Here is a 42,490-nt window from a genome sequence, read left to right as displayed (position 1 = left end):
ACGCAGGCGGAGATCGGTGAGCGTCTGGGCTGCTCGCAGATGCACGTCTCGCGCCTGCTGGCCCGCACGGTCAAGCGCCTGCGCGCAGGCCTGCTCGGCACCGGCGCGAGCTGATCCGGCCGACGCTCTCACCCACTTCCACCACGGCTCCAGGGTTCGTGGACCGGACACACATCCGGTCCACGAACCCTGGAGCCGTTCGCATGCCGGGGCGCTGCCATGGGACCCGCGGCACTCACCCACGGCACTCACCCATGGCAACCGATCGGAATGCCGGGCACCGGCGGGGGTAAGCGGGATCCGTTCGGACGAGGACGCTTAGGGGAGGAGAAGGCCCATGTTCGGTCGGAGAGCGTCGAAGAGACAGGGCAGCGCATCCGTCGGAGGAGACGGAGGGGACGGAGGAGTGGGAGGAGCCGGCGGTGTCGCCGGAGTCGGGGGAGAGGGGGCGAGCGGGGAGGGTCGCGGCGACACGGGTACCGAGGCGGAGGCCGGCCGGGCGGGAAGTCCGGAGCGCCACGAGCCGGCGGACACGCCGGCACCGCAGGCGGTCCCGGCCCGCCGGGGCCCCGGACGGTTCGTACGCGTGCTCGTCGCTCTCACCGCCCTCGTGGGCATGGTGGCGTTCGCCGTGGTCCTGGCCCGACTGACGCTGGAGGCCTCACCCGCCTCCGTATCCCTCACCCACAGCAACCTGACCCCCGGCCGGTCGATCGAGGCGTACCTCGGCCGCCCCGCCTTCGTCGACACCGTCAAGCAGCTCGGCGGCAACATCCTGCTCGGCGTTCCGTTCGGAGTCCTGCTGCCGCTGCTGTCCCGCAAGGCGCGCGGCCTCCTCCGCGTCGCGCTCGCCACCGCGGCCACCATGCTGCTCGTGGAGCTGGTGCAGGGCGCGCTCATCACCGGCCGTGCCTTCGACATCGACGACGTCCTCCTCAACACGGCGGGAGCCCTGCTCGGCTATCTGGTCATCGGCCGAAGGCTGGGCCGCGCCGTACACCCCCGGACCCGCCCCCACTGGTGGCAGCGCCGGCGCCGCGCCGACGCCGCGGCCTGACCATCCGGGCGGCGGCTCCCGGCGGACGACCCGCCCGTACTGACTGCGGTACGGCCCCGGCACGGGCGGGCGGCCGGTCCGGACCCCGCTCCGGACCCCGGCGGCGATGCACCCCGCGCCGACAGGGCCGGGGCGACACGGCCGCGTCCGTGTCGCCCCGGCCCTGTCGGCAGCCGGCCACCGCCCTCCGAGGCCGCGTCGGCATCGCGTCACCGCCCCCCGAGGCGGCGTCCGCAGAGCGCCACCGTTCCCCGAGGCCGCGTCCGTGAGGCGGCCACCGCACCCCGGCCGATCACCCGGACGACGGCCCGGAGCCCCGCGACCCCGTCAGGGCGGGCCGGCGCCCCGCTCCCGTTCCTGCTCCAGGAGGGCCGGCAGATCCCGCAGGCGGTCGAGTCCCGCCACCGGCCGGGACGTGCGGGCGTTGCGGCCGAGCCGGTCACGGTGCCGGTGGAGGAAGGCCCAATACCCGGCCGTGAACAGGCACGCGTCCTCGCCCACCCGCCGGTCCGGGCGATAGGGGCACGGCCCGCACAGGTCGCTCATCCGGTCGATGTAGGCGCCGCCGGAGGTGTACGGCTTGCTCGTCATCCGGCCGCCGTCGGCGTACTGGGACATGCCGACGACGTTCGGCAGCATCACCCAGTCGTAGCCGTCGGCGAAGCTGCGATGGAACCAGTCGGTCACGGCGGCGGGGTCCCAGCCACGCTGGAGCGCGTAACTGCCGAGGACCATCAGGCGCGGGATGTGATGGGTCCAGCCCGTGTCCCTGACCTCGCGCAGGGCCGTCGCCACGCACCGGGCCGACACGGCGTCCGCGTCCAGCTCCTCCCACCAGTCGGGGACGGTCCCGGTGTGCCCGAGGACGTTGCTCGTCCGGTACTCCTCGCCGAAGTGCCAGTAGAGGTGCCAGACGTACTCGCGCCAGCCGGCGATCTGCCGGACGAAGCCCTCCACGGAAGCGAGCGGCGCACCGCCCGCCCGCCACACGGCCTCCGCCCCCTCCACGCATTCGGCCGGGTCGAGGAGCCCCAGGTTCAGCGACGTCGACAGCAGACTGTGGCTCATCACCCCGTCCCCGGCCAGCATCGCGTCCTCGTGCGCCCCGAACCCGGCGAGGCGGTGGTCCAGGAAGCGTCGCAGGGCGGCGAGCGCCTGGCGCCGGTCCGCCGGGAACGCCCGGGGGCCGTCGCGGCCCACGAAACGGACGTCCCCGTCCCGTTCCCAGCGGTCCAGGTCGTGCCGCACCTCCTTGTCGATGTCGTCCTCCCTGGGCCGGTACGGCGCCGGCGCGCCCAGGGTGCGGGCTCCGCGCGGAGGGGGCTCGCGGTTCTCGCGGTCGAGGTTCCACACGCCCCCGACCGGCCCGTCGCCCTCCATCAGGAGGTCGTGCTCGCGACGCACCCGGCGGTAGAAGTCCTCCATGCGGAGCGTGCGGCGCTCCCGCGCCCAGGCGGCGAACTCGTCCGGACCGACGAGGAACCCGCGCGGTGGCAGCACCGTCACGCCTCCGAGCGACCGGACGAGGCGCAGCGCCGCCCTGGAGGTGGGGTGGTGGACCGTCACCGACCCGCGGCCGACGGCCTGCCGCAGCCCTTCCCGGTAGGTGTCCGCCCGCACGTACGTCACCCGGTCGCCGAGCTCGGCGGCGCGGTGCCGCATGGCGGACAGGACGAGGTGTGCCTTCGCCCGGTGGAAGCGCCGACGGCGGAAGACGGCGCGGGACTCGACCATCACCACGGGGGCGTCACGCGCGGGCCCGCCGTCGCCCGGCGCCAGGAAGGCGGGCCCGAGCTGGTCCCCGAACAGCCAGTGCGCCTCAGTCATGTCCCATCCGTCCTCCTCGCCTTCCTCCGGGCGGTCCGGTACGCAGCCGGGGTCGTCGCGCCCGCCGTCGCGGCGGTCGCGTACGTCGTCCGGGGAGTCGCGTGATCCCGTACACCGTCCCGGAGAGTCCCTCACGCCTTCGGGGCGGCTCCCGCACGCCCACCGGGCCTTCCGCCCGACGTCCGAGCCGTTCCGTACGGCCCCGCCGCCCATGGACCGTGCCGGTACGACCCTGTCATCCCCGCTTCGCTCGGAGCGCCCGACCCGGATGCGTCGCACCCGTTCGGAGCACCGAAGCACCCCGCCGCATCCGCCGCCCGCGCGGCGGAGGAACTGGACACGAGCCCTCGTCCCGCCGAACGATCCGGAGGCCCCTCATGCCCCGTTCCTGGGAACTCGAAGGACGTACCGCCGTCGTCACCGGCGCCGCCCGCGGGCTGGGCGCCGGACTGGCCCGTCTGCTCGCCGGGCGCGGGATGCGCGTGGCCCTGCTGGGGCGGGAGCACGCCACGCTCGCCGCCGTGGCCGAGACGCTCGCCACGGAGGGTCACCCCGTCGAGGTCGACGTGACCGACGACGCGGCGATGGAGCGGGCCGCCGCGGAGGTGACGCGCGTGCTCGGCGCCCCGTCGGTCGTCATCGCCAACGCGGGCGTCGCCGAGGGCGGGCCGTTCGAGACCTCCGACCCCGGCACCTGGCGCCGTGTCGTGGAGGTCAACCTCGTGGGCAGCGCGGTCACCGCGCGCGCCTTCCTGCCGGGACTGCGCTCCAACGGCGGATACTTCCTCCAGGTCGCGTCCACCGCCGCCTTCGGCGCGGCCCCGATGATGAGCGCCTACTGCGCCTCCAAGGCGGGCGCCGAGGCGTTCGCCCGCTCCCTGCGGGCCGAAGTGGCGCACCAGGCCGTCGGCGTGGGCGTGGCGTACCTGCACTGGACAGACACCGACATGGTCCGCGACGTCGACCACCACCCGGTGCTGCGCGAACTCCGCGGACACATGCCCGGCCCCGCGCGCCGTGTGTACCCGGTGGACCAGGTCGCCTCCTGGCTCGTACGGGGGGTGGAGCGGCGCTCGGCCTCCGTGTACGCACCGCCCTGGCTCAGGCTCGCGCAGGCGGGCCGGCCGTTCTTCCCCCTCGCGGTGGACCTGCTCTCCCGGCGGGAACTGCCCCGCCTCATGAGGGAGCACGCGTTCGAACAGACCGGCCTGCTCGGCGCGGGCGGCCACATCGAGGAGAAGCTGATCGACCGGACCCCCTCCGGACGGCGCGAGAACGGTCACCCGGCCCGCTGACACCGACCGGCAACGGCCCCGGCGCGCTTCCCGCGTCGGCACCCCGCCCGTCGCCTGCCCGGGCGGGGCGCTGACGCCGTTCCCTCCCCGGTCGCACCCCGGTCGCTTCCCCCTGGGCAGGTGGGTACGGCTCTGCCAGGTTCGGACCGCCTCTCACACGGCGCGGCCGGCATCGGACCGAGGGCTCTCCGCCACGGCCCGGTCGGGATCGGACCGAGGGACCTCTGGCACGGCCCGGTCGGGATCGGACCAAGGGCCCGCCGGCACGATGCTGCCGGGATCGGACCGAGGAACCGCCGACGCGACCCCGCCGGACTCCGGCCGAAGGAACTCCGCCACGGCCCCGCCGCACCCGCGCCGGCCCCCGTGACCGTCCCACCGCTGCGTAAGCCGCCGCCGGACAAGCCGCCCCACTCCCGCGCCGCCTCTCGCCCGGCGGCTCCGGGGTCGTCCCGGTGTCTTCGGCCCTCAGCTCGTCGGCCCTCAGCCTGAAGGGTGTGAGCCGGTGCCCGCCCTCGCTGCCGGGGCCCTTCGCCCCCTCGGCACGAGACGACTGCCGCGTACCGTCACCGATGCCCAAGGCGCTCACACTCTCGACGCCGTCCCGCCCGGTCCGGTCCAGTCCATTGACAGGTGCAGTTCATTCTCGCCATTCTTTGAGAGCGCTCTCTTGAGAGCGCTCTCAAAGATCTGTTCACCGTACGGAGCCCCACCTCCGAGGAGCCCCTCATGTCCCCACGGCACAGGCGCGCCCGCGTCCGGCTCGTTCCCCTGGCCGTCGCCGCGTGCGTCGGCACCACCCTCACCGTCGTCGGAACCACCGGCACCGACCCGGCCTCCGCGGCCGTCCCCGCCACGATCCCGCTCACCTTCACGAACAACTCGGCCCGCGGCGAGCAGGTCTACGTCTACAACCTCGGGACCGAGCTCTCGACGGGCCGGCAGGGTTGGGCGGACGCGAACGGGGTCTTCCACCCGTGGCCCGCCGGCGGGTCGGTCCCCGTGCCGGCCCCCGACGCGGCCATCACCGGACCGGCGGCCGGGCGGTCGATGACCATCAGGCTGCCGAAGTTCTCGGGCCGCATCTACTTCAGCTACGGCCAGAAGCTGGTCTTCAAGCTCGCGACCGGCGGCCTCGTCCAGCCCGCCGTGCAGAACCCCAGCGACCCCAACAGGAACATCCTGTTCAACTGGTCCGAGTACACGCTCAACGACGCGGGCCTGTGGCTCAACAGCACCCAGGTCGACATGGTCTCGGCGCCGTACGCCGTCGGCGTGAAGCGTCCGGACGGCACGGTCCTGAACACCGGGCGCCTCAAGCCCGGCGGCTACCGGGGCTTCTACGACGCCCTGCGCGGGCGACCCGGTGGCTGGGCGAACCTGATCCAGACCCGCTCCGACGGCACCGTGCTGCGCGCGCTCGCGCCCGGCCACGGCATCGAGGCCGGCGCGCTGCCCGCCGGCGTGATGAGCGACTACATCAACCGCGTCTGGTCCAAGTACGCGAGCTCGACGCTGACCGTGACGCCGTTCGCGAACCAGCCCGCGGTCAAGTACTACGGCCGGGTCGCGGGGAACGTCATGAACTTCACCGACAGCGCCGGAAGGGTCGTCACCTCCTTCCAGAAGCCCGACTCCGACAGCGTCTTCGGCTGCTACAAGCATCTCGACGCGCCGAACGACCAGGTGCGCGGCCCCATCTCCCGTACGCTCTGCGCCGGTTACAACCGCTCCACCCTGCTCACCAACCCGAACCAGCCGGACGCGTCGTCGGCCGGTTTCTACAAGGACGCGGTGACGAACCACTACTCGCGCGAGATTCACGCCCGGATGGCGGACGGCAAGGCGTACGGCTTCGCCTTCGACGACGTCGGCGCGCACGAGTCCCTGGTCCACGACGGCGACCCGCGACAGGCGTACATCACGCTCGACCCGTTCGACTGACCGCGCCCGCCGGGTGGCGGGACGGCAGCCTCACGGGCGCGAGGGCCCGGTGAGGCGGCCGTCCCGGCGCTGCCGTCCCCGCCCCTCTGCCGTCCCAGCGCCGCGGGCTCGGTCCTGCCCTGCTCGGTGCCGTCCGGCTCGGTGCCGTCCGACTCGGTGCCGTCCGGCTCGGCGCTGTCCCGCTCCGTCAGTCCCCGGTCGGGGCCAGCACGACGAAGTCGGCTCCGGACGGGTCGAGGCAGACGGCGAGCCGGCCCACGTCCTCGGCGTCGTCCGGTCCCATCTGGACGCTGCCGCCGTGCGCCTGGACCGTCGCGACGGCGGCGTCGCAGTCGACGACGTCGAAGACCGGGTGCCAGTACGGACGGCCGTCCGTGAGGGAGAGCTGCTCGCGGGGGAGTTCCATCAGACCGCCCTGCATGCGCTCCTGCGGTAGTCCGGCGGGGGTGATCAGGGTGTACGTGCCCCCGCCGCCCGGCATCTCCATGTCGGAGTACTGCCAGCCGAAGACGCCGCCGTAGAACTCTCGGGCGGCCGTGGCGTCGCTCGTGTACAGCTCCGTCCAGGACAGCGAGCCGGGCGCGTCCACCAGCTCCACGCCCTTGTTCGTGCCCGGCTGCCAGACGGCGAACTGCCCGCCCAGCGGGTCGCTGTACTGGGCCATGCGCCCCCACTCGTCGAGGTCCATGGGGGCGACCCGCACGGTGCCGCCACGGCGTTCCACGGCCTCGGTCGTGGCGTCCGCGTCGGTGACGCCGTAGTAGATCATCCAGGCGGAGCGGGCGCCCTGCTCGGTGAGTTTGCCCAGGCCGGCGACGATCTTGCCGTCCTTGCGGAACATGCCGCCTTCCATGTCCTCCCCGCCGTCGGGCATGGGCTCGTAGTCCCAGCCGAGGACGGCTCCGTAGAAGGCCGCGGCGGCGGGCACGTCGGGCGCGCCGAGGTCGAGCCAGCAGGGAGAGCCAGGGGGGAAGTCGGTGGTGATCATGGGGTTCCCTTTCGCAGATCCCGTACGGCCCCAGGCTCCCACCGGCCACCCGTCCCCGCCCCTCGACCGGCCCCGGTCGTCACGCTCCGGAGCCGACCGAGGCGGACGGTGACAGCCCGTGGCCCCGCGGCCCCGCGGCCCCGCAGCCCTGCCGGCCCGGCCAGCCCGGCCGGCCCGGCGGCACGGTGTTGCGCCCCGGGTGGCGTGTCCACCCTGTGGGTGGGCCGTGCCGTCCGCCGGACTCCGCGGAGTGGCGCGGGCCGACGCGGGACGGCGCGGGACGGCGCGAGCACGCGATGGAAGCCCCGTGCCCTGCCGCGACCCGCGTCGTTGATCCCGGCATGACGATCTTCAACCGCCGTGTCCTGGCCTCCGCCGCCGTCGCCGCCACCGCCGTCCTCGCCTCCGCCGGTGCGGCGTCCGCCGACAGCGTCGGCAACAACCTCCCCGGAGTCGGACTCCTCTCCCAGACCTTCGGGAACGGGGACCAGCAGAACCAGGCCACCGACACCCTGCCCACCCACGACGCCCTCAACAACATCACCGTCCCCTGACGGAAGCCGCGCCGAGGCGCGACCTCCGCCCGCCGTCCGGGCTCCGGCGCCCGGGTCAGGAGGTGGCGTCCCCGGCCTGCCCGAGGACCTGGCGAAGCCGGTGAGCGAACTCGTCCGGCTTCCCCGGGTATCCGAACTCTCCGTCGCAGAAGCCGCCGTGATGGCTCGGGAACACGGTCGCCTCCTGCCCGAGAAGCTCGGCGACGGCGACGGAGGTGCGTCCGGTCAGCAGGTTCGCGGATTCCTCGCCCACGGCGATCACGACGCGGGTCGGCGCGGCGGCGATCGCGTCCGTGTCCGGCCGGTATCCGCTGACGGCCCATGACCGGTCGGACAGCAGCGGATCGCCGCGCGTGCCGTCGTCCTCCGCGGGGAGCCCGAACGCGGCGGGGTCGGGTTCCGGTTGCGCGAAGTACGAGTCGGTGAACTCGCCCTCCCACGAGGTCATGGCCACGAACGCCGCCATCCCGGCCCCCCACCCGCGCTTCTCGTAGGCGTCCCGGACTCCGGCCCGCGCCCGGACCGCCGCCGGCCCGTCCGGCGTGAGGGTGACGAGCGGCGGCTCGTGGGCGACGAGGGTGGTCACGTCCCCGGGGTACCTCTCCACGACAGCGAGCGCGGTGACGGCTCCGCCGCTGCTGGCGAACATCTCGACCGGGCCGGCCCCGACGGCCTCGATGACGGCGTGCACGTCGTCGGCCTGGGTCTGCGGCGCGTGGTCGTCCCTCCCGTCCTTACGGGTGCTGCGGCCGAGCCCGCGCGGATCGTAGGTGACGACGGTCCGCTCGGGGAAGCGCGCGGCGAGCGCGGCGAAGCCGGTCGCGTCCATCGGCTGCCCGATCATGAACAGCGGCGGAAGTCCGCCCGCGGTCGGCACCGGCCCGCGAACGTCGTAGACGAGGTCCGCGCCGGCTGTCGTGAGTGTGTGCGTTTCCATACCCGTGCAGACCGACCCCGACCCGAAAACTCATCGGCACGGCACGAAAAAGCGCCGACCGGTGCGCCGACCGATGAGCCGGAGGAGGCGTCGGTGACGCCGATGCACGCCCCTGATCGTCACGGAACCCCGATCCGGATACGTACGTGAACCAAGTGAAGTGCTGGGTGCGGCCGGACCATGATGTCGTCCACGTCGAAGACGGGGCCCGTCAGGCCGAGCGGTTCCGGGACCATCGCGGCCATGGCCTGCTCAAGGGCCAAGCCGATGACGTTCGGCGTTCCGCGTCGGCACTGCGGGCAACCCCGGCGGCGGTACCGCCTCCAGCACGGCCGCTCCCGGCGCCATTCGCTTCCTGCCCGGTGACGGGGGCGGGAACCTGCTCACCGTGCGGACTGGCCGCCGTCGGAGGGCGACACGACGCCGGACTCGTAGGCCGCAATCACCAGCTGGGCCCGGTCGCGCGCGGCCAGTTTGGACAGGAGGCGGCCGATGTGGGTCTTCACCGTGCCCATGCTCAGGTGCAGGTGTGCCGTGATCTCGTCGTTCGACAGACCCCGTGCGATCAGCTCCAGGACCTCGCGCTCACGCTCCGTCACCCCGGGTGGTGTGGCCTCGCGGCCTCGGGCCCGGGTCGGGGCCTGGGGCGGGCGGCGGGTGAACTCCTCGATGAGGCGGCGGGTCACGGACGGGGCCAGCAGGGAGTCACCCGTGGCGACGACCCGGAGGGCGGCGAGCACGTCCGCGGGCGGGGCGTCCTTGAGGAGGAAACCCGAGGCGCCGGCGTGCAGGGCCGCGTAGACGTACTCGTCGAGGTCGAAGGTGGTCAGGATCAGCACCCGTACACCGGCGGTCTCGGGGGAGCCGCAGATCAGCCGGGTCGCCTCGATCCCGTCCATGACCGGCATCCGGACGTCCATGAGGACGACATCGGGGCGGTGCAGACGGGCGAGTGCGACGGCCTCCGCCCCGTCGCCGGCCTCTCCGACGGCGGTGAGGCCGGGTTCGTTCTCGACGAGGATCCGGAAGGAGCCGCGGAGCAGCACCTGATCGTCGACCACGAGCACCCGGGTCTGGTCCGTCACACCATCGTCCTCTCCCGATTCCCTCACCTCTCACACCTTCGTCCTCGCGCCGTCCTGCGGCAGGCGGACGGAGACCGCGAAGCCCCCCTCGGGGCGGGGGCCCGCGCGGAACGTCCCGCCGTGCGCCATCGCCCGCTCCCGCATGCCGATCAGGCCGTGGCCTCCCGGCCGTTCGCGGCAGGCACCCCTGACACCGTCGTCGGTGACGTCGATGCGCACCTCACGCGCGTCGGCCTCGACCGTCACGCGGCAGCGTGCGGGGGACGCGTGCCTCACCACGTTGGTGAGGCACTCCTGGACGATCCGGTGGACCGCCAGGGCGAGGCCCGGGGGCAGGCCGTCGTCCGGCAGCCGGATGACCGGGTCGACGTCCACACCCGCCCGCCGGGCCTGGTCGGCCAGCACGCCGAGTGCGTCGACGCCGGGTGCCGGGTCCAGGGGCGCCGTGGACGATCCGGAACGGAGCACGCCCAGGGTGCGGCGCATCTCGGTCATGGCGGCCCGGCCGGTCTGTTCGATGACGCGCAGAGCCTCCTCCGCCTCCTCCGGGCGGCCTCGGGCCACGTGCCCGGCGACCCCCGCCTTCACCACGATCAGGCTCAGGCTGTGCGACACGATGTCGTGCAACTCCCGGGCGATGCGCAGCCGTTCCTCCACGACGGCGCGTTCGGCCCGGTGCGCGGCCCGCTCCGCCTCCCGGGCTCGCCGGGTACGTACGGTGAAGCCCGCCGCCCAGCCGGCGCCGAGGACCAGCCAGACCATGGCGGTCACGCCGAGAGCCCCGCCCCACGTCTCCGCCGGGGTGACGACGGCCTCCCCGGCGATGACCGCGGCCGCTCCGAGGACGAGCGAGACCGCGAGGACGGGTACCGAGCGCCTTGGCGGCATGGTGAGCGCGACCGCGTACATGACGAGGCCGACCGCGACCCACGGTTCGCGAGTGATGTCCGACAGGGTGGCGGCGGCCGCTCCGGCCAGCGCTGTCACCGCGGCTGCCAAGGGCCACGGACGGCGGACTGCGACCGGCAGACCGACCGCCGCCGCCACGAGCACGCCCGCCCACGCGGGTCCGGAGTAGGCGGGCTGCGCGCCGTCACCCGGCATCCGGGCGAAGCTGACGTACACAGCGGTGATCGACAGCGCGGCCACCAGATCCAGCGCGAGCGGACGAACGCCGTGCAGCCGCCTGGAGACACCCATGATCCGACCGTACATCGTCACCCGGCCCTCCCTGCCAGGACCATGAGAGCCGCCGCCGCACTCACCACGAGCACCCAGCGCAGCGCCGTCGCCCACCCAGGAGCCGGACCGTCGCGCAACACGGTGACACCCAGCGGGACGAGCGCGAGACAGAGCCCTGCGACGGCCACCACCGACAGCGGCGTGGTGCCCTTGAGCACGCCCAGCGGGAGAGCCGAGGCAGCCGCCAGGGCCAGCGCCCGCGGGGGACCCAGCACGCGCGCCCGCCAGGCCCCGGCGGCGAGGAGCACCCAGCCTCCCATGATCGCGAGGTTGAGGGCGCTGAAGACGTGGAAGGCGCCGTACGCTTCTCCGACGAACCGGGCGGCGGCCTCAGCCCCCTGACGGTCGGCGAACTGGAACGCGAGGTGATCCACGCCGGCGTGGAACGTCCTCGCGAAGAGCCCCAGGACGGCCAGGACGCCGCCCCACAAGGCCAGCCCGGGGTTGCGGCGGCCCACCCGCACCGCCAGCACGGCGAGGGCCGGCCACAGCAGCACGGTCCCCGCCGCGAAGGCTCCGTAGGAGACCGCGATCGGACCGGGATGTTCGACCCGGGCGGCGAGCTGGTCGGGAAAGAAGAACGGGAACGGAAGCCGCACCAGAACTCCGACGCTCAGCAGCACGGGCGCCGCCACCAGCGAGACACCCCCCACCCACCGCCCGGGGAAGAACGCGTCACCCTCCCACGCCACGGGCAGCAGTTGGGACTTGGCCGGAGTGGGCGCGGTGCCGCCTCCGGAGGGCGGTCTCCGCTTCGTCGTCGTCATGCCCCGAACGATCCCGCCCGGACGCCACCCTCCGCATCGGAGCACGGTCCGATCCTGCCGTCGCCCCGCATCGGACCGTGGCCTGACAGACTGCGGGACTGCGGGACTGCGGGACTGCGAGGGCTTCAGGCGCCGCGGGGGTGGGCGCAGTGCTCCACGCCCCCACGACGGGACCGGGACCGGTTCGGCAGCCGGGGCCCTCAGGCGCCTGCGCTGTTCTTCCCCGTCGATCACCACAAGGTGGGCGCGGCTGACCTCGCTCCCCGCCTCCGCGAGGCGATGGCCGACCTCGTCCGCCTGGACCGACTGCACCGGATCTGAACGGCTTCCCTCGGATACTCCTGAGGGAGCGGCTGTCGGTGCGGCATGGGAGAGTCCCGGGCATGAAGATGCCGGAGGGCCTTGCGCGAGTGCTGCCTGAGATCGTCGGATCCGACCAGTTCGACGCTCTCGTCATCAGGACCGACTTCAGCGACGACGAGGCGTGGAGTGCGGTGGTTGCTGAGCTGCGCCGGCCGTGGGGGTCGGAGGGCGAGTTTCCCGCGAGGGTTCAGGTGGTCGACGCGCCTGCTTGGTCGGGGGCGACAGCTGACGAGGTTCTTGCCGCGGTGGACGAGGACGAAGACCTGTGCGTCGTCTTTCTCGCCGACCGCCACACGATGGAGTCGCCGGTGCGAGCGTTGCTGGCTCTGTCGACCATCTGGGAGGACGAGGGCGACCTTGACCCCATGTACTACCAGGAGCTCATCGACGCGCCGGAGCCCCGGGACTTCCGAGCCGTACCCGCCGTGGTGCACGCGGTCCATGTGAACGTGGCACTCGGTAACCTGGGCTTCGCCGAGTTCGCCTCCGCAGCTTGCCGTGAGCCTGATCAGGTCCTGCGGCCCGACTGATGCGTTCGGCGGACCGACGTTCCCAAACGATCTGGCCTGGCCTGTACGCTCGCCCGCCGCGACGGGACCGCCCCGATCTGCCTCATCGCCCTCAACCTCATAGACGGTGGTCGGCGTCGCTCAACTCCTCCGGCACCGCCCGCACCGTCGCGTACGCCGGCCTCTTCTCCGTCTGGCCGAGTTCCCCGAGACGGAGGGCGTCGTCGATCTCGCCGAGCTTCAGGGAAGACAGGACGGTCGCCCGTCCGATTCGTATCCCGACAGCAGGACGACCAACCTCGACAGCGGGCCCGGATCGCGGGTCGTATCCCGACGTCGGGTCGGGCTGAGCGGCGTCGTCCACCGTCGAAGCGGCGATGGACTTGTTAGGTGGTTCCTCGCGCGGGTGAGGGATCAGTGGTGTCACCCGTTCGCTCAGGGACCTGGAGGGCTCTGCCATGAAGTACAACGTCTCGATCGAGATCGCCCTGCCGAGGGAGCGGGTGGTCCAGCTGCTCGCTGATCCGGCTCAGATGCCGAAGTGGCTGCGGGGCCTGGTGCTGCACGAGCCGCTGAGCGGTGAGCACGGGCAGGTCGGTACCACGTCGCGGGTCGTGATGCGGATGGGGCAGCGGGAGATGGAGTGCACCGAGACGATCACGCGCCGGGAGCCGTCGGACCTGCACGGGATCCCGAAGGAGAGCGCCGTTCACTTCGAGCGCGAGATCGTCGGCGAGGGCATGTGGAGCGCGGTGCGCGACCGGCTGACCGAGGCGGACCCGAGTACGACGCTCTGGGCGAGCGAGAACGAGTACCGGTTCAGCGGCTTCCTGATGCGTTTGGTCGCACTCCTGATGCCCGGTGCCTTCCGCAAGCAGTCGCTCCAGCACATGCAGGACTTCAAGGCGTTCGCCGAGGAGGGAAGGGACGTACGGGAAGCGAAGAGCTGAGCTGTCGTCGGGGGACGGGTGCCGGGGGCCGGGGGAGTGCCGTGGCCGTGAGCGTTCCTGACCAGCCCGCCCCCGGCGGGCCCGGACGGTGACGTCGTCCGCCCGTCTACTGGCGGTCGATGGCGCTTCGGCCATGGGGGGTTCCTCGCCTATCCGGGTCGGTGGGGCGAAACGTCCTCCGGCTGGGTGTCGTCTGTCCGGGGCTTCCTGTGGGACGGGTTCGGTGGGCGGGGGTAGGGCTGGTGGGGTATCCGAGCGCCGCCTTTGTTCGAGGAGTCCGCGTATGGCCCGCACACTTGCCCTGGTTCTGGCCGGTGCCGCCGTGTTCACCGTGGCCCCCGCCATGCCTGATCCGGGGGCCGGGGCCGAGTCCCGGGCCGGCAGAGCTGCGGCGGAGAAGGCGGTCACGTATCGGGCGACCGCTCCGTTCCAGCAGCACGAGAAGGCCGTACGGGCCGGCTACAAGCCCGATCAGTACTGCGTCACCGACCGAGTGGGTGACAGCGGCGCGCTCGGCTACCCGCACTTCAACCACGCCCACGACAACTCGACGGATCCCGAGAAGCCCACCGCCCTCTACTACGAGGACGACGTGCGGGGAGGCAAGCGGCTCGTCGGCATGCAGTGGACGGTCTACGACCGAGACCAGGACCTGAGGACGGACGACGACCGCCCGCGCATGTTCGGGGTCCCCTTCAAGGGCCCCAACCGCGGCAACTTTCCCGGTCAGCCCGTCCACTACGTCCTGCACCTGTGGCTGTGGAAGAAGAACCCCAAGGGCGAGTTCACCACCTACAACCCGAGGGTCACCTGCCTGCCGGGGACGACCCGCCCGCAACCCCGCCGGCCCTCCTGACCCCGAGCGACCGCACTTACGCGTCGTGGAGAATGCCGCCGGTTCCTGCTGTGGGGATGCAGCGTCTCCTCACCACTCCACGGGCGGGGACGCGACGCGAGCTCGTCCCGGCTGCGGTCGTCGCGCTGTACGCGTGTCGGGAGATACGCCCCATGCTGCGCCCTGCTGACGAGCCGTTCCTCGCCACCGTCGCCACCGATCCGTACGTCCGTGAGTCGAGCTCGGTGTGGTGCCGAGGGTCGTAAGAGATCCCCGGACGAGTTGTGCGAGCTGTTCGGGCGAGTGGCGCCGGAGGCTCCATCGCGGCCCCAGGGTGGTGGCTGGCGTGAACATGGCGACCAGGGTTCGATCGTGTTCGTGGCCACCTCAGTCTGCACTGGCAGCAGTTGCCGTCCGCGCCGTTCGGGCCGTCGGGCGTGACAGCCCACAGGCTCTGATCCCACCTCACGGCGACAGAGGTTGCGACTACTCCCACCTGCGGCAGTGGACACGCGAGCGAGGTCTCACTCATCGCGTCGCCCGCAGAGGTGTCGAGTCGTCGCAGCGGCTGGGCCGTCGTCGCTGGACCCTCGAACGCCCCCTGGCCTGGCTCGCCGGCTGCTGTCGGCTCCACCGACGCTACGAACGCAAGGCAGACCACTGCCTCGTCCTCACCACCATCGCCTGCGTCCTCGTCTGCTACCGCCGAAGCGCTTGCTGATGTGGGCCCGCAACAGCTGTACAGCCAGGTCGTGATCGTAGGATGCGGCCAGATCCAGCGGAGTGCGACCGTCTGGATCAGCGAGTCCAGGATCCGCGCCGAACGCCAGCAGCACGCCCGTGGTGTGAACGGTCAACGGCTGCCCGCTCTGCAGGGCGCCATCCCCCTCGGTGTCGATCGCGTGCGTCAGCAGCGTCATGTCGCTGAAGACCTCATCAGGTTCGGCGCCGTCGGCAAGCAGCCGGTCCAGGCCTTCCGCATTCTCGTGCTCGACCGCGTAGTGGGTTGGTGTTCAGTAGTCGTTCATCGTGGCACTGAACAGCGGTCGAGACGCTCCCAGCAGCCGCATTCTCCCCGGTCGGAGCCGCGACCTGCCCACCCCTGCCACCCGGCCGCGGACTCTCGCTGCCCTTCTCCTGGCCGATCGGGTCCGGGGGTACTGCCCGGGAGACGGTGACCTGTCCTCCTCACTCGCATCCGCCTGACGCGATCTGCTGAGGGCTTTCGTGGTCACCGGCGTGGTGGCAGGCCGCAGCGCCGGGAGTTGGGGGTGGTTCCGCGCGCCAGGGCTCCCGGAGCCGGGACGACATCGGGGTGTGCTGTGACGGCCATCGGGCGCCGGCGGCGGGCTCGGACTTCGGAGCGGAACGCGTCGACGCGCCGACGCGCCGGCTGAGCTGGGCCGAATGGGCCGAATGGGGGTGAAGCGGTACCGCACCGGACCGGTCCGGGGTGAGCGGACCGGTCCGGGTGGGCGCCGAGCCGAAGGGCGGCCGCCCGCTGTCGTGTCGAAGTGGCGCGAGCCGCTTCGAGCGGGGGCGTGGGTGGCACAGTGGTCGTATGTGCGGTCGCTATGCATCCACCCGCAGTCCCCAGGACCTGACCCAGCTCTTCCAGGTCACCGACTGGCGTCCCGAGGAGGCCTTGGCTCCGAGCTGGAACGTGGCTCCGACGGACGAGGTGTACGCGGTTCTCGAACGCGCCGACCGGGAGTCCGGCGAGGGCGTGGCCCGGCAGCTGCGGACCCTGCGGTGGGGCCTGGTTCCCTCCTGGGCGAAGGACGTGAAGATCGGTGCGCGGATGATCAACGCCAGGGTGGAGACGGTGCACGAGAAGCCCGCGTTCCGGAGCGCCTTCGCCCGGCGCCGCTGCCTTCTGCCCGCGGACGGTTTCTACGAATGGGACCCCGTCGAGGACAAGGCCTCGGGAAAGGTCCACAAGAAGCCGTACTTCATCCACCCCACCGACGGTCAGGTGATGGCCCTGGCCGGCCTCTACGAGTACTGGCGCGACCCCGACATCGCCGACGAAGACGATCCGGACGCGTGGAGGACGACCTGCACGATCATCACCACGGAAGCCACGGACGCCGCCGGTCGCGTGCATCCCCGCATGCCCCTCGCCCTCACCCCGGACCATTACGACACCTGGCTCGACCCCGCCCACCAGGACACCGACGACCTCCGCGCGCTCCTCACGCAGCCGGCCGAAGGGCGCCTCCAGACTCGTGCCGTCACCACCGCCGTGAACAACGTCCGCAACAACGGCCCCCACCTCCTCGACGAAGCCACCTGAACAAGCCCGCGTTCACCGAGCCACCCTCGCCTGCCCTCGCGCGGCCGCCTCCGACCCCTCGCCTGCTCGGCACCGGTCCCGTGTCCCCTCCAGCGGCCACCTCCGGTCTCCTTCCCGCGCCCGAGACGCCAGCCGACCGGGCTCTCCTCGCCACCCCGCCGCCCAGCGGCATGCTGCCTGACGTCAGAGCGTAATTGTGTTGGACACGGTGATCATGGTGGTCGTAGCCTCGATCGGCCCCAGCCTTCATACGTTCGAAGAGGTGTATTTGATGACGGTTCAGGTTCTCGCGGTCAGCTCCCGTCGGCCGCTCAGCCCCACCGTTGTGACCTCCACGAACCGAAGGAACCCCTGTCATGGATCTGCCGCGTAGCTTCACCATCCGCGAGAGCAGCCACCGCATCTGCAACCCGTTCACCAGCGACAAGCTGGCTCTCCTGGGCCAGGCCATCAGCCCCGCGCCGGGCACGCGTGTGCTCGACCTCGCCTCCGGCAAGGGCGAGATGCTGTGCACCTGGGCCCGGGACCACGGTGTCTCCGGCACCGGCGTCGACATCAGCACCGTCTTCCTCGACGCCGCCCGTGAGCGGGCTGCGGAGCTGGGCGTTGTTGACCGGGTCGACTTCGTGCACGCGGATGCCTCGGGCCATGTCGCCACCGAGCCCGTCGGGATCGCCGCCTGCATCGGCGCGACCTGGATCGGCTCCGGAGTGGCCGGCACCGTCGAACTCCTGCGGCGCAGCCTCGCTCCCGGAGGCATGATGCTGATCGGCGAGCCGTACTGGCGCCGCGAACCGGAGGACCAGACGGTCGTCGAGGGCTGCCACATGGCCCGCAAGGACGACCTGCTCCCTCTGCCGGAACTGCTCCAGCAGTTCGGGGACCTGGGCTGCGACGTCGTCGAGATGGTTCTCGCCGATCAGGACAGCTGGGACAGGTACGTCGCGGCGCAGTGGCTCAACATCCGGCGCTGGCTCGACGCCAACCCCGACGACGAGCTCGCCGACGAGATGCGCGCGGAACTGACCGCGGCACCCGTCCAGCACGCCAGGTACCAGCGTGAATACCTCGGGTGGGGCGTTTTCGCCCTGATGGGCCGCTGACAAACCACATCGTGTGAGCCCCGGCGCCACCTGCCGGGGCTCACCCTCGTGGAACCACACTGGTCCTGCGCTCGCCGATCGTGGTCGGCAGGGTGTCCCGGTACGCATTGATCCTGTTCCGGACGACCTGGGGGAGCGGGTGGCCCCGCTGCTGCCACCCGCTCCCGAACGACGGCACCGGCATCCTGGCCGGGGGTGTCGTGTTCCGGACCGGGCAGCTCTCGCAGGCATCCTGTACGCCCTGCGGACCGGCCTTGCCTGGCGTGACCTCCCCGCCAGGACCATGGTCTGCTCCGGAGTCACGACCTGGCGCCGGCTGCGGGACTGGACCGAGGCCGGTATCTGGCCACGCCTGCATGCTGCCCTGCTCACCGAGCTGCGCCGCGCGGGACTGTCGGACTTGGACGACTGCTCCGTGCACCCGGTTCTCACATCAGGTCCTTCGTCGACCTCTCCCGCAACCGCTCCCGTCGCTACTGCGACAGCCGCACCTGCGTACGCCGACCGGGCTACGACTTCGACGAGTACCGCCACGACCAGTCGGTCGCGCAGCCCGAAAGGGACCCGCGGCCGACGCTCTCGGCGCAGTGCGCGAAACCCCTTGCCGAATGGTCAAGAATCGTTGACCATTGCTCGTATGCCTACGGACGATCTTCCCGAGACGTTTCACGTCACCACGGACGAGCAGCTGCGCGCCGTCTCCAACCTCACGCGCCACCGGATCATGGCCGTGCTCCGCTTCGAGCCGGCGACCATCACGCAGATCGCCGAGCGGGTCGGCCTCGCCAAGGGGAGCTCCAGCTATCACGTGCGGTTGCTGGAGCGGGCCGGGCTGGTGAAGGTGGTGCGGACGCGGAAGGTGCGGGGGGTGACCGAGCGGTACTACGCGATGGCCGCGCGGTCGATCGAGCTGCCGGATCCGGGAGAGGGAGGGCCGGACGTGCTGATGCGCAACGCGGTCGCGGACCTGGAGGCGTCGCCGGCGGACGGCGACCGCCACGTACGGATGGCGCATCTGCGGCTCACCGAGGCGCAGTTCGCCGAGCTGGGCGCCCGCCTGGAGGCCCTGGCGGACCAGTATCGGGAGCTGTCCGACCCTTCGCTGCCGGACGCGTCGCTCGTCTTCGCGCTGTTCCACCCGGCCTCGCGCACGCCGGCCGAAGAGGGCGCCAAGTGAAGCAAGGAGTGCAGAAGTTGCCGGCCGGGTTCGGGCGGCTGTGGACCGCGCAGACGATCTCCTCGCTCGGTGACGGGGTGACCCACGCCGCCCTGCCGCTGCTCGCGCTGACCCTGACGCGGGACCCGATGGCGCTCGCCGTCGTCACGGCCGCCGGGACGCTGCCATGGCTGCTCTTCGGAGTGCTCGGCGGGGCACTCGTGGACCGCTGGGACCGCCGACGCACCATGTGGGTCGCGGACACGGCCCGTGCGGTCCTGCTCGGGATACCCGCGGCGGCGGTCGTGCTCGACACCCTGAGCATTCCACTGCTCGCGGCCGTCGCCTTCCTGCTCGGCCTCGGCGGCCTCTTCTTCGACACGGCCGCCACGGCCTATCTGCCGGACCTGCTCCGTCGCGACCCCGTACTCCTCGAGCGCGCCAACTCCCGCCTGCGTGGCGCCCAGACCGCCATGTCCGGTTTCGTGGGACCGCCTGCCGGAAGCGCGCTGCTCGCCCTCGGGCGGGCGGTTCCGCTGCTCGCCGACGCGGTGTCGTTCCTGCTCTCCGCCCTGCTCGTCCGTACGCTGCCCGCCACGCCCCAACCCGCGCCGGAGGCCCGCGAGTCGCTGCTCCGGCAGGCACGGGACGGAGCCTCGTACGTGTTCCGGGACCGACTGCTGCTCGGGCTCGCGCTCCGCCCGGCGGTCGGCAACATCGCCTTCTCCGCAGTGGCGACCGTTCTCGCCCTGTTCGCGCACGACCGTCTCGGCATCGACACCTACGGGTTCGGCCTGCTCCTCACGGCGGAGGCCGCCGGCGGTCTGATCGGTGCGGGCATCGCCTCCCGCCTCGGCCGACGACTCGGCACCGGCACTGCGCTGACCTGCACGGCCGCCGTCGAAGGGCTCGCCGTCCTGGGCCTGGCCGCCGCCCCGAACCCGTACGCGGCCGGACTGGCGCTCGCCGTCTGCGGGGCGGGCATGGGTGCCACGATGGTGCTCGGGCCCTCCCTCCGGCAGGCGATCGTCCCCGCCCACCTCATGGGCCGGGTCGCCTCCACCTCCCGCATGCTGGCCATGTGCGCGGCCCCCGTCGGAGCCTTCCTCGGCGGCTGGCTGGCCACCGCGCACGACATCCGCACCCCGCTCTACGCCGCCGGCCTCCTCCTCCTGGCGATGACGGCCGTCACCGCTTCCATGACCGACAACCGCCGGGTCGAGGCGGCGCTGCGTACCGCGGCCGCGACCGGCAGCCCTGAGCCCCCGGCATCCCAGGAGTCCGGCTCGGAGAAGGCACCCGAACTCCTGTGACCCGCGCCGCGAGGCGCCGTGCCGAGGCCGGGCCCCCGAACGGCGGCGACAACGGCTGAGGCGACGGCAGCGGCTGTGACCGTGTGCGGCAGATCATGGCCGGTGCATCGTGCGCGAAAGGCCGTGCCTGCCGAGAGGGAATTCAACGGGCTTATCAAGAAAGAAGGTTGAGACGTAGGGCCTTTCGAACCGCCGCGTGGGGCCCTGCCTGCCGTCGCCCCGGGGCTCGTCAGCTGCTCGGCACGTCCGAACTGGTCTTTCCTGAAACCCTGTTGAGGGACTTGATGGTCCCGGCTGCGGCGCTCGGGCCGGTGTGCCATTCTGAGATATGTGGCCGCATCTGAAACGGCCGTCGCAGGATCGAACTTCCCTTCGTCGCCGCTCGGCGACGCTTCAATCAGCAACCGATCGAGAAACCAGGCGCTTCTCATGGATGCTCACAGCCAGGCGTCGACGCCCGGGGGGATCGGAGTGCTTCTGGATCCCCAAGAAGCCTTCGCAGCTTTCATGGTCGAATTCGATACGCTCGCCGACCTCGACCCGGATCTCGGATGGGTGCGGCAGGCCCTGACATCGCGCCTCGAGGAGATCCCCGAGGAAGACGCCCTGCGCGTCACCTCGCTGCTCTGGCCCGGGGCCAAGGCGATACTGCTTCCCCATCCCTTCCCCTGGCCACCGGTATGGCCCCCGGCCGGATTCCCGCCCCTTCCCGGGTATCCGCCGTGGCCGCTCTGGCCCTCCTGGCCCCCTCCGTGCCCCGGCCCCCTGCCGTGGCTGGGGCCGCTCGCCGGCGGCGGGGAACGAGCAGCGCTCACGGCTCTCCGACACGGACTCGTGGAAGGCGGGGCCCTGCGCCGCCAGTTCGCCGCGGATCTCGAAGGACCTCTGTCCGTACGGGCTCTGCGTGACGCGGCGCGCGCGGTTCAGGACTGGCAGTACGCCTCCACCTCGGCGCAGACCCGTGACTTCGACCAGTCGTGGGACGAACTGCAGCGGATGACGGCGGGGCCTGAGCGGAAGCCTGGGGCAGCCGCTGTCGGAGTCCTCCTGGTCGTGGCGGCCGTCGGCGTCGGATTCGGGGTGGGTTACGGGATCGCCCACTACGCATCCCACCATCAGTGAGAGTTCTGCCGAGGCGCGGAATCCGTGCCCGGAGAGGGGACAGAGGGGTGATGACCTATGGAGTCCAGCGGTTCCGGAGCGACGGGCACGCGGGATGTCGTCCTCGTTCTCGACGTCCAGAAGGCCCTTGAGACATTCCTGGCGGAGATCGACCGATTCTCCGAGATGGATCCCGATATCGCCTGGGTGAAGCAGGCGGTGGACGAGCGCTTCGCCGGACTGCCCGAGGACGACGTCCTGCGTGTCCTGGCCCCGCTGTGGCCGGGGTTCAAGTCCATGCTGATGCCGGACCTGTGTCCGCCGGGATGGCCCCACCGGCCTCCGTACGGTCCCTGGACCGCGAGGGCGGTCGCCTATCCGTGGGCGGTCGCGGAAGGAGAGTCCTCCCTGCCGCCGTCCATCGCCTCGCTCCGGCACGGTCTCGTCGAGGGTGCGCGGCTTCGCCGACTCGTGGAGTCCGCGCTCGACGGGGCCCTCTCCGCAGAGGCGCTCCGGCTGACGGCCCGGCAGATCAAGGACTGGGAGCTTTCCTCCGCCTCGACCCGGACCAGGGACTTCGACGAAGCGCGCGACGAACTGGCGCGGCTCGTCGGCGGGCCCGAGCGGAAGTGGGGGCCCATTGCCCTGGGGTTCGTCGTGGGGCTGGCGGCCGGCATGGTCATCGGCTCCGGTCATGTGCTGAGCCACCACATCTGAGCCGGCTCGCCCCCGCCGGCACCGGAACCAGACCTTGGCACCGGAACTCGCCCGGCTCATCCATCCGGTCCGGCTCATCCACCTGATCCGACTCCGGCTCCTGGTCCGACTCCGGCACGCGTACGGCACCCGTACCCGAAGAGGCCCGCGCTCCCGGAGCGCGGGCCTCACCCTGCGGACGGTCCGGGTCACGTCCGGGGCACGCAGGGGGTGCAGCAGGTGGGGGCGGGTTCGACGCACACGGTGACGGAGTCGGTGTTGTCGGCCGGGTCGGGGTCCTTCTCGACGGCGGTGACCGTGGCCGTGTTGGTGACGCGGACGGGCCTGGTGGCCTTCGCTCGCAGGGTGAGGGCCGCACGGGCCCCCACGGCGAGGGGGCCGACGACCCACTGGCCCGTACCGGGGGAGTACGTACCGAGGTCGGCGTCGGCGGACAGGAAGACGAGTCCGTTCGGGAGCCGGTCGGTGACCGTGACGCCGGTCGCCGGGCTGGGGCCGGCGTTGTGGACCGCCAGGCGGTACGTCACGGTCTGCCCGACGGTCACGGTGGTCGCGTCGGCCGACTTCACCACCTCCAGATCCGCGGCGGGCCGGACCTCGGTCACGGCCTCGTCGGACGTGGACGACAGCGGCTCCGGGGTGGGACCGAGATGGTTCTCGTACGTGGCGGCGGCGGTGTTGGTGACACGGGTGCCCGCCGTGTCCAGCCCGAGCGTGACCCGGTACTCGACGGTGGTACCTCCGGGCAGGGCCGCGGTGTTGGCCAGGCTGCCGCCCTGGGAGGCGGAGGCCCCGGTGCCGAGCCGGAAGACGACCGCGCCGGCCACCGGGTCGTAGGCGGCCTCGTCGTCACCCGGCTGATCGGTCTTCACTCCCGCGTTCGGACCGTCGACGATCCGCAGCGACCCGGGCACGTACGTGGTCCCCGGCGGCAGGACGTCGGTGAGCGTGAGCCGCTCGGCCGCGCCGCCCCCCTCGTTCCGGGCATTGATCCGGTACGTGACGACATCGCCGATGTCCAACGGACCTGCCGGTACGGCGGTCTTGGTCAGCACCACGAACGGGGCGGTGCCGAAGAACACGCCGTCGAGGAAGTTGCCGATCCCGCGGTTGCCACCCGCGGCCGAGACGGACCGGAAGGCGAAGCGGGTGGTGGTCTGCCCTGCGGGGACGGTGTAGGTGCCGGTGTAGTACCCCCAGGCCGTGTTGCCGTCGGTGAAGGTGCGCTGCTCGACCACGCTGCCCGGGGCGCCGATGTCCAGGGCCATGGTGTCCTGCCCCTGCCGGCCCCGGTGGTAGAGCCGCCAGTACAGCCGGGAGCCCGGGGTGGTCGGCAGGTCCTGGTAGAGAGTGGACACCTGGTTGGCGTTCAGCTCGGCGAACTGCTCGCCCTCCGCGGACGGCACGCCGTTGAAGCCGGAGCGCCACACCTCGACCATGTGGTCGGTGGCGGTGGTGAGCCAGCCCGGAACGTGCCGTGGGGCCTGGGTCTGGGAGGCGTCCGGGAGGAAGGCCATGTCGCTGACGGAGGGTTGCTCGAAGCTCCCGTTGACGAGGGCGACCCGGAGCGGGACGGAAGGAGGTGTACCCATGATGACGTCTCCAATCGGTCGACGGTGCGCGGCAGCTCCGCTCCCCCCGAAGGCCGGGGGGCCGACAGGATGGGAGGACGGAGCCGGAACGCCCCGTAGCTCACCGCCTCCTCGGAGTCCCGGTACAGCCGGGGTGGTGAGGTCTTGGCCAGGGCCGGTCGGAGGGTTTACCCCCGCCGACACGGTCCGCCACGGCATGGCGGTCGCCGCGGCGCCGGCGACACCGCCCCGCGCACCACCTCGGGCGCACAGCTCGCGCGCGTACCTCCCGTGCTGACCTGATGGCACCGCTGCCTGGCGCTTACGCGCCACCCGGGAGGATGAATCGAAGGTTGCCGGGTTGACGTTGACGCGCCGCGCGGCCGAGCCGGTCGTCTCGGCGAGGCATGCGCCGCTCGGTGCGTCCGGGGCTCCGGTGTCGCCGGACGAGGCGTGCCGGAGTCCCTCCTTCCGGATCAAGCCGATGGTCGAGGTCGAGCGAGGCGCGGCAGGATGCGCCGCATGACGCTGCCCGCGCCCGAGCTGCACACCTCCCGCCTCCGACTGCGGCCGTTCACCGACGCCGACGCGGCGTCACTCTTCGCGTTGCACAGCAGTGCTCATGTGCTGCGCTACTGGGACTCCCCGCCGTGGACCGATCCGGCCCGCGCCGAGCGCTTCCTCGCGCGTTGCCGGACGATCGAGGAGGAGGGGACGGGAGCGAGGGTGGCCGTCGACCGCGCCTCCGACGGCGCGTTCATCGGCTGGTGCGGCCTGACCGGCTGGTATCCGGAATTCCGCAGCGCGTCCTGGGCTATGTCTTCGACGCCGGCGCCTGGGGTCAGGGGTACGCCACGGAGACCGCGCGCGCCGTCCTGCGGTGGGCCTTCGACACCTTGGACCTGAACCGCGTCCAGGCCGAGACCGACACCCGCAACGCGGCGTCCGCCCGGGTTCTGGAGAAGCTCGGCTTCGTGCGCGAAGGCACCCTCCGCGAGGACTGTGTCGTGAACGGCGACGTCTCCGACTCCTGGGTCTTCGGCCTCCTCCGCCGCGAATGGTCCCCGACGACTGACCGCGGAACGCCCCGAGACGCCTCGCTCTCCACCTCAGCCCCTTCGTCCCCGTCGGCCCCCCGTCCCACGCGGCCGTGACCGGGAAGGGCGCGGCGAGGACCCGCCCGGAGGGGGAGCCCTCCGTGGCCGGCCGCCACGCACGGTGAGTCCCGCCATCAGGGGGTGACGTCACGGTCCTCGGTGACGGGCGGAACTTCATGGTGTGAGGAACGCGTTGGCAGGGTGGTGCGCGATGACGCGTGACCGACGACGGATGACATGGCAGAAGCCGAGGTGGCACGAGTGGCGATGTGGGATCGGATCAAGGACCAGGCGACCAGGGGTCTGCAGCAGGCCCAGGGGGCGCGGGGTGGGTCCGGTGGTCATGGGCCGTCCGGCGCACGGCCCGGCGGCGGCTCCAGGGCCGAGCTCGTGAGCGCGCTGAGGGCGCAGCTCACGTCGCTGAAGAAGGAACTCAAGAGCGGCGCCTTCCGGGACGCCGCCATGGCCGTGTGCGCGTTGGTGGCCGCTGCGGACGGCCGGATCGACCCGGCCGAGCGCCAGCACGTCGAATCGCTCATCCTCACCAACGACGTCCTTCAGAACTTCCCCGCGGACCAGCTCCGCGAGCGTTTCAACAAGCACGTCGACCAGCTGTCGGCCGGCTTCGTGATCGGCAAGTCGACGGTGCTGCAGGAGGTCGCCAAGGTGGCGAAGAAGCCTGCCGAGGCCCGGGCCGTCATCCAGATCGGCATCGTGGTCGCGGGTGCGGACGGTTACATCGAGCCCTCCGAGGAACAGATCATCCGCGAGGCGTGTGCCGCGCTCGGCCTGTCGGCGGCGGAGTTCGGCATCTGACCCGCTCATCCCGGTGAGGAGGCGCGCGGCCGGTACGCGGGTCACGATGGAGGAGGGTGGTGGCATCGATGGAGTTTCCCGAGATCTACGAGCTCGTCTTCCAGGAGTCGGCAGTGGTCGACGACGTGGTGGTGGTCCGCCGCACGGAGCGCGCCGGCCCGGGCGGCTGCCCGGTCTACGAGGACGACACGGGCATCGTCCGCGCCGAGATCAGTGAGCGCGGAGACGTACGCATGCTCGCGAGCGGCGGCCACCAGGCCCACACCTTCCGCGTGACGGCCCGGGCGCGGGAGTAGCGCCAGCGGGGTGCCGCACCGGACCCCGTCGCTCCACGGGGTCCGGCGGCCGACGAGGTCTCGGCCGATCCGGCGGGGGGCCACTGCGAGAGGGGGAGAGGGCGGGCCCGCTGTGTCGGGCGCCGCCCGACAGGTGCGTGCACTTCTCGATGTCGCCCGTCGCCACGGAAGCCTCCCGCCGGGGCCGGGGGGGCGGCTCAGACGGTCCCGCAGGGGCTTTCGTCGCGGGGATCCGCGGCCGGGTCGTCCACCCGTGCGGCCCACGGGGGCGGGGTCGTCGACGCCGTCCAGGCCGCCAGGTCCGTACCGTCGACGCAGACGATCCCGCAGGAGGCCGCGTACTCCAGGGCGGGGTCCGTGAAGGTGCTGGTGGTGACGAGGACGGCCACGTCGGCTTCGTGCACGGCGTAGCAGGTGCCTCCGAACCGCTGGAGGTCAGGGGAGCCCACCCGGTGGTCCTCGCCGTACTGCTTGCACTGCAGGACCACGCGCAGGCCGTCGGGGGTCGTCGCTATCACGTCCGCGCCGAGGTCGCCGGCGCCGCCGACCACCTCGACGGGGGAGCAGCCGTCACGGGCGCACAGCGCGGCGACCGTGTGCTCGAAGCCGTCCGGATCGACGGCCTCATGGTCCAGGGCTCCGGAGTCGACGGCGGGCGGGGCGCTGAGCGGGGTCGGGAGGATTTCCGTCCTGTGGTCGCCGGGATCGGGCAGGGGGAGCGTGTATTCGACTTCGGCCACCCCGTTCTCCCTCAGGTCGTGCCACTCGCTCCTGTCCCGACCCCGCACGCGCGGCGCCGTGGTCCTGCGCCGTCGGCTCATCGCCGCCGCGACGCCCAGCAGCGCGAGGACCGTCAGGACGACGGGGACGTACGAGCCGGTCGACCGAGCCGTCCTGACCATCAGGGCCGCGCCTCCGGTGACCACCCCCACGAGCCCCACCACGAGTATCAGGTCCCGGGCGGACCGGGCAGGGACGTCCCCGTGCCCCATCCCCCCGCTTGCGTCTCTGTCGTCGACCGCCGTCATTCGGCCCCCTCCTCGTACGGCCGGTCTTCCTCCGACCGGCCCTCCCCTGACATCGACCCGCCTCACCCCGACGGCACGGTCGAAACGCGTTCGGACCAGGGCGATGGCCGGGCACCGGCGGGAACGCGGGAGAGTGCGGGGTCGGGGAGAGCTGTGCGGGTGGGGGGAGGGCTGTGTGGGTGGCGTGATGCGGCCACCTCAAGTTCCGCTCAGATGTGATGACAATCCTTCGAATGTGTCTCTAGTGTCCTCGCAACCGAGGAGGACGAAGCACGTGCAGATGAGAAGGTCGATCTTGACCAGAGTCCAGGAGAACACCCCCCGGATCCCCGTCCAAGAGGGTCCGAGGGTCCTGCCCGGAGTGAGCGGGCACGGTGGCGCTCCGTACGCGGACCGGGCGCGTGACCTCCTCTCCAGCACCCTCCTCCACGGTTAGAGCGCCGACGTGACACTTCGCAGCATCCGTTCGGCCGGCGCCTTCGCCGGCACCGCGGTCCTCGTCCTGACCATGTCCGCGTGCGACCTCGGGACGGAGCCCGAGGGCAAGGGCGAGAAGATCGCCATCGGCATCAAGTTCGACCAGCCGGGCCTGGGCCTGAGGACGGCGGACGGCTACTCGGGCTTCGACGTCGACGTCGCCACGTACGTCGCGCGGAAGCTGGGCTACTCCGAGGACGAGATCGTCTGGAAGGAAGCCCCTTCGGCGCAGCGCGAGAAGCTCATCGTGAGCGGTGACGTCCGGTTCGTCGTGGCGACCTACTCGATCAACGAGCGGCGCCTGAAGGAGGTCGACTTCGCGGGTCCGTACTTCCTGACCCACCAGGACCTGCTGGTCCGCGGCGACGAGGTCGCGATCAACGAGGTCGAGGACCTCAACTCCAGGAAGCTCTGCTCGGTCACCGGCTCGACCTCCGCCCGGAACGTCAAGGAGAAGCTGGCCCCGAAGGCCGACCTGCAGCAGCTCGGCGGCTACTCCGAGTGCCTTGCCGCGCTGGAGAGCAAGAAGGTCGACGCGCTCACCACGGACGCCGCCATCCTGGCCGGCTACGCCTCGCAGCAGCAGCATTGGGGCAAGTTCAAGCTCGTCGGCCTCTCGCTGAGCGACGAGAACTACGGCATCGGCGTCAAGAAGGGCGACACCGCGCTCAAGGCCGAGATCAACAAGGCCCTGGGGGAGCTGGTGTCCGACGGCACCTGGCGGAAGCTCGTGCGGAAGCACTTCAACCTGTCGAGCTACGAGAGCGAACCCCCGCCGAGGATCCAGGACTGACCTCCCCGTGAGAGCGGCCGGGAGCCTCTGGCTCCCGGCCGCTCTCGTCGGTGCGGCGTCACTCGTCATGGACCACGGCGTCCGGTCCCTGGCGGGCGGTCCGGCGAGCTCGCTCCGGTGCCGGGTGGAGAACCGACTGAAGGGTGGAAAGCCGGCCGAAGGGTGGAGAGCCGGCTGAAGGGCGGAGGGTCGGCTGAAGGGTCAGGCGGGGACGGCAGGGCACTCCTTCACCGTGACGCGCACCGAGAAGACCTCCTTGTCGTTCTGGCGGCCGGTGACCTCGGTGCTGACGACGTCGCTGCCGTTACGGCGCGGAGCTGTGGCCTCGACCCAGCAGGGGGCGTCCAGCTCGACGTAGCGAAGGAACCGGGCGTCGAGCTCCAGGGGGACGGTTCTGGGACTGCCGGACAGGGCGTGGGCGGCCTGGGCCGCGGCCTCCAGGAAGACTAAACCCGGTATGTGGTCGTGAGCGTGGTCGAAGAAGAAGCGGTTGCCGGTGTCGACGCGCAGCTGCCAGCGGTGCGGCTCCGCGAGCGGGGTCAGGACCGCGTTGTCCAGCGAGGTCTGGCCGCCGCGGACGGACTCGTCGAGGGCGGGTCCGGGAGGGAGGGCCCGCGCGCTGGCGGCCTGCGCGTCCGCGTACGCTCCGCGCAGCCTGTCGTAGATGGCGGGCGGGTGGGCGGTGTAGCGGACCCGGGCAATGCCGAGTGGCTCCCCGTCACGGGTGGCCGTGACCTGCGCGGCGAGATGGGTGGAGCCGAACCGCCGTCGTGCCACCTCGGTGTGAGTGATCGTCAGGTGAATGTCCGATGCCGGGACGTGGGTGCTCAGGGCCGCCGGGACGACGGAGCTGTCGTAGGACTCCCACCCCAGGCGGAAGTCCAGCGGGATCCCGTGGGCGACGTGGGACAGCAGGGCGAGGGCCTGGCGGATCGTCTCGGAGAAGAGGAGGGGGTGGTAGTGATCCGTGTGGGATGTGTAGAGAGGGTGGTGCGCGGGCCAACGGGCGATGACGGTGTGGGAGACGCCGTCGGCGTGGCTGCGCCATCCGGACAGGAGTGCGTGGCCGGGTACGGTCTTGCGGGTGAAGGCCGCGGGAACGTGCCGGACGCCGTCGAGAGTTGCGATCGAGCCAGTTGTCACGTTCAAGGTGTTCCCCCAGAGAACGGCGCGGTGAGGTGGTGGCAACTGCTGCGGGCAAGGTGCGTGAGACCACTTCGTAACATAGTGATGGTTATGTTTATCTGTCGAGAGAGGGGGAGGTCGGGTCTATGGCTCAACAGGAACGAAGCGTCCGGACGCGGGCGGCCATTCTGCGGGCGGGTGCCGAGGTTTTCGCAGAACTGGGCTTCGCGGGGGCGAGCGTCAGCAAGATCACCCGTAGGGCGAACCTCACGCTGGGGGCGCTCTACTTCCACTTCGAGTCGAAGGAGCAGTTGGCGCGGGAGATCGTCCGCGCGCAGCCGGCGCTGGTGACGTCCGAGGCGGCGACGGGCCTGGAGGGCGCCGTCGACATCACCCTGGCGTGGGCGACACAGCTCACGAGGGACCCCCTCCTGCTGGCGGGCGCCCGACTGGTCATGGACCAGGAGTACTTCGTCCGCAGCGAGGAGGGCAATTCCTACCGCCAGTGGACCGAGGTGCTGCTGCCGTACCTCCAAGAAGCCTCCACGCGGGGCGAGTTGCGGCCGGACGTGAACGTGCTGTCCCTCGCCCAGCTCGTCGTGAACGCCTGCACGGGGGCGCAGATGAACTCCCAGCTCGACAGCGGCCGGAGGGATCTGCCCGAACGGCTGCGCCAGATGTGGACCCTTCTGCTCCCGCTGGTCGCGACCGAGGAGGCCACGAGCCGCGTCATGGAGGAGCTGGCTCCGCTCGGGCACGCGTCTCCCGTCGCCGAGGGCACGCGGGCCTGATCGCCCCGGAGGACTGCCGCGACCGTCGCGAATGGCGTTCAATCGGTCCATGCCATACGCATCGCGAGCGTTACAGGGGAGAACGGTCATGATCACGGGGGCGTCGAGCGGCATCGGCGCCGCCGCCGCGCGGCTGTTCGCCGAGGAGGGCGCGGCCGTCGTGCTGATGGCCCGGCGCAAGGACAGGCTGGAGGAACTGGCCGAGGAGATCCGGGCGGGGCGGGGGAGGGCGCTGGCCGTGCCGGGGGACGTCCGGAGGCCCGAGGACGTACGGGAGGCGGTCACCCGGGCAGTCGAGGAGTTCGGGGGCCTGGACGCCGCGTTCAACAACGCGGGGACGGGGACGTTCGGCAGCGCCCTCCACGAACTCGACGAGGACGCCTACGACACGGCGATGGACGTCAATGTGAGGGGCGTCTGGAACTGCATGCGCCAGCAGATCCCCGTCATGCTGCGGCAGGGGCGCGGCGGATCGATCGTCAACACATCCAGTGTCGCCGGCCATTCGGCGACGGGCGCGACGGCGCCCTACATCGCCGCCAAGCACGCCGTCCTCGGCCTCACGCGCGCCGCCGCGTCCGAGTACGGGGACTCGGGGATCCGGGTGAACGCCCTGATGGTCGGGGCCACCCGTACGGCTCTTCTGGAGCCCTACACGGACGGCACGCCCGAGGCGGACGGGCGGTTGGCCCGGCGCGCGGTGCAGAAGCGGCTGGCGGACCCGGACGAAGTGGCGCAGGCCGCGCTCTGGCTGTGCGGCGACCGGGCGTCCTTCGTCACCGGCGGGGCGATCGCGGTGGACGGAGGATGGAGCGCGGTGTGAACCCCGGGGCGGCGGGTTCCCCTCGGGGCCGCGTGTACGCGCGGCGGCGCCGACGGGGCGGATCCGGCGCCTCGCGCCCGTGGTGCACGGCAGCCGTCGGACGCCCGCCCCCTCCGCGGGGCGGACCCGTGACAGACCTGCCGCCCGGCCCGCGCCCGCCGGTTGATCGCGCCTCCGTCTCCCCGCCCCCACCCGCGTCACGCGCCCCCGCGCCCCGCGTGTCCCTCGTCAGACGCGCAACCGGGCCGACGGCCGGGCGACCCGGGGGAGCGGGGCGGCCGGGATGGTGCGGGAGAGGCCGTCCGGGTCGATCTGCGACAGTTCCTGGTAGCAGCAGGCGGCCGAGACCAGCGTCACGTGACGGTGCCAGCCGGGGTACGACCGCCCCTCGAAGTCCTGGAGCCCGAAGCTGCCCTCCAGGCGGCGCACCACCCGCGGTGTCGTCGCCTGGAGCGCTGCCAGCTCCAGGAGTTCCTCGACCGACAGGTGGACCAGCGTGGTGAGCCAGGCCGAGGCCGGCCGCTCGCCCTCCCGGGGCACCTCGGCGAACAACCGGTAGAAGCGCTGCGGTTGAGGGCCGCGGGGCAGACGGACCAGCCCGGTGACCACGCGGGTCAGGCGGGTGGGGCGAAGCTGGCCGGACTTCAGGACCGAACGCAGGAGTTCGCCCTCGGTCTCCAGGAAGCGACGTGCGCTCACCGGCGAGCCGGGGGCGTCAGGACCGGCCCCGAAGGAGTGAGCGGGCAGCGTCGGCAGGACGGGCAGGGAGTCGGGAACGGCGGCGACGAAGTCGTGCGCCCGCTCCCGCAGACCGTGGAGCAGCCGATCCGACTCCTTGTACTCGCGCAGGTCGGCCACGAGCGGCAGCGCCGGGATTCCGCCCGCGGCCAGGCCGTCGGCCAGGTCGAGGACGTGGGCCCACGCAGGCACGGGCTGGACCGCCTCCGGAATCCGGGTGCGGCGGCGTAAGCGGTCCTCGCTCCACTCGCTCGGCAGGTGGAGCCGCCAGTCGACGGGGACGTGGCTGCTGCCCGTCGCCAGGAACTGGCCCACTCCGACCTGGCAGTTGATGGTGCGACCGAGGGACGGCACGAACCTGCGGTGCACTCCGCACGACTGGTCACCCCGCTTGGGGACGAGGGCGATGCCGACCGTCCACGCCTTGGGGCGCGCCCGGCGCTCCACCCAGCGCTTGAGCTCGCTCCGGGCCGGCTGCCATTCCCACGGGCTGGCGTTGACGAAGCGGTGCAGGGACTGGGAGGCGGTGGGGGAGTCGGTGATGGCGGCGGCCATGCTGCGCATCGACTTCCTGCCCGAGACCGCCAGAAGCCCCATCAGGTACGCGGCGGCCCAACGGCGCTGGTCCGCACGTGGCAGGTGTGCGAAGAGCTGATCGGCGAAACCGGCGACACGCTGCTCGGCTTCGAGGGCGGACAGCCGGTCCGCGCCGAACGCGACTTGGTTCATGGGGGGGCTCCCGGGTGCGGCTCTGGGGGGTGATGCCAGAAGAATAATAGGGGTTGCTATTTTTTTAATCGGGACGAACCAGCCACTCCTGCACTTCCGGAGTCGGCGCTGTGGAGTAAGGGCTTGCTCTGCGTGAACCAGCCAACCGTGATCGACGGGCTTGTCGCCGCTGACCTGCGAGGTCACACTTGCCGCCACGACCGCCGGACATGCAGAGGTCGGCCCCTCGGCCGCGCCTGGCGAGAACGGGTCCCGGGCGCGTCGTCCCCCGGGTGGAAGGCCGTACGGTGCTCCGCGCGTGGACCGGGCAGGGGCCGGCGAGGCCGCCCGTCCCGCGCGCGTCGCGTGGGTCGTATACGAGGTGCGGCCTGCCATCCTGCCCCGCCGACGCCCCAGCGCGGGCGTCCAGTTGACCATCGACCAGCGCACCGGAGACTTGCATGACGAGACAGTTACGTGCGGTACGCACCCGACAGGCGCTGGTGAGCGCCGCGGCGGCCGAGTTCGATCGGAGCGGGTACGCCGGCGCGGCACTGAACAGAGTCTGCCGGGCCGCCGGGATCACCATGGGCGCCCTGACGTTCCACTTCGCGACCAAGCAGGAACTGGCCTCCGCGGTGCAGTTGCAGGGACAGGCCATCACCCGGGCCGCGCTGGCCGATCTGCCCGCGGGGCCCGCGCCGGCCCTGCACCGGGCCATCGACGTGACGCTCGAACTGGCCCGGCTGCTGGAGGAGGAGCCGGCCGTGCGCTCCGCCGCGCGGCTCAGCCGCGAGCGGCCGGACGAGGACCTCGCGTGGACGACGTCCTGGATCGCGGCCCTCCAGGAGCTCTTCGGCCAGGCGTACCGGGACGGGCAACTGCACGCGGCCGTCCGCCCCGAGGACCTGGCCACGCTGTCGCGCTTCCTGATCCTCGGCGCCGAGGACCGCGCGCGTGCGGAGTGCGCGCGGAGCGGTGCGGAGGCCCGTGAGCCGGGCGCGGTCGAGGAGGTCAGGCAGATGTGGGGGATCATCCAGCGCGGGATCTACGGACCGTCCCGCGGCGAGACCTCATGAGGTGGCCGCCCGCGGGGCGTTCGCCGGAACGCCGTCGGCCGCGGAATCCCGCGCCCGCCTCGCCGGCCCTGGAGCACGCATTCCGCACCGCCGATCCCGTATCACCGACCTCACGAATCGATTTTCGTCACACCGGCCCCACAGTGGCGTTTCCGCCCAAGAGGGAAGTGCGCTGCATTCGCATCTTTGCGCGAACGGCGGCACGATTTTCGCGAGTCGGCATTGCCGCCACCGCCACGGGCGCGGATCGTGGAATCGGCAACCGACACACATACGAGGGGCGACCCGTGGTGGAGACGGAACGGACCGGCGCGCATTCCGCGCGGGTGGCGACAGTCGTCGTGTGGCCCCAGGCCCCTCCCGGCCCCGCCCGGTGGATCTTCTGTGGCGTGTCGGAGCGGCCGGGTGCCGTCGCGGGCCGCCGCCGGACGGCGCCCGGGACGTAGGCCGCCCGATCCCGCCCCGCCGTCCGGGGCGGGATTCCCGGAATTCCCGCAGCAGTTCCGCCTTTCATCTGCCGCGTCCGCTTTCAGCGGCGGTTCCACCGTTCGACCAGCTCGGACTTCCGGCTGCCCATTTCCGGGGCGGTCAACACCGCAATGCCTTGAAAAGGCTTCCGTGGAGGACTTCATGGCGACAGCTCAGCGTAGGGACGCAGTGGTGGTCGGGGGAGGCATAGCCGGATCCGCGCTGGCGGCGGCGCTGGCGGGGGACGGCTACGACGTCCTGCTCCTGGAACGGCAGACCGTCTACCGGGACAAGGTGCGCGGCGAGGTCATCAACTGCTGGGGCGTGGTGGAACTGCTCCGCCTGGGCCTGGAGCAGCAGTTGCTCGACGCCGGCGGCACCTACATCGACCGCTTCATCGGTTTCGACGAGATCGTCGACCCCGAGACCGCCCGCGCCAACGCCCTCCACCTGGACGACATGCTGCCCGGCATCCGGGGCGTGCTCGACGTCGGCCACCCCGAGGCGTGCGAGGCGCTCGCCTCCGCCGCCGCCGAGGCCGGGGCCACGGTCGTGCGAGGCGTGGGGGACGTCATCGTGACGGGCGGATCCCACCCGAGCGTGCGCTACGAGCACGACGACGTCGAGTACGAGGTGCCCTGCCGCATCGTCGTGGGCGCGGACGGACGCACCTCGACGGTCCGGCGCCAGCTCGGCGTCTCCCTGACCCAGACCCCGCCGAACTCGCTGGGCGGCGGCATGCTCGTGGAGGACCTCCACGACTGGCCCGGCAACGTGACCTCGATCGGCACCGAGAAGGACCTGCTCTACTTCGTCTTCCCCCGCGAGGGTGCCAAGGCCCGGCTGTACCTCCTGCACGACGTGGCGCAGAAGGGCCGCTTCGCCGGCCCGACCCGCCAGGCCGACTTCCTCAAGGCGTTCCAGCTCGACTGCATCCCGAACAGCGAGATGTTCGCCGCGTGCACCCCGTCGGAGTCCTGCGCCTTCTACCCGATGAACGACGCCTGGACGGACGGCCCCGTCGTCCCCGGCGCGGTGCTCATCGGTGACGCGGCCGGATGGACCGACCCCGTGGTCGGGCAGGGCCTCTCCATCGCCCTCCGGGACGCGCGCCTGGTGTGGGAGGCGCTGCGGTCCCACACCACGTGGTCGCCGCAGATCCTCAAGGCGTACGTGGACGAGCGCGAGGAGCGGATGCGCCGCCTGCGCATCTCGGGCTCGGTCCGCACCGCGATGAACATGACCTTCACCCCCGAGGGCGCCGCCCGCCGCAGGGCCTACGCGAAGGCGTGGCCCACCGACCCGGTGCTGGCCGGCTCCCGGCTCGCCACCTTCAAGGGAGCGTTCGGTGTCGACGCCGAATCGTTTCTCCCCAGCACCATCCAGCGCCTGCTCGCCCTCGGCTAGCCGGCGCCGGACCCGAGCACCCCATCGCATCGAAGGGACTCCGCCATGCACGTGAAGACCGACGCCGCAGACGTCCGGATCCGGAAGAACGGCTGCGACATCCGCGAGCTCTACCCCTGGCAGGGGGTGGTCGCGCCGCCGTGGAACAGCACCCTGTGCTCCATCCGGCCGACCGAGTCCAGCACGCCCCACGGCCACGCCACCGACGAGACCTTCATCTTCGTCAGCGGCCAGGGCCACCTGCGGGTCGGCACCGAGCACCGCCCGATCACCCCGGGCGACGTCGTCTACATCCCGCACGGCACCGACCACCAGGTCACCAACACCAGCGAGACCGACCCGCTGACGTTCGTCAGCATCTACTGGCTCCAGCCCGTCGCGCCCGCCGAGGACGCGTGATGACCGGAACCCCGAGCGCCGACGCCCCCGCGCCCCGGCGCGTCAACGTCACCTTCTCGCCCCCCACCCCCAACGGCGACCTGCACCTGGGCCACCTCTCGGGACCCGTCCTCAACAGCGACGTGTGCGCCCGGTCCCAGAAGGTCCTCGGGCACGACGTGGCCTTCGCCACCAGCACCGACGACAACCAGACCTACGTCGTCACCACCGCCGAACGCCTCGGCACCACGCCCGAGGCGCTCATCCAGCACGCCCTCGACAGCGTCACGAAGTCCCTCGAACTGGCCGGCGTCGACGTCGACCTGTTCGAACGACCGGACGCCGACTACACCGCCTACGTCCGCTCCTTCTTCACCAGGCTCTGGGAGCACGGCGCCTTCGACCTGCGCGAGGTGGAGCTGCCGTACGACGCGGAGACCGGCGAGTACAAGGCCGAGGCCTTCGTCACCGGACGCTGCCCCACCTGCCTGGCCCACGCCCGGGCCGGCGTGTGCGAGGCGTGCGGCCTCTACAACCTCCCCGGCGCCCTGCTGCCCGTGGCGGACACCGCCTCGGCCCTCCCGCGCCGCCCCGTCTCGATCTGGGTCCTCGACCTCGAACGCCACCGGTCCCTGATCGCCAACTGGTACCGCACGAGCGACGTCCAGCTGCGCCCGGACCTCGCCAAGGTCGTCACCGACACGCTCGCCGGGCGGCTCCCCTACATCCCCGTCACCTACCCCAGCACCTGGGGCATCACGGTGGACTGGGACGGCCCCGACGTGCACCCGCAGGCCATCAACGCCTGGCCGGAGATCTACGTCGGACATCTGTACTGGCTCCAGCAGGCCCGACTGGACACCCGGGCCGAGTGCGACGAACTCGTCCAGTTCATCGGCATCGACAACGGCTTCTACAACGCCTTCGTCTACGTCACCCTGGGACTGCTCGCCGCACGCCACGGCATGCCGGTGCACCTGCCGAAGACGCGCACGCTCACCAACCAGTACTACATGCTGGAAGGGCGCAAGTTCTCCACCAGCAAGGGAGACGTGCGCTGGGCGCACGACTACCTGGAGTCCGTCGGCCGCGACCGGGCGCGATTCGTCCTCGCCCTGACCAGCCCCGAACTCCAGCAGGCGGAATTCAGCGAACCCATCGCCGCCGACACGATCGCGGCACGCTACGACGCCCCGCTCGCCACGATCGCCGGAGCGCTCGAAGCCCTGACCGGCCGCCACATCGACACGACCCCCTCACCCTGGTGGGACGCCGCCCTCCAGGCCTCCCGCCGGCGCTTCGAGGACGCCTACCGGCTGGAGAACTTCAGCGTCCGCAAGGCGGCCGAGGCGGTGGCCCTCCACCTGGAGGTACTGGCCCTGCGCGCCGCCGACATCCGGCCCGACGACCCGGGCGAGGTCTCCGGCGCCCTCCGCTTCCTGTGGGCCCTGCGCACCCTGGGCTGGCCGGTCACCCCCGACCTCGCCGAGCACATCTCGTCCGCGTTCGCGGGCCCCTCGACCGTCGGCAAGGCACCCCTGCTCGCCGATCTCGCCACCACTCCGGACAACCCGTTCCGCGGGCTGACCGTCCCGGCCGCCCCCACGGCGACCACCCCGTGAACCGCGGGGCCCACCGCCCCGCACCCCGCACCCGCACACCGAGAAACCTCATCCTCCAAGGAGACCCGTCATGCTGCGCACCTTCATGAACTCCAAGATCCACCGCGCCACCGTCACCGACAGCAACCTCAACTACGTCGGCTCCATCACCATCTCGCCCGAGCTGCTCGACGCCGCCGGCATCGGCGTCCACGAGCTGGTCCACGTCGTCAACGTCAACAACGGCGCCCGCTTCGAGACCTACACCATCCTCGGCGAGCCGGCCAAGAACCAGGTGATCGTCAACGGCGCCGCCGCCCGTCTCGTGGAGACCGGCGACAAGGTCATCATCATCAGCTACGCCCAGCTCACCCCGGACGAGGTCGCCGACCACAAGTCCCGCGTCGTCCACGTCGACGACACCAACGCGATCACCGAGACGGCGCTCCTCAGCGCGTGAGCCCCGGGACCGCCGTCCCGCAACGACGTTCCTGCATGCACGACAAGTCGAGGATGCGTGAACAGTGACAACCCATGAGATCCACCCGGTGCTGGGAGTGGGGTTCGGACCCGCGAACCTCTCCCTGGCGGTCGCGCTCGAAGAGCGCGGCCGCCCCGGCCTCGCCCGCTTCATCGAACGGTCGCCCGGCTTCCAGTGGCAGCAGGAGCAGCTCCTGCCCGGAGCCGACATCCAGAACAACCCCTTCCGGGACCTCGCCATGCAGCGCAACCCGGACAGCCCGCACACCTTCGTCAAATACCTCGCCGCCCGCGGCGGCCTGACGGAGTACCTGCACCTGAACACGAAGTTCCCGCTGCGCAGGGAGTACTCGGCCTACCTCGCCTGGGTCGCCGAGGCCTTCCGCGAGCAGGTGGACTACGGCCGGTCGGCCGCGCACCTCTCGCTCGTCGAGGGCGAGGACGGCAGCGAGCTGTTCTGCGTCGAGACCGACGACGGCGGCCGGTACCTCGCCCGGAGCGTCTCCGTGGGAACCGGGCGCTCGCCACGGATCCCGTACGTCTTCCAGAAGGGCCTGGGGGAGAGCGTCTTCCACTCCACCCGGTACCTCTCCTCCATCGAGCGCTTCAAGGACAAGGCGATCCGGGTCGCCGTCGTCGGGGCCAGCCAGAGCGCGATCGAGATCATCCTCGATCTGCTCGGCCGGCCCAACGTACGACAGGTGACCTCCGTCCACCGGGGCATCGGATTCCGGCTCAAGGACACCAGCCCCTACAGCCGGCAGGTGTTCCTGCCCGAGTTCGTCGACTACTTCCACCCGCTGCCCAGCGTCAGGAAGCGACAGCTCCGCGACGAACTGCGCTCGATCAACTACGCGGCCTGCGACCAGGACGTCATCGACCGACTGGTCGGCGCGCAGCGCGAGTTCGACCTGGCGGGCTCCGACCGGCTCGTGATGCGGCCCTTCCGCGAGGCCGTCATCAGCAGGCCGCACGGCGAGGGCCTGCGCATGGTCCTGCGCGACATCAACCACCTCACCGAGGAGACCCTCGACGCCGACGTGGTCGTCCTGGCCACCGGCTTCCGGGACTTCGGGAGCGAACCCGGCGACGAGCCGTACCACCCGCTCCTGGAAGGCATCGCCCACCGGCTTCCCCTCGACGAGGAGGGCACCCCCGTCGTCGCCCGGGACTACTCGATCGAGCTGAAGACGGAGGCAGGCACCCCGCGCCCGCTCAAGGTCTACCTCAACGGCCTCTGCGAGGCGAGCCACGGCATGGGCGACGCGGGAGCCCTGGCCATGCTCTCGGTACGGGCGACCGACATCGTCGACTCGCTCCTGCGGCACGAGACCCGGGAGAGCGAACCGCTGCTGGCCGCCGGGACCACGCCGTGACCTCCTCCACGGTCACCGCCGACGTCGCCGTCGTCGGCGGCGGGATCATCGGGCTGGCCACAGCCGAACGGCTGACCGCCCACGGTCTCACCGTCGTCGTCATCGACCCGGCAGGCATCGCCGGAGGCGCCACCAGCGCCTCCGGCGGGCTGGTCCGCGCCTTCGACCTCTCCACCACCCGCCGGAGGCACGCCACCGCCGGCCTCGACCTCTACCTGCGCCGCGGCCACCGGGGCACATGGCCTGCGCTGCGCCGCCAGGGCAGCCTGAGCCTCGTCGCGCGCGCCGACCTCCCCGAGGCCGTCACCGCGGTCGAGGACCTCACCGCGGCCGGCCACAAGGCGGACATCCTCACCGCCCACGACCTCGCCACCCGCTTCCCCGGCCTGGACGTGCCCGAGGACCTGGCCGCGGTGCACGAACCCGACGCGGGCTGGCTCCCCGTCACACAGGTGGCCCACGCCATGGCGCGCGACGCGGGCCCCCGGCTCCGGCTGATCCCGGAGCGGGCCACCCGCCTGCTCACCGGCGGCTCCCGCGTGACCGGCGTCCACACCACGGCGGGACCCGTGCGCGCCCGGGCCGTCCTGCTGGCCGCGGGCGCCGCCGGCACCGGCCTGGCCGCGACCGCGGGCGTCCACCTGCCCCTGCGTACCCGCGCCGTCAGCTACTGCCTGTTCCGCGTGGACGACCCCGCCGGCCTCGCCACGCTCCCCACCGTCGTGGACCGCACCACCGGCGCCTGGCTGCGCCCCTGGGGAGCGGACGCGCTCGTCCTGGCCGGAGTCTCGTCCCGGGAGACCGACGTCCCCGAGGCCGTACGCCGGGGCGTGCCGCCGGAGGAGGAGGCGCGCGTCCGGGCGGTCGTACGCCACCGCTACCCGCGACTGGCCGCGGCGCCGCTCGCGGGCGGGGTCACCGCGTACGACGCCATGGCACCGGAGGGCGACGGCGAGGTCACCGCGACGACCGGGCTCGACGGCCTGGTCACCGCGACCGGCTGGAACGGCGGCGGCTTCAAACTGGCGCCCGCGATCGGCGAGATCGCCGCCGCGCTGCTGCGGGAGGAGGCCACCCGATGACGTCCGTCGCGCGCCTCAACCCCACCGACGAGATGCTCCACCGCGCCGCCGACACCCTGGGATCCAGCCGGATCGTCCAGGTGCTGTGGACCTTCCCGGACCCGGTGCCCCGGAGCGCCCTCCAGGCCGCCTGGGAAGCCCTCGACCGGGGTCGCCTCAGCCGCCGGGCCCGGCACGCCCACGTACCCGGAGCCCGCCGCAGCTGGATTCCGGCCACCAACGAGGAAGCCCTCCACACCACGTCGACGCCGCTGACCGACGCCACCCTGACCGACTGGATCGACACCCAGGTCAAGGCGCCGCTGCACCCCGGCGGCACCGCCCTGTGGCGGCTGGCCGCGGCCCCCTACGGCGAAGGCACCCTCGTCTCGCTGACCGTGCCGCACTTCCGCTGCGACGGACTGGGCATCTTCAACGCCATCGGCTCCGGCGGGCACGACACCCGCCCCGCACCCGCCCCCCGGCTCCTCGACGACCTGGCCGACCTGGCGCGGCAGACGCTCCACGGCGGCCTGGCCGCAGCGCACTGGGTGCCGACGACCCTGGCCGACCCGGCCCGGCGCGAACGGATCAGGACGGCCCTCCACCCCCCGCCGGCACCCAGAGCCGCACCCCCGGCCGCACCCCGCTTCTTCACCTCGGCGATCTTCGAGACGGACGCGGCCCGCTGGCAGCGGCAGGCGGACCGCTTCGGCGGGACGACGAACAGCCTCTTCATCGAGATCGCCGCCAACCTCGTCCGGACCGCGGCCGCCGACGACCCCGCCGAACCCTTCGACGTCGGCATCCCCGTGAGCCTGCGGCGGACCGCCCACGACGCCCGGGCCAACGCCCTCGTCGTGATGCCGCTCACCGTGCCGGGCGGCCCCGCCCGACACACGAGCCTCCGGCAGACCAGGGAAGCGACCAGGGAACTCCTGGAGGACACGGGGGAGCACAGCGCCACCCTCGTCCCCGAACCCCTGTGGCACCTGCTCCCCGCCCGCCACGCCGATCGCCTCAAGAACCCCGGCGCGCAGCAGACCACCGTCGTCGCCTCCAACTTCGGCCGCGCTCCCGACGCGATCGCCCGCTTCACCGGCCGCACGGCCACCGGCATCGCCGTCCGCACCATGAACGTGCCCGGCGTCCTGCCGGACCGGGCCCGCCTGCGGGCCTCCCTGTGCCTCCTGCGGACCGGGGACCGGCTGACCGTGACCGTGACCGGCATTCCCGACCGGTTCGGTGACGCCTCGTCGCTCCGGCGCCTCGTCCACGAGGAGCTGGCGGCCTGGGACCTGACCGTCCACCGCTGGTGGGGCGCCCCCTCGCCGCACCGAGTGAAGGAGCCCTGACGCGATGCCCACAGTTCCCGCGGCTGCGCTGCCGGACCGCTGGTTCCGCACCACGCCCGACTCCGCCCTGCTGCCCCGCCCGCGCCTGCTGGCCCGCTCCCTCATCGACGTCGCCGACCTGGACGACCGCATCCGCGCCTACGAACGGCTCACCGGCACCCCCGCCGACCTGCGGATGCCGATCCCCGACTTCGGCGGCCTCGAACTCGCGGCGGTCGGCAACATGCTCCTCATCGCCAGCGCCCGTCCCTTCACCCCCATCCAGCGCCGCACGGCCTACTCCGTGATCGTGCCCTCGCTCGACGGCGCGCTGCGCAGGCTGGACCAGGCCGGCGGCACCGTGCTCGAACCCACCGAGAACATCCTCCCGGGCAGCCGGGCCCGCGTCCGGTTCCCCGACGGCGCGATCGCCGAACTCGTCGAACACCGCCCCAACCCCGGCGAACGTCCCCGCCCACCGGAGCACCGCGACACGACCCTGGACACCGGCGTGCGACTCCTCCTGCGCAAGGAGGTCAGCCGGAGCGTGTTCGCCTCCCTCGTAAGGCTCTACGAGACGGTCCTGGGCACCGACTGCGACTCCCTCGTCCACCTGGACGCCCCCGGCGCCATCGAACTGGCCACGGTCGGCAACCTCCTCCTCGTCGGCACGGACCGGCCGGAGACCACCCGCACCGCGGACGTCCGGCTGGCCCTGATCACCTCGGCACCCGGGGACATACCCGGAGCCCGGCCGGCCGGCGAGCGGCTGGCCCGCCTGGAGGACGGCTCCGTCGCCGAGGTCTGGGACAGCGCGATCGGCCTCCCCACCCGGCCGCTGCCCCTCGGGCCCACCACCGGCGGGACCGATGCCCCGTGACCAGGACACACGAGGTCCGGCGCCTGGACCGGGTGATCATCCGGTTCGCGGGTGATTCCGGTGACGGTATGCAGCTCACGGGTGACCGTTTCACGTCGGAGACGGCGTCGTTCGGGAACGATCT

At 72.0% G+C, this 42,490-nt stretch carries 41 protein-coding genes and 3 pseudogenes; 32 read left to right on the top strand and 12 right to left on the bottom strand.

Annotated features, from left to right (window positions below):
• A partial coding sequence (locus ACF1BN_RS37130) for a sigma factor-like helix-turn-helix DNA-binding protein (RefSeq protein ID WP_392336019.1) occupies positions 1-114 on the top strand: 114 nt, incomplete at its 5' end.
• Between the two features lie 472 nt (positions 115-586).
• Entirely contained in the window at positions 587-1,057 is a 471-nt protein-coding gene (locus tag ACF1BN_RS37125; RefSeq protein WP_392336014.1) for a VanZ family protein, read from the top strand.
• A 327-nt stretch (positions 1,058-1,384) separates the two neighbouring features.
• Here ACF1BN_RS37125 and ACF1BN_RS37120 read toward each other — a convergent pair whose 3' ends face one another.
• On the bottom strand, positions 1,385-2,884 hold the full coding sequence (locus ACF1BN_RS37120; RefSeq protein WP_392336013.1) for a cryptochrome/photolyase family protein: 1,500 nt from the start codon (positions 2,882-2,884) through the stop codon (positions 1,385-1,387).
• A 377-nt stretch (positions 2,885-3,261) separates the two neighbouring features.
• Between ACF1BN_RS37120 and ACF1BN_RS37115 the strand changes: the two genes are divergently transcribed.
• Both ACF1BN_RS37115 and ACF1BN_RS37110 read left to right on the top strand, forming a co-directional pair.
• Positions 3,262-4,179 (top strand): SDR family oxidoreductase, encoded by a 918-nt coding sequence (locus ACF1BN_RS37115; protein WP_392336012.1) that lies wholly within the window; start codon positions 3,262-3,264, stop codon positions 4,177-4,179.
• A 729-nt stretch (positions 4,180-4,908) separates the two neighbouring features.
• The gene (locus ACF1BN_RS37110; protein WP_392336011.1) at positions 4,909-6,123 is read left to right on the top strand and encodes a glycoside hydrolase family 64 protein; all 1,215 of its coding nucleotides are present in this window, start codon (positions 4,909-4,911) and stop codon (positions 6,121-6,123) included.
• 187 nt (positions 6,124-6,310) lie between these two features.
• On the opposite strand, the gene ACF1BN_RS37105 is transcribed toward ACF1BN_RS37110, so the two are convergent.
• The gene (locus ACF1BN_RS37105; protein ID WP_392336010.1) at positions 6,311-7,111 is read right to left on the bottom strand and encodes a VOC family protein; all 801 of its coding nucleotides are present in this window, start codon (positions 7,109-7,111) and stop codon (positions 6,311-6,313) included.
• A gap of 341 nt (positions 7,112-7,452) precedes the next feature.
• Between ACF1BN_RS37105 and ACF1BN_RS37100 the strand changes: the two genes are divergently transcribed.
• Entirely contained in the window at positions 7,453-7,665 is a 213-nt protein-coding gene (locus tag ACF1BN_RS37100) for a hypothetical protein (protein WP_392336009.1), read from the top strand.
• A gap of 55 nt (positions 7,666-7,720) precedes the next feature.
• Here the strand turns inward: ACF1BN_RS37100 and ACF1BN_RS37095 are convergent, their stop codons facing one another.
• From ACF1BN_RS37095 to ACF1BN_RS37080, 4 genes are all read right to left on the bottom strand, one after another.
• Positions 7,721-8,602: an alpha/beta fold hydrolase gene (locus ACF1BN_RS37095; RefSeq protein WP_392336008.1), complete on the bottom strand. Its 882-nt coding sequence runs from the start codon at positions 8,600-8,602 to the stop codon at positions 7,721-7,723.
• Positions 8,603-8,985: 383 nt separating this feature from the next.
• The gene (locus ACF1BN_RS37090; RefSeq protein ID WP_392336007.1) at positions 8,986-9,687 is read right to left on the bottom strand and encodes a response regulator; all 702 of its coding nucleotides are present in this window, start codon (positions 9,685-9,687) and stop codon (positions 8,986-8,988) included.
• A 30-nt stretch (positions 9,688-9,717) separates the two neighbouring features.
• On the bottom strand, positions 9,718-10,887 hold the full coding sequence (locus ACF1BN_RS37085) for a sensor histidine kinase (RefSeq protein ID WP_392336006.1): 1,170 nt from the start codon (positions 10,885-10,887) through the stop codon (positions 9,718-9,720).
• A 17-nt stretch (positions 10,888-10,904) separates the two neighbouring features.
• Positions 10,905-11,696, bottom strand: coding sequence for a hypothetical protein (locus ACF1BN_RS37080; protein WP_392336005.1), 792 nt, complete (start codon positions 11,694-11,696; stop codon positions 10,905-10,907).
• A gap of 383 nt (positions 11,697-12,079) precedes the next feature.
• Here ACF1BN_RS37080 and ACF1BN_RS37075 point away from each other — a divergent pair, with 383 nt between their 5' ends.
• Entirely contained in the window at positions 12,080-12,589 is a 510-nt protein-coding gene (locus tag ACF1BN_RS37075; RefSeq protein WP_392336004.1) for a DUF6924 domain-containing protein, read from the top strand.
• 97 nt (positions 12,590-12,686) lie between these two features.
• Here the strand turns inward: ACF1BN_RS37075 and ACF1BN_RS37070 are convergent, their stop codons facing one another.
• Complete coding sequence (locus ACF1BN_RS37070; protein WP_392336003.1) at positions 12,687-13,028, bottom strand: hypothetical protein; 342 nt, start codon at positions 13,026-13,028, stop codon at positions 12,687-12,689.
• Here ACF1BN_RS37070 and ACF1BN_RS37065 point away from each other — a divergent pair.
• The 3 genes and pseudogenes from ACF1BN_RS37065 to ACF1BN_RS37055 all read left to right on the top strand — a co-directional run bounded on the left by ACF1BN_RS37065 (position 13,027) and on the right by ACF1BN_RS37055 (position 15,074).
• A complete protein-coding gene (locus tag ACF1BN_RS37065) occupies positions 13,027-13,518 on the top strand; it encodes an SRPBCC family protein (protein ID WP_392336002.1) in 492 nt (163 codons plus the stop codon). The genes ACF1BN_RS37070 and ACF1BN_RS37065 overlap by 2 nt on opposite strands.
• 283 nt (positions 13,519-13,801) lie before the next feature.
• A complete protein-coding gene (locus ACF1BN_RS37060) occupies positions 13,802-14,374 on the top strand; it encodes a hypothetical protein (protein WP_392336001.1) in 573 nt (190 codons plus the stop codon).
• Positions 14,375-14,584: 210 nt separating this feature from the next.
• Positions 14,585-15,074: pseudogene (locus tag ACF1BN_RS37055) on the top strand (hypothetical protein).
• Here ACF1BN_RS37055 and ACF1BN_RS37050 read toward each other — a convergent pair.
• On the bottom strand, positions 15,025-15,273 hold the full coding sequence (locus tag ACF1BN_RS37050) for a hypothetical protein (protein ID WP_392336000.1): 249 nt from the start codon (positions 15,271-15,273) through the stop codon (positions 15,025-15,027). The pseudogene ACF1BN_RS37055 and the gene ACF1BN_RS37050 overlap by 50 nt on opposite strands.
• Before the next feature lie 641 nt (positions 15,274-15,914).
• On the opposite strand from ACF1BN_RS37050, the gene ACF1BN_RS37045 reads away from it, so the two are divergent.
• From ACF1BN_RS37045 to ACF1BN_RS37015, 7 genes and pseudogenes are all read left to right on the top strand, one after another.
• Positions 15,915-16,649 carry an SOS response-associated peptidase gene (locus tag ACF1BN_RS37045; RefSeq protein ID WP_392335999.1) on the top strand — a complete coding sequence of 245 codons (735 nt, stop codon included), beginning with the start codon at positions 15,915-15,917 and terminating at the stop codon, positions 16,647-16,649.
• 356 nt (positions 16,650-17,005) lie between these two features.
• Positions 17,006-17,752 (top strand): SAM-dependent methyltransferase, encoded by a 747-nt coding sequence (locus ACF1BN_RS37040; RefSeq protein ID WP_392335998.1) that lies wholly within the window; start codon positions 17,006-17,008, stop codon positions 17,750-17,752.
• A 106-nt stretch (positions 17,753-17,858) separates the two neighbouring features.
• Positions 17,859-18,193: pseudogene (locus ACF1BN_RS37035) on the top strand (transposase); the annotation flags it as partial.
• 196 nt (positions 18,194-18,389) lie between these two features.
• Complete coding sequence (locus tag ACF1BN_RS37030; protein WP_392335997.1) at positions 18,390-18,929, top strand: ArsR/SmtB family transcription factor; 540 nt, start codon at positions 18,390-18,392, stop codon at positions 18,927-18,929.
• A 17-nt stretch (positions 18,930-18,946) separates the two neighbouring features.
• Positions 18,947-20,221: an MFS transporter gene (locus ACF1BN_RS37025; protein WP_392336018.1), complete on the top strand. Its 1,275-nt coding sequence runs from the start codon at positions 18,947-18,949 to the stop codon at positions 20,219-20,221.
• 330 nt (positions 20,222-20,551) lie between these two features.
• Positions 20,552-21,343: a hypothetical protein gene (locus ACF1BN_RS37020; RefSeq protein ID WP_392335996.1), complete on the top strand. Its 792-nt coding sequence runs from the start codon at positions 20,552-20,554 to the stop codon at positions 21,341-21,343.
• A gap of 57 nt (positions 21,344-21,400) precedes the next feature.
• Entirely contained in the window at positions 21,401-22,039 is a 639-nt protein-coding gene (locus tag ACF1BN_RS37015; protein WP_392335995.1) for a hypothetical protein, read from the top strand.
• A 188-nt stretch (positions 22,040-22,227) separates the two neighbouring features.
• Here the strand turns inward: ACF1BN_RS37015 and ACF1BN_RS37010 are convergent, their stop codons facing one another.
• The gene (locus tag ACF1BN_RS37010) at positions 22,228-23,631 is read right to left on the bottom strand and encodes a hypothetical protein (RefSeq protein ID WP_392335994.1); all 1,404 of its coding nucleotides are present in this window, start codon (positions 23,629-23,631) and stop codon (positions 22,228-22,230) included.
• Positions 23,632-24,132: 501 nt separating this feature from the next.
• Between ACF1BN_RS37010 and ACF1BN_RS37005 the strand changes: the two are divergent.
• From ACF1BN_RS37005 to ACF1BN_RS36995, 3 genes and pseudogenes are all read left to right on the top strand, one after another.
• Positions 24,133-24,764: pseudogene (locus ACF1BN_RS37005) on the top strand (GNAT family N-acetyltransferase).
• 204 nt (positions 24,765-24,968) lie between these two features.
• Complete coding sequence (locus ACF1BN_RS37000; protein WP_392336017.1) at positions 24,969-25,523, top strand: tellurite resistance TerB family protein; 555 nt, start codon at positions 24,969-24,971, stop codon at positions 25,521-25,523.
• A 68-nt stretch (positions 25,524-25,591) separates the two neighbouring features.
• Complete coding sequence (locus ACF1BN_RS36995) at positions 25,592-25,819, top strand: DUF6296 family protein (protein WP_392335993.1); 228 nt, start codon at positions 25,592-25,594, stop codon at positions 25,817-25,819.
• A gap of 197 nt (positions 25,820-26,016) precedes the next feature.
• Here ACF1BN_RS36995 and ACF1BN_RS36990 read toward each other — a convergent pair whose 3' ends face one another.
• Complete coding sequence (locus tag ACF1BN_RS36990) at positions 26,017-26,763, bottom strand: restriction endonuclease (protein WP_392335992.1); 747 nt, start codon at positions 26,761-26,763, stop codon at positions 26,017-26,019.
• A 529-nt stretch (positions 26,764-27,292) separates the two neighbouring features.
• On the opposite strand from ACF1BN_RS36990, the gene ACF1BN_RS36985 reads away from it, so the two are divergent.
• The gene (locus ACF1BN_RS36985; RefSeq protein ID WP_392335991.1) at positions 27,293-28,117 is read left to right on the top strand and encodes a glutamate ABC transporter substrate-binding protein; all 825 of its coding nucleotides are present in this window, start codon (positions 27,293-27,295) and stop codon (positions 28,115-28,117) included.
• A 201-nt stretch (positions 28,118-28,318) separates the two neighbouring features.
• Here ACF1BN_RS36985 and ACF1BN_RS36980 read toward each other — a convergent pair whose 3' ends face one another.
• Positions 28,319-29,260, bottom strand: coding sequence for a ScbA/BarX family gamma-butyrolactone biosynthesis protein (locus ACF1BN_RS36980; RefSeq protein ID WP_392336016.1), 942 nt, complete (start codon positions 29,258-29,260; stop codon positions 28,319-28,321).
• Positions 29,261-29,388: 128 nt separating this feature from the next.
• On the opposite strand from ACF1BN_RS36980, the gene ACF1BN_RS36975 reads away from it, so the two are divergent.
• Complete coding sequence (locus ACF1BN_RS36975; RefSeq protein WP_392335990.1) at positions 29,389-30,033, top strand: ScbR family autoregulator-binding transcription factor; 645 nt, start codon at positions 29,389-29,391, stop codon at positions 30,031-30,033.
• Positions 30,034-30,082: 49 nt separating this feature from the next.
• Positions 30,083-30,856 (top strand): SDR family NAD(P)-dependent oxidoreductase, encoded by a 774-nt coding sequence (locus ACF1BN_RS36970; RefSeq protein ID WP_392335989.1) that lies wholly within the window; start codon positions 30,083-30,085, stop codon positions 30,854-30,856.
• Between the two features lie 228 nt (positions 30,857-31,084).
• Here ACF1BN_RS36970 and ACF1BN_RS36965 read toward each other — a convergent pair whose 3' ends face one another.
• On the bottom strand, positions 31,085-32,323 hold the full coding sequence (locus ACF1BN_RS36965) for an IS701 family transposase (RefSeq protein WP_392335988.1): 1,239 nt from the start codon (positions 32,321-32,323) through the stop codon (positions 31,085-31,087).
• A gap of 440 nt (positions 32,324-32,763) precedes the next feature.
• On the opposite strand from ACF1BN_RS36965, the gene ACF1BN_RS36960 reads away from it, so the two are divergent.
• The 10 genes from ACF1BN_RS36960 to ACF1BN_RS36915 all read left to right on the top strand — a co-directional run.
• On the top strand, positions 32,764-33,381 hold the full coding sequence (locus ACF1BN_RS36960) for a TetR family transcriptional regulator (protein ID WP_392335987.1): 618 nt from the start codon (positions 32,764-32,766) through the stop codon (positions 33,379-33,381).
• A gap of 630 nt (positions 33,382-34,011) precedes the next feature.
• Entirely contained in the window at positions 34,012-35,256 is a 1,245-nt protein-coding gene (locus ACF1BN_RS36955) for an FAD-dependent oxidoreductase (RefSeq protein ID WP_392335986.1), read from the top strand.
• Between the two features lie 45 nt (positions 35,257-35,301).
• Complete coding sequence (locus tag ACF1BN_RS36950; RefSeq protein WP_392335985.1) at positions 35,302-35,655, top strand: cupin domain-containing protein; 354 nt, start codon at positions 35,302-35,304, stop codon at positions 35,653-35,655.
• Complete coding sequence (locus ACF1BN_RS36945) at positions 35,655-37,256, top strand: class I tRNA ligase family protein (RefSeq protein WP_392335984.1); 1,602 nt, start codon at positions 35,655-35,657, stop codon at positions 37,254-37,256. Before ACF1BN_RS36950 ends, ACF1BN_RS36945 begins: the two co-directional genes overlap by 1 nt.
• A gap of 70 nt (positions 37,257-37,326) precedes the next feature.
• A complete protein-coding gene (panD, locus tag ACF1BN_RS36940) occupies positions 37,327-37,695 on the top strand; it encodes an aspartate 1-decarboxylase (protein ID WP_376603247.1) in 369 nt (122 codons plus the stop codon).
• Positions 37,696-37,759: 64 nt separating this feature from the next.
• On the top strand, positions 37,760-39,091 hold the full coding sequence (locus ACF1BN_RS36935; protein WP_392335983.1) for a SidA/IucD/PvdA family monooxygenase: 1,332 nt from the start codon (positions 37,760-37,762) through the stop codon (positions 39,089-39,091).
• The gene (locus ACF1BN_RS36930; RefSeq protein WP_392335982.1) at positions 39,088-40,173 is read left to right on the top strand and encodes an NAD(P)/FAD-dependent oxidoreductase; all 1,086 of its coding nucleotides are present in this window, start codon (positions 39,088-39,090) and stop codon (positions 40,171-40,173) included. The genes ACF1BN_RS36935 and ACF1BN_RS36930 overlap by 4 nt, the downstream gene beginning before the upstream one ends.
• Positions 40,170-41,507: a hypothetical protein gene (locus tag ACF1BN_RS36925; RefSeq protein ID WP_392335981.1), complete on the top strand. Its 1,338-nt coding sequence runs from the start codon at positions 40,170-40,172 to the stop codon at positions 41,505-41,507. The genes ACF1BN_RS36930 and ACF1BN_RS36925 overlap by 4 nt, the downstream gene beginning before the upstream one ends.
• Positions 41,508-41,511: 4 nt before the next feature.
• The gene (locus ACF1BN_RS36920; protein ID WP_392335980.1) at positions 41,512-42,366 is read left to right on the top strand and encodes a VOC family protein; all 855 of its coding nucleotides are present in this window, start codon (positions 41,512-41,514) and stop codon (positions 42,364-42,366) included.
• On the top strand, positions 42,291-42,490 hold a 200-nt coding region (locus ACF1BN_RS36915), incomplete at its 3' end, for a hypothetical protein (RefSeq protein ID WP_392336015.1). The genes ACF1BN_RS36920 and ACF1BN_RS36915, both read left to right, overlap by 76 nt.

Source organism: Streptomyces sp. NPDC014861, assembly GCF_043081625.1.
GTDB lineage: Bacteria > Actinomycetota > Actinomycetes > Streptomycetales > Streptomycetaceae > Streptomyces.
Note: the sequence above shows the minus strand (reverse complement) of the source record. Positions and strands in the feature narration are given on the sequence as shown.

What these genes read in the sequence shown, in the direction of transcription:
- ACF1BN_RS37120 (WP_392336013.1), bottom strand. Translation starts at nt 2,884, where the DNA reads ATGACTGAGGCGCACTGGCTGTTCGGGGACCAGCTCGGGCCCGCCTTC.
- ACF1BN_RS37115 (WP_392336012.1), top strand. Translation starts at nt 3,262, where the DNA reads ATGCCCCGTTCCTGGGAACTCGAAGGACGTACCGCCGTCGTCACCGGC.
- ACF1BN_RS37110 (WP_392336011.1), top strand. Translation starts at nt 4,909, where the DNA reads ATGTCCCCACGGCACAGGCGCGCCCGCGTCCGGCTCGTTCCCCTGGCC.
- ACF1BN_RS37105 (WP_392336010.1), bottom strand. Translation starts at nt 7,111, where the DNA reads ATGATCACCACCGACTTCCCCCCTGGCTCTCCCTGCTGGCTCGACCTC.
- ACF1BN_RS37100 (WP_392336009.1), top strand. Translation starts at nt 7,453, where the DNA reads ATGACGATCTTCAACCGCCGTGTCCTGGCCTCCGCCGCCGTCGCCGCC.
- ACF1BN_RS37095 (WP_392336008.1), bottom strand. Translation starts at nt 8,602, where the DNA reads ATGGAAACGCACACACTCACGACAGCCGGCGCGGACCTCGTCTACGAC.
- ACF1BN_RS37085 (WP_392336006.1), bottom strand. Translation starts at nt 10,887, where the DNA reads ATGGGTGTCTCCAGGCGGCTGCACGGCGTTCGTCCGCTCGCGCTGGAT.
- ACF1BN_RS37080 (WP_392336005.1), bottom strand. Translation starts at nt 11,696, where the DNA reads ATGACGACGACGAAGCGGAGACCGCCCTCCGGAGGCGGCACCGCGCCC.
- ACF1BN_RS37075 (WP_392336004.1), top strand. Translation starts at nt 12,080, where the DNA reads ATGAAGATGCCGGAGGGCCTTGCGCGAGTGCTGCCTGAGATCGTCGGA.
- ACF1BN_RS37065 (WP_392336002.1), top strand. Translation starts at nt 13,027, where the DNA reads ATGAAGTACAACGTCTCGATCGAGATCGCCCTGCCGAGGGAGCGGGTG.
- ACF1BN_RS37070 (WP_392336003.1), bottom strand. Translation starts at nt 13,028, where the DNA reads ATGGCAGAGCCCTCCAGGTCCCTGAGCGAACGGGTGACACCACTGATC.
- ACF1BN_RS37060 (WP_392336001.1), top strand. Translation starts at nt 13,802, where the DNA reads ATGGCCCGCACACTTGCCCTGGTTCTGGCCGGTGCCGCCGTGTTCACC.
- ACF1BN_RS37050 (WP_392336000.1), bottom strand. Translation starts at nt 15,273, where the DNA reads ATGACGCTGCTGACGCACGCGATCGACACCGAGGGGGATGGCGCCCTG.
- ACF1BN_RS37045 (WP_392335999.1), top strand. Translation starts at nt 15,915, where the DNA reads ATGTGCGGTCGCTATGCATCCACCCGCAGTCCCCAGGACCTGACCCAG.
- ACF1BN_RS37040 (WP_392335998.1), top strand. Translation starts at nt 17,006, where the DNA reads ATGGATCTGCCGCGTAGCTTCACCATCCGCGAGAGCAGCCACCGCATC.
- ACF1BN_RS37030 (WP_392335997.1), top strand. Translation starts at nt 18,390, where the DNA reads ATGCCTACGGACGATCTTCCCGAGACGTTTCACGTCACCACGGACGAG.
- ACF1BN_RS37015 (WP_392335995.1), top strand. Translation starts at nt 21,401, where the DNA reads ATGGAGTCCAGCGGTTCCGGAGCGACGGGCACGCGGGATGTCGTCCTC.
- ACF1BN_RS37010 (WP_392335994.1), bottom strand. Translation starts at nt 23,631, where the DNA reads ATGGGTACACCTCCTTCCGTCCCGCTCCGGGTCGCCCTCGTCAACGGG.
- ACF1BN_RS36995 (WP_392335993.1), top strand. Translation starts at nt 25,592, where the DNA reads ATGGAGTTTCCCGAGATCTACGAGCTCGTCTTCCAGGAGTCGGCAGTG.
- ACF1BN_RS36975 (WP_392335990.1), top strand. Translation starts at nt 29,389, where the DNA reads ATGGCTCAACAGGAACGAAGCGTCCGGACGCGGGCGGCCATTCTGCGG.
- ACF1BN_RS36970 (WP_392335989.1), top strand. Translation starts at nt 30,083, where the DNA reads ATGCCATACGCATCGCGAGCGTTACAGGGGAGAACGGTCATGATCACG.
- ACF1BN_RS36965 (WP_392335988.1), bottom strand. Translation starts at nt 32,323, where the DNA reads ATGAACCAAGTCGCGTTCGGCGCGGACCGGCTGTCCGCCCTCGAAGCC.
- ACF1BN_RS36960 (WP_392335987.1), top strand. Translation starts at nt 32,764, where the DNA reads ATGACGAGACAGTTACGTGCGGTACGCACCCGACAGGCGCTGGTGAGC.
- ACF1BN_RS36955 (WP_392335986.1), top strand. Translation starts at nt 34,012, where the DNA reads ATGGCGACAGCTCAGCGTAGGGACGCAGTGGTGGTCGGGGGAGGCATA.
- ACF1BN_RS36950 (WP_392335985.1), top strand. Translation starts at nt 35,302, where the DNA reads ATGCACGTGAAGACCGACGCCGCAGACGTCCGGATCCGGAAGAACGGC.
- ACF1BN_RS36945 (WP_392335984.1), top strand. Translation starts at nt 35,655, where the DNA reads ATGACCGGAACCCCGAGCGCCGACGCCCCCGCGCCCCGGCGCGTCAAC.
- panD (WP_376603247.1), top strand. Translation starts at nt 37,327, where the DNA reads ATGCTGCGCACCTTCATGAACTCCAAGATCCACCGCGCCACCGTCACC.
- ACF1BN_RS36925 (WP_392335981.1), top strand. Translation starts at nt 40,170, where the DNA reads ATGACGTCCGTCGCGCGCCTCAACCCCACCGACGAGATGCTCCACCGC.
- ACF1BN_RS36920 (WP_392335980.1), top strand. Translation starts at nt 41,512, where the DNA reads ATGCCCACAGTTCCCGCGGCTGCGCTGCCGGACCGCTGGTTCCGCACC.